41 protein-coding genes are annotated in these 51,238 nt (G+C 61.8%); 22 read left to right on the top strand and 19 right to left on the bottom strand.

The window, feature by feature from the left end:
- Window positions 1-84 precede the first annotated feature (84 nt).
- Complete coding sequence (locus HMPREF2808_RS10200; protein WP_046647863.1) at window positions 85-1,323, bottom strand: MFS transporter; 1,239 nt, start codon at window positions 1,321-1,323, stop codon at window positions 85-87.
- Window positions 1,324-1,569: 246 nt separating this feature from the next.
- On the opposite strand from HMPREF2808_RS10200, the gene HMPREF2808_RS10195 reads away from it, so the two are divergent.
- The 5 genes from HMPREF2808_RS10195 to HMPREF2808_RS10175 all read left to right on the top strand — a co-directional run bounded on the left by HMPREF2808_RS10195 (window position 1,570) and on the right by HMPREF2808_RS10175 (window position 7,275).
- Window positions 1,570-2,448, top strand: a complete 879-nt coding sequence (locus tag HMPREF2808_RS10195) for an alpha/beta hydrolase family protein (RefSeq protein ID WP_070624597.1) — start codon at window positions 1,570-1,572, stop codon at window positions 2,446-2,448.
- A gap of 177 nt (window positions 2,449-2,625) precedes the next feature.
- Window positions 2,626-3,783: an N-acetylglucosamine-6-phosphate deacetylase gene (locus HMPREF2808_RS10190; RefSeq protein ID WP_070596387.1), complete on the top strand. Its 1,158-nt coding sequence runs from the start codon at window positions 2,626-2,628 to the stop codon at window positions 3,781-3,783.
- Window positions 3,784-3,802: 19 nt separating this feature from the next.
- Window positions 3,803-4,582, top strand: a complete 780-nt coding sequence (gene nagB / locus HMPREF2808_RS10185; protein WP_046647861.1) for a glucosamine-6-phosphate deaminase — start codon at window positions 3,803-3,805, stop codon at window positions 4,580-4,582.
- Between the two features lie 42 nt (window positions 4,583-4,624).
- Window positions 4,625-6,748, top strand: coding sequence for an N-acetylglucosamine-specific PTS transporter subunit IIBC (gene nagE, locus HMPREF2808_RS10180; protein WP_070624594.1), 2,124 nt, complete (start codon window positions 4,625-4,627; stop codon window positions 6,746-6,748).
- 62 nt (window positions 6,749-6,810) lie between these two features.
- The gene (locus tag HMPREF2808_RS10175) at window positions 6,811-7,275 is read left to right on the top strand and encodes a hypothetical protein (protein ID WP_141752603.1); all 465 of its coding nucleotides are present in this window, start codon (window positions 6,811-6,813) and stop codon (window positions 7,273-7,275) included.
- Window positions 7,276-7,329: 54 nt separating this feature from the next.
- Here HMPREF2808_RS10175 and HMPREF2808_RS13375 read toward each other — a convergent pair whose 3' ends face one another.
- On the bottom strand, window positions 7,330-7,536 hold the full coding sequence (locus tag HMPREF2808_RS13375) for a hypothetical protein (protein WP_141752602.1): 207 nt from the start codon (window positions 7,534-7,536) through the stop codon (window positions 7,330-7,332).
- Between the two features lie 284 nt (window positions 7,537-7,820).
- Window positions 7,821-9,479, bottom strand: a complete 1,659-nt coding sequence (locus HMPREF2808_RS10170; protein WP_070624593.1) for an acyl-CoA synthetase — start codon at window positions 9,477-9,479, stop codon at window positions 7,821-7,823.
- Between the two features lie 169 nt (window positions 9,480-9,648).
- Between HMPREF2808_RS10170 and HMPREF2808_RS10165 the strand changes: the two genes are divergently transcribed.
- From HMPREF2808_RS10165 to HMPREF2808_RS10155, 3 genes are all read left to right on the top strand, one after another.
- Window positions 9,649-10,464: a GDSL-type esterase/lipase family protein gene (locus HMPREF2808_RS10165; protein WP_070624592.1), complete on the top strand. Its 816-nt coding sequence runs from the start codon at window positions 9,649-9,651 to the stop codon at window positions 10,462-10,464.
- Window positions 10,465-10,531: 67 nt separating this feature from the next.
- On the top strand, window positions 10,532-11,683 hold the full coding sequence (locus HMPREF2808_RS10160) for an S-(hydroxymethyl)mycothiol dehydrogenase (RefSeq protein ID WP_070521258.1): 1,152 nt from the start codon (window positions 10,532-10,534) through the stop codon (window positions 11,681-11,683).
- Window positions 11,684-12,319 carry an MBL fold metallo-hydrolase gene (locus HMPREF2808_RS10155; RefSeq protein WP_070624591.1) on the top strand — a complete coding sequence of 212 codons (636 nt, stop codon included), beginning with the start codon at window positions 11,684-11,686 and terminating at the stop codon, window positions 12,317-12,319.
- Window positions 12,320-12,347: 28 nt separating this feature from the next.
- Here the strand turns inward: HMPREF2808_RS10155 and HMPREF2808_RS10150 are convergent, their stop codons facing one another.
- The 9 genes from HMPREF2808_RS10150 to HMPREF2808_RS10110 all read right to left on the bottom strand — a co-directional run bounded on the left by HMPREF2808_RS10150 (window position 12,348) and on the right by HMPREF2808_RS10110 (window position 23,175).
- Window positions 12,348-13,142: a cytochrome c biogenesis CcdA family protein gene (locus tag HMPREF2808_RS10150; RefSeq protein ID WP_070624590.1), complete on the bottom strand. Its 795-nt coding sequence runs from the start codon at window positions 13,140-13,142 to the stop codon at window positions 12,348-12,350.
- An 81-nt stretch (window positions 13,143-13,223) separates the two neighbouring features.
- Window positions 13,224-14,093 (bottom strand): DsbA family protein, encoded by an 870-nt coding sequence (locus HMPREF2808_RS10145; protein WP_141752601.1) that lies wholly within the window; start codon window positions 14,091-14,093, stop codon window positions 13,224-13,226.
- A 177-nt stretch (window positions 14,094-14,270) separates the two neighbouring features.
- Window positions 14,271-15,137 carry a glucose-1-phosphate thymidylyltransferase RfbA gene (rfbA, locus tag HMPREF2808_RS10140; protein WP_070521249.1) on the bottom strand — a complete coding sequence of 289 codons (867 nt, stop codon included), beginning with the start codon at window positions 15,135-15,137 and terminating at the stop codon, window positions 14,271-14,273.
- A gap of 124 nt (window positions 15,138-15,261) precedes the next feature.
- Window positions 15,262-16,695, bottom strand: a complete 1,434-nt coding sequence (locus HMPREF2808_RS10135; RefSeq protein ID WP_070624589.1) for an ATP-binding protein — start codon at window positions 16,693-16,695, stop codon at window positions 15,262-15,264.
- Window positions 16,696-16,773: 78 nt separating this feature from the next.
- Window positions 16,774-18,138, bottom strand: a complete 1,365-nt coding sequence (gene rfbD, locus HMPREF2808_RS10130) for a dTDP-4-dehydrorhamnose reductase (protein WP_070624588.1) — start codon at window positions 18,136-18,138, stop codon at window positions 16,774-16,776.
- A gap of 6 nt (window positions 18,139-18,144) precedes the next feature.
- Window positions 18,145-19,149, bottom strand: a complete 1,005-nt coding sequence (gene rfbB / locus HMPREF2808_RS10125) for a dTDP-glucose 4,6-dehydratase (RefSeq protein WP_070624587.1) — start codon at window positions 19,147-19,149, stop codon at window positions 18,145-18,147.
- Between the two features lie 32 nt (window positions 19,150-19,181).
- Window positions 19,182-20,540, bottom strand: coding sequence for a M1 family metallopeptidase (locus HMPREF2808_RS10120; protein ID WP_070624586.1), 1,359 nt, complete (start codon window positions 20,538-20,540; stop codon window positions 19,182-19,184).
- Window positions 20,541-20,620: 80 nt separating this feature from the next.
- Window positions 20,621-21,700 (bottom strand): alpha/beta hydrolase, encoded by a 1,080-nt coding sequence (locus HMPREF2808_RS10115; protein ID WP_070624585.1) that lies wholly within the window; start codon window positions 21,698-21,700, stop codon window positions 20,621-20,623.
- Between the two features lie 38 nt (window positions 21,701-21,738).
- Complete coding sequence (locus tag HMPREF2808_RS10110; RefSeq protein WP_070563589.1) at window positions 21,739-23,175, bottom strand: alpha/beta hydrolase; 1,437 nt, start codon at window positions 23,173-23,175, stop codon at window positions 21,739-21,741.
- Between the two features lie 647 nt (window positions 23,176-23,822).
- Here HMPREF2808_RS10110 and lpdA point away from each other — a divergent pair.
- On the top strand, window positions 23,823-25,235 hold the full coding sequence (lpdA, locus tag HMPREF2808_RS10105) for a dihydrolipoyl dehydrogenase (protein ID WP_070561525.1): 1,413 nt from the start codon (window positions 23,823-23,825) through the stop codon (window positions 25,233-25,235).
- A 375-nt stretch (window positions 25,236-25,610) separates the two neighbouring features.
- On the opposite strand, the gene ramB is transcribed toward lpdA, so the two are convergent.
- Entirely contained in the window at window positions 25,611-27,017 is a 1,407-nt protein-coding gene (gene ramB, locus HMPREF2808_RS10100) for an acetate metabolism transcriptional regulator RamB (RefSeq protein WP_070624584.1), read from the bottom strand.
- A gap of 401 nt (window positions 27,018-27,418) precedes the next feature.
- Between ramB and HMPREF2808_RS10095 the strand changes: the two genes are divergently transcribed.
- The 9 genes from HMPREF2808_RS10095 to HMPREF2808_RS10055 all read left to right on the top strand — a co-directional run bounded on the left by HMPREF2808_RS10095 (window position 27,419) and on the right by HMPREF2808_RS10055 (window position 35,110).
- The gene (locus HMPREF2808_RS10095) at window positions 27,419-28,174 is read left to right on the top strand and encodes a succinate dehydrogenase cytochrome b subunit (RefSeq protein WP_070624583.1); all 756 of its coding nucleotides are present in this window, start codon (window positions 27,419-27,421) and stop codon (window positions 28,172-28,174) included.
- Between the two features lie 15 nt (window positions 28,175-28,189).
- Window positions 28,190-30,211 carry a fumarate reductase/succinate dehydrogenase flavoprotein subunit gene (locus HMPREF2808_RS10090; protein ID WP_070521219.1) on the top strand — a complete coding sequence of 674 codons (2,022 nt, stop codon included), beginning with the start codon at window positions 28,190-28,192 and terminating at the stop codon, window positions 30,209-30,211.
- Window positions 30,211-30,960: a succinate dehydrogenase/fumarate reductase iron-sulfur subunit gene (locus HMPREF2808_RS10085; RefSeq protein WP_070534020.1), complete on the top strand. Its 750-nt coding sequence runs from the start codon at window positions 30,211-30,213 to the stop codon at window positions 30,958-30,960. Before HMPREF2808_RS10090 ends, HMPREF2808_RS10085 begins: the two co-directional genes overlap by 1 nt.
- Window positions 30,961-31,007: 47 nt before the next feature.
- Window positions 31,008-31,379, top strand: a complete 372-nt coding sequence (locus tag HMPREF2808_RS10080; protein WP_070624582.1) for a hypothetical protein — start codon at window positions 31,008-31,010, stop codon at window positions 31,377-31,379.
- Window positions 31,380-32,234: 855 nt separating this feature from the next.
- Entirely contained in the window at window positions 32,235-32,393 is a 159-nt protein-coding gene (locus HMPREF2808_RS13140; protein WP_230310907.1) for a BRO family protein, read from the top strand.
- Between the two features lie 159 nt (window positions 32,394-32,552).
- Window positions 32,553-33,887 carry a DUF445 domain-containing protein gene (locus HMPREF2808_RS10070; protein WP_070624580.1) on the top strand — a complete coding sequence of 445 codons (1,335 nt, stop codon included), beginning with the start codon at window positions 32,553-32,555 and terminating at the stop codon, window positions 33,885-33,887.
- Window positions 33,888-33,902: 15 nt separating this feature from the next.
- Window positions 33,903-34,355 (top strand): CGLAU_01105 family protein, encoded by a 453-nt coding sequence (locus HMPREF2808_RS10065; protein WP_070561534.1) that lies wholly within the window; start codon window positions 33,903-33,905, stop codon window positions 34,353-34,355.
- 3 nt (window positions 34,356-34,358) lie between these two features.
- A complete protein-coding gene (locus HMPREF2808_RS10060) occupies window positions 34,359-34,649 on the top strand; it encodes a DUF2516 family protein (RefSeq protein ID WP_070624579.1) in 291 nt (96 codons plus the stop codon).
- On the top strand, window positions 34,649-35,110 hold the full coding sequence (locus tag HMPREF2808_RS10055) for a deoxyribose-phosphate aldolase (RefSeq protein ID WP_070624578.1): 462 nt from the start codon (window positions 34,649-34,651) through the stop codon (window positions 35,108-35,110). Before HMPREF2808_RS10060 ends, HMPREF2808_RS10055 begins: the two co-directional genes overlap by 1 nt.
- Window positions 35,111-35,113: 3 nt before the next feature.
- On the opposite strand, the gene HMPREF2808_RS10050 is transcribed toward HMPREF2808_RS10055, so the two are convergent.
- The 3 genes from HMPREF2808_RS10050 to HMPREF2808_RS10040 are packed head-to-tail and all read right to left on the bottom strand — an operon-like array spanning window position 35,114 to window position 37,266.
- The gene (locus HMPREF2808_RS10050; RefSeq protein WP_070624577.1) at window positions 35,114-35,914 is read right to left on the bottom strand and encodes an LmeA family phospholipid-binding protein; all 801 of its coding nucleotides are present in this window, start codon (window positions 35,912-35,914) and stop codon (window positions 35,114-35,116) included.
- Between the two features lie 23 nt (window positions 35,915-35,937).
- A complete protein-coding gene (locus HMPREF2808_RS10045) occupies window positions 35,938-36,747 on the bottom strand; it encodes a class I SAM-dependent methyltransferase (RefSeq protein ID WP_070624576.1) in 810 nt (269 codons plus the stop codon).
- 27 nt (window positions 36,748-36,774) lie between these two features.
- On the bottom strand, window positions 36,775-37,266 hold the full coding sequence (locus HMPREF2808_RS10040) for a DUF2505 domain-containing protein (RefSeq protein ID WP_070521152.1): 492 nt from the start codon (window positions 37,264-37,266) through the stop codon (window positions 36,775-36,777).
- Window positions 37,267-37,290: 24 nt separating this feature from the next.
- Here HMPREF2808_RS10040 and HMPREF2808_RS10035 point away from each other — a divergent pair, with 24 nt between their 5' ends.
- Together HMPREF2808_RS10035 and HMPREF2808_RS10030 are read left to right on the top strand one after the other, a co-directional pair.
- Entirely contained in the window at window positions 37,291-38,400 is a 1,110-nt protein-coding gene (locus HMPREF2808_RS10035) for a UDP-N-acetylmuramate dehydrogenase (RefSeq protein ID WP_070624575.1), read from the top strand.
- A gap of 75 nt (window positions 38,401-38,475) precedes the next feature.
- The gene (locus HMPREF2808_RS10030) at window positions 38,476-38,673 is read left to right on the top strand and encodes a hypothetical protein (RefSeq protein WP_070533977.1); all 198 of its coding nucleotides are present in this window, start codon (window positions 38,476-38,478) and stop codon (window positions 38,671-38,673) included.
- Window positions 38,674-38,706: 33 nt separating this feature from the next.
- Here HMPREF2808_RS10030 and HMPREF2808_RS10025 read toward each other — a convergent pair whose 3' ends face one another.
- Window positions 38,707-39,183 (bottom strand): S-ribosylhomocysteine lyase, encoded by a 477-nt coding sequence (locus tag HMPREF2808_RS10025; RefSeq protein ID WP_070521145.1) that lies wholly within the window; start codon window positions 39,181-39,183, stop codon window positions 38,707-38,709.
- Between the two features lie 84 nt (window positions 39,184-39,267).
- Between HMPREF2808_RS10025 and HMPREF2808_RS10020 the strand changes: the two genes are divergently transcribed.
- Window positions 39,268-40,452 (top strand): YihY/virulence factor BrkB family protein, encoded by a 1,185-nt coding sequence (locus HMPREF2808_RS10020; protein WP_232748550.1) that lies wholly within the window; start codon window positions 39,268-39,270, stop codon window positions 40,450-40,452.
- Window positions 40,453-40,527: 75 nt separating this feature from the next.
- Here HMPREF2808_RS10020 and HMPREF2808_RS10015 read toward each other — a convergent pair whose 3' ends face one another.
- Together HMPREF2808_RS10015 and HMPREF2808_RS10010 are read right to left on the bottom strand one after the other, a co-directional pair.
- A complete protein-coding gene (locus HMPREF2808_RS10015; protein ID WP_070533974.1) occupies window positions 40,528-40,731 on the bottom strand; it encodes a hypothetical protein in 204 nt (67 codons plus the stop codon).
- Window positions 40,732-40,895: 164 nt separating this feature from the next.
- On the bottom strand, window positions 40,896-49,823 hold the full coding sequence (locus HMPREF2808_RS10010; RefSeq protein WP_070624574.1) for a type I polyketide synthase: 8,928 nt from the start codon (window positions 49,821-49,823) through the stop codon (window positions 40,896-40,898).
- Between the two features lie 369 nt (window positions 49,824-50,192).
- Here HMPREF2808_RS10010 and HMPREF2808_RS10005 point away from each other — a divergent pair, with 369 nt between their 5' ends.
- Window positions 50,193-51,119, top strand: coding sequence for a hypothetical protein (locus HMPREF2808_RS10005; RefSeq protein ID WP_070624573.1), 927 nt, complete (start codon window positions 50,193-50,195; stop codon window positions 51,117-51,119).
- Window positions 51,120-51,238: the final 119 nt, after the last annotated feature.

Here is a 51,238-nt window from a genome sequence, read left to right as displayed (position 1 = left end):
ACCACACCGCTACCATTTCAGTCTTCTGAACACACCGGTACCAAAAACTCGCATCTGACAGTAGATTTACTACAGAATTGAATGCTATTTGTTGTCGTAGTCTTGGTCACCGGAGGCACCGTACATGGTGGTCTTCAGAATTGGCCCCAGAGTGAGGATAGAGGTGCCAAACCCTGATACGACAAGGGCCGCAGCTGGGCCGATGGCACTTACAACAGGTGCCCCGATGATGTATCCAATAAGCATTGCGGAGCTGTTAATTGAACCCATCGTAGAAAGGGCTTTGGGTTTCACTTCATCAGGTACGGATCCGACAACGATTATGCGTAGTGCGGCCACCTGAGCAGCATTGCAGACTCCGCCCAGGAGGAAACATGGGATGCAGAGCCACAATGAGGGAAATAGTCCAGGTAAAGCTATGAAACACCCCATAGCGAATCCTGCCCCGGCCAGGACTTTCCCAGCGTTCTGTGAGTGAAGGCGAGCTGAAAGCCGTGCGCCAAAGATGCGGCCCACGATAAATGCTTGGGCAATGATGGCATATAACGTACCGCTGACGTGGAGGGTCTGTGTCGCATAGAAGACAAGCGAAACGTTGAAAATCGAGGTGCAGATAATTGCTCCCCAAATGCTGGTTAACGCGGACCGAGCGCTTCTATTCTTCAGCAAAAGGGAAGGTGCTTCGAGGACCTTCTGGAGAAAACTCGGTGAAGAATCTTTGGTTTCTGAATGAAGCAGTGTTTTCGGGGGCGAGGATTTATAAAGGAAATAAAAAGCAAGTAGCGAGACTCCAACGGCGCAAGCTTCAACGAAGAGCGCAGTCTGCAGGTTTCTTTGGTCCAGTAGTAATCCACCTAGAGGTGGTCCAAGGAATCCACTGCCAAGTCGGGCTGTGTCCAAGAGGGAGAAGGCTTTCGCCTGCTGTCCTTCGCCGACCTGAGAGTCAGCGATGGTGAAAATGGATGGAATTGACAGTCCGCTTAAGCATGCGGTGACGAGATTTCCGACAATGAGGATCAATGGCTCTGGATAGGCTGCCATTGATAACAGGCCCAGAAGATCTAAGAAGAGTGCAGCAAGCGCAATGTGATAGCTGTTGAATTTGTTGAAGAGTGGGGCCAGAAAGGGGACTGCAAAAACTTGAGCGCAAGTACCCGAGATGAAGATGCTTGCCACCAACAGTTCGCCTTTGTTGAGTTCGGCGAAGTGGAGTGAAATCGAGAGGCTGGTCATTGACCCGCACACTGACAATAAAAAATATGTGGCGGTCAAGGTGTAGATAGATGAAAGTCCTTCGTCACCACTGTTTCTAGGGGGATGCATTTAGGCTGCAACTGTTTCGTTGCCCTGGCCGCTGAACGGACCTGAACCTCCTACTGTGACTACTTCGGAAAGCGTTTCGGAGGTAAGCATTATTTCTCCCATATGTGATGACGATTACATACAACAAGGTAATGATGTGAGTCTCTCATTTCAAGGGCGTAGCGGAGGCAGCTCTTGCACTGTGTACAGGAAAAAGTAGTGCTAGCGCTAGTGACCTTCGCTCTCGTGCGAAACACAATACAGAGCATGAAAAAGCTTGTGGTTGGCATGATTGCCGTGGTGGCCGTGATTGTGGTGGCGTTTGTAGGGTTTGTGGGATTCATGCAGTGGGTGGACGCAGACAGCGTGACCGGTGATGACGGCGTGGCTGCCGGATATAGCGCTGAGACAGGTGGCCCGCTGGAAGCGTCGTTTGCGGGCGAGGGGCCGCACGAGGTCGACGTGCGGCGTGATGGCGACGTGACCATCGCGGCACCGACAGGCGCGGGACCGTTTCCGGCGGCGGTCATGGCTAACGGCACGAACACGCCGTTGAGCAGCTACCTGCCCGTGGCGGAGCACCTGGCTAGTTGGGGCTTCGTGGTCGTCGGCGATGAGACTCCCCACACAGGTACAGGGGAGAATGTCGTGCACTTGATTGAGCGCTTGCCGGAACTGGATTCTCGTGCGGACCGATCACGGGTCGGTGTTTTCGGACACTCACAAGGCGGTGCGGGCGCTATCAACGCAGCGTCCCACACGGAGGTAGCAGCTGTGTATGCGGCGAGCCCGGCCTCCCACAAAGTGGCAAAGTCCAATGACTGGGACTACACCACCGCGGGCGTCGAGGCACCGCTATTCCTGATGACGAGCGATGGCCGTGCAGACCGCTGGCTTGTCAGCCCGTGGTCAGACTTGCAGGAGAGCTTTGAATCAGCTGGTGGTCCGGCAATCATTGCCCGCCGTCTAGGCGCGGACCACAAGGACGTTTTAGAGTTCGGGGACGGCTATGCCACCGCGTGGTTCCGCTACATTCTGGCTGATGATCCTGATGCGCGAGACGTGTTCGTTGGCACCTCACCAGCGGGCGCCGGTGAGCTAGCGAGCAACGCGCTTTGGGACCGAGTGGCCACCCGCGGCTGGTAGCTCACCGGGCCTTTCGACATTCCACGCGGTGCACCTAACGCGCTAAAAGTCACCTGCGCTCACGCACCCCCTTAGGAGGAAGTGTGGTTCACAAAAATTGGTAGCCCTGATAAATTTCAAGTGAATTGTCAACCGGGCTGCGCCACGTCAGCCCGTACAAGCGGGACCGAATGAACCATGCAGACAAAGGAGAAAGGCCACGTCGAGGGCCTCTATATTGATGAAAACTTCGAGCTGCGCGCTGGGGCCGTCACGTTCGGGGAGAGTATTGAGGGCATAGTGCTTGGCGACGTCCCCCAAGCCGAGACCGCCTGGCGCGCCGGGGACCCGGATGCGTTGCTGTGGGTGCCCGGCTTCGTGGACCTGCACAACCACGGTGGCAACGGCGGGGGATTCCCCAACGGCGACTACGAGCAGTGCCTAGCCGCCGCCCGCTTCCACCGCGCGCACGGCACAACGACGCTGCTGGCCAGCTTGGTCTCCGGCACGCAAGAAGAGCTGTGCTCCCGAGCCGAGCTTTTGGCGCAGCTAGCTGAGGAAGACGAAATCGCCGGCATCCACATGGAGGGCCCCTTCATCGCGGCGGCCAAGTGCGGCGCACAGGACCCATCGCGCATCGTGCCCGGTGACCCGGACTTCTTCCGTGCAGTCATCGCCGCGGCCCGCGGCCACCTGCGTTCGATTACCTTCGCGCCGGAAACGGAGAACGTCGACAAGCTGCTCGAAGTCTGCGCGGAGCATGGCATCATCGCCAGCCTGGGCCACACCGAGGCCGATTACGACACCACGCTGAGCGTTATCGCCAAGGCTAAGGAGCTCGGCCTGACCGTGACCGGAACGCACCTCTTTAATGGCATGCCATCTATTCACCACCGCGCGCCGGGCCCGGTAGCGGCCTTGCTCACCGCAGCGAAGGCGGGGGATGTGTCCGTCGAGCTCATCGCAGATGGTGTGCATCTTGTCGACGGCGCCGTGGACATGGCTCACAGTCACCGCGCCTTCGCCATCACTGATGCCATGGCGGCGGCCGGCATGGCCGATGGTGACTATGAGCTGGGTTCGCTGCCTGTCACCGTGAGCGGGGGAGTCGCGCGCGTGCCCAGCGGCGCCATCGCGGGCGGCACCTCTACTTTGTCCCAGCAATTCGCCAGCTTCGCCGAGCGCCACGGTCTGGGCGAGGCAGTGCGTTTTACCTCCACCACGGCAGCCGACGTGTTGGGGGAGACGAATCTAGGCCGCATCGCGGTTGGCGCGCGCGCCAACCTGGTTGGCCTTAACTCTCACTACCAACCGGTGCGCGTCATCGTCGACGGCGCGGACATCTCACTCTCTTAAACACACAGGAAGGCATCTCATGGAAATCCTCATCCGCTCCACGCCGGCCGAAGTGGCCGTGGAGGCCGCTGACATCTTCGCGCACTACGCCAACGCCGGCGCCACCTTGGGCCTGGCCACAGGCTCGACCCCGGTAGCAATGTACAAGGAGCTCATTACGCGCCATGAGCGCGGCGAGGTGAGCTTTGCCCGCAGCCGCGCATTCCTGCTCGATGAATACATCGGGCTGGAGCGTACCCACGAGCAGTCCTACTATTCCACCATCCGCCGCGAATTCACCAGCCACGTGGATTTCGATGATGACCTGGTAAAAAGCCCCGCTGGTGACTCCGATGACCCCGCCACCGCCGCGGCCACCTATGACAAGGCCATCCGTGATGCCGGCGGCGTGGACATCCAGCTGCTGGGCATCGGGGCCAACGGGCACGTCGGCTTCAACGAGCCGTCGAGCTCCCTGCAATCACGCACCCGCATCAAGACGCTGCACCCGCAAACCGTGCAGGACAATGCCCGCTTCTTTGACAACGAAGACGAGGTCCCGCGCCACGTGCTGACCCAAGGATTGGGCACCATCAGTGAGGCCCGTCACCTGCTCTTGTTGGCCACTGGCAGCAACAAGGCCAGCGCGGTCCACGCCATGGTGGAAGGCCCGCTCTCCGCGCACTGCCCCGCGTCGATCCTGCAGTGGCACCAGCGTGCCACGGTGATCCTCGATGAAGCCGCCGCCTCCCAGCTGGAGGACCGCGAGTACTACGTTTTCGCGGACAAGCACCGTCCGCACCGCCCACTCTTTTCCTAAAAACTCCATCTAATTCCTTACTAGTGTGAAAGGACTCCTCGCATGAAAGTCGATGTCATGGGGCCGCTGCAGCGGCTCGGAAAAGCCCTCATGGGCGCTGTGGCGGTGCTGCCCGTCGCGGCGATCCTTAGTGGCGTTGGATACTGGATTTCCAGCGCGGCTGGCCCGGATAACCTCGCCGCCCAGCTGCTGATCAGCTCCGGCGACGCGGTCCTGGCCAACCTGGGCTGGATCTTCGCCATCGCCATTGCCTTCGGCCTGGCCAAGGATTCCAACGGTGCCGCAGCACTCTCTGGCTTCCTGGCCTTCGCCACGTTTATGAAACTGCTCGGCCCCGAGGCCGTGGCCGGCTACCGCGACATCGAAGACCCCACCGCGCTGACCGGCGATGAAGCCCTGGAATGGGCCTCGGAAGGCTGGAACGCCGTGGGCGGCGGCAACGTCCTCTTCGGCATTCTCGCCGGCGTCATGGCGGCCTGGGTATATAACCGCTTCCACGGCACCAAGCTGCCGGACTTCCTGGCCTTCTTCTCAGGCCGGCGCCTCGTACCGATTCTTACCGCCGTCATCGCCATAGTGATTTCCGGCATCCTCTACTTCGTATGGCCGTTCATCTACAACGCGCTCTTCAACTTCGGTACCTCCATCCAGGGCCTGGGCGCGGCGGGCGCCGGCATCTACGGCGTGGCCAACCGCCTGCTCATCCCGACTGGCCTGCACCACGCGCTGAACTCCGTCTTCTGGTTCGATGTCATTGGTATCAATGACATCGGCAACTTCCAGGCCGGTCAAAAGACCATCGAGGCAGCCGCGGCCGCCACTTCCGCCGCCGATTGCCCGGGCATTTGGGCCAACGGCCAGTGCACGGTCGAGGGTGTCGTCGGCCGCTACCAGGCGGGCTTCTTCCCGGTCATGATGTTCGGCCTGCCGGGCGCGGCACTTGCCATGTACCTGCGCGCGGATAAGAGCAAGCGCAAGGTCGTTGGTTCCCTGATGGCCGCTGGCGCCCTGGCCTCCTTCTTCACCGGCGTGACTGAGCCGCTGGAGTTCTCCTTCATGTTCGTCGCCCCGCTGCTCTACGTGGTGCATGCGCTGCTCATGGGCCTGTCCGTCTTCATCGCTTCCACCATGGAGTGGACCGCCGGCTTCGGTTTCTCCGCCGGTTTCGTGGACATGTTGCTCTCCTCGCAGAACCCGCTGGCTAATAAGTGGTACATGCTGCTGGTCATGGGCGTGGGCTTCTTCTTCCTTTACTTCGTCATCTTCTACTTCCTCATCGGCTGGCTCAACCTCAAGACCCCGGGCCGCGGTGAGGATGATGCGGTAGCAGACCCCATGGAGGATTCCGCTACCGGCGATGACAAGACTGCTCGTGATGCCGCGCGCATCATCGAGGGCCTCGGCGGCAAGGACAACATTGACTCACTGGACTACTGCACCACGCGCCTGCGCGTGGGCGTAAAGGAGCGCGCGCTTGTCGATGACTCCGTGATCAAACGCGCCGCCGTCTCCGGCGTCATCCACCCCTCCGAGAAGAGTGTCCAGGTCATCGTGGGCCCGGCCGTGCAATTCATGTATGACGAGGTCAGCCACCAGTTGCGCCACGGTTCTCCGGTCCTGGCCACGGCGAGTGCTGCGAGCGCTGCAGGTGCTGGAGCTAGCGCCGCTTCCGCTCAGAGCGTCAGCGGTAATACCGCTGACGTGGACGTGCGTGCCCCGTTCGCCGGAGACGTCGTCGCGCTCTCCCAGGTCCCGGATGCGTCCTTTGCGCAGGGCATGGTGGGCGAAGGCTTCGCGGTGATGCCCGATGCCGTCGATGCCTTCGACGTCTGCGCCCCGGTCGACGGCACCATCACCATGGTCTTCAAGACCCGCCACGCCTTCGGCATGAAGACCGCGGATGGGCTGGACCTGCTCATTCACATCGGCATCGACACCGTGGAGCTCAAGGGCGAAGGTTTCACCGCCCTGGCTAAGAAGGGCGATACCGTCACCGCCGGCACACCGATCATCGCGGTGGAGGCGCAGAAGCTGCGCGAGCGCGGCGTCAACCTCATCACCCCGGTGGTGTGCCCGACAGCCAAGCAGGTCGCCGGAGTCGACATCGCTCGCGAAGGCCATGCCCAGCCAAGCGAGGTTGCAGCAACCATCAAGCGCAGCAGCTAATCTGCCCCCGGCCCACCTCAGGGGCCGGCGGGACTAAAGCCCAGACACCAAAACTGCCCTAGTTGCCAAAACCTTCGCTCCACATCGCAGGCGAGTTGACAAGCTTTATCTTTTTGGAAAGCATTACAATGCGTATATTTTTTGCTTTAGATACTTTTTTCGTGGCCGATCAGTGTGTTCTGGAATCGGCATATAAAACGTATTCGCAAGTAGTGCGTAAAGCAGCGCTCCTGCCTGGAGTCGACGTACTTTTTATTTGCTCCGAACCAGTTGAAGTGGATTCCGAAGAGATGAAAAAAGATCTCATTACTCAGTTCAGGGTTGAAAGGCCCAACGAGGATTTTGAGAGTTTACGGTTATACCTTTGCGAGGCAATCGTTTCTGCTGAACAAGAGCTTTTTACAAAGGCCGAGGCCCCTTTAGCGTCATTTTTTCTAATGGATGAGGAATATGCAAAGGCTGATGTTTTCCCTAGTAGTGTTGGAGTAAGGGAGCTTATTTCTTCGCCGGTTTCTACAGGTAAATAGAGTGAGGCGCTCCACTTATGCGGAGCGCCGGGTAATAAATAAGGAAAGGGCTGGCTAGGGAAATTGCGAGAAATCGTTGATATTGAATCTTTCTCGATAAGTTTCCTTTTCGTCGCCGATGATGTGATTAAAAGCTGCCTCCTCTAAATCCTCCTCCCCCTCCCGGAAAGTATCAGAAGGATGTTGGCCGACCCCTCTGCAATGGCGCTTGTAATGCCCTTTGGGAACGTATTTATTAGCATCTTTCTTGGTGTCATTCAATGTTGACGCATTGCCATATACGTGACCGACTATATCTCCCCCTAGTCCAATTTTGATGACCTGGCATTGAGCTGTGACGGTGGCTGCCGAAGCAGACGGTACTGCAACCGAAACGGCCCCTAGAGCAACAAGCGCAGCTGCTGCAGCTCGGCCCCCTTTTTGTAAAAGAACTATTCAAGTGATGCATCCACCACTTGAAACCGCCACATGAAACAAGGTTGGTTTTGGCAACTCGGGCAGTTGTGGCTCGGAGGGTTCTATGTCTTGAGAGGAATAGACGTGGGCTAGTCGGTGCCGTGCAACAGGCGCGGCACCACCTTGCCCGTGGCATTGCGCGGCAGCTTGTCCAAGAAGTGGACATCGCGCGGCACGGAGTGGTCGGCGAGGTTCTCGCGGACCCAGGCGCGGATGGCGTCGGCAGTCACGGCGTTGCCTAGGGCGTCCCGCGTAGTCACCGCCCACACGGCGATGCGCTGGAAAGTGGTCTCATCCTCCACGCCGCCGGCATGCACCTCCGCGATGCCCGGCATGGTCTCGAGCACCTCCGTCACCGACTGTGGGTGCACGTTCTCACCGCCGACGATGATCATGTCATCCGCGCGGCCCACCACATGCAGGTAGCCCTCGGGGTCGATATAGCCCAAGTCCCCGATGGAGATGAGACCATCAACCTTGTTGAGCGGGATATTTGGGTTGGTATAGCCAATGAGCGCGGTGGAGTTGGTCAGGTAGATCTCACCGACCTCGCCGCGCGGAACCTCGTTGCCCTCCTCATCGAGGATGCGCAGCTTTGTACCGGAGGCAATCTTGCCGCCGATGGTGGGATCCTTGGCCACCTCTTCCATGCTGGCCGTCGATGCCAGCGCTAGCTCCGTGGAGCCATAGACATTGCAGAGAATTGGGCCGAAGCGCTCGTGGGTTTCTTTGACGATCTCCGGGGTGAGCGCATGCCCGGCGGAGGCAATGAACTTCAAGCTCGAGGTATCAAAGGCCGAATCCGGGTCAACCTCAACCATCTGGCGGAAGAAGACGGGGGAGGAGAGCAGGCCATCGAGCTGGTAGCGCTGGATGTCATCGAGCGCGGCCGCCGGGTCAAAGACGCGGCGGGTGACGATGGTATTGCGCAGGCCCAGAGCGATGTTAAGGCAGGCCCAGCCCCACGTGTGGAAGATGGAGGCGGTCATCTGCACCTTTTGGTCCCCGCGCCACGGCACCGCATCCACGATGGAGGCAACCACTACCGGCAGCGTTGGCTCCGGGCGCATGATTCCCTTAGGAATGCCCGTGGTGCCGGAGGACATCAGCACGATATGCCCGTGCTTGGGCCAGGTCGGAAGCTTGTGCTTCTCGACGTCCCGCGGATTCTCCACGATCTTGCGCAGCGTTGCCGCCTGCGCCAGCTCGGTGGGAATCTCTTTACCGGACTCGTGGCCAATCACCACGTGCAGGCCAGCAATGGTGCTTGAGCTGTCGAGGCGGTCGATGAATTCATCATCGATAACGAGCACGTTGATGCGGTTCTCCTCAATGCACCCGGCAAGCTGCTCGGGGGAGGAACCGACGTTGAGCAAAAAGATGTGTGCCCCCGCATAACCCTTGGCGGCCAGCGGGGTGATGATGCCGCGGCCATTGCGGGCCATCACGCCGAGGCGAATCTCCTCCAGCCCCAATGACAGCAGCCAGCGCGCGAAGGTCTGGGATTCTTCGCGCAGCTGGCGGTAGGTGAGGGCCCCGTCGTCGTCGATAAGCGCCAAGCGTTCCGGGCAGGTCATGTATGCCTGCTCTACTTCGCGGGCGGTGGTGAAGCGGTAACGCGCGAGGACCGGCGCGGTCAGGGCCACCGCCCGTGGCCCGCCGGCGGGGCTAATGAGGCCGGCGCGGAAGAGCGAAGGGATAAAGCGCGCGAGGGCAGCGGCGTGGAAGGTTACATCAGAAAGCTTCATAAGGTTCTCATCGAGGGGAGGGGAGAAGAGGTTACGGAGACGGCGGACTCGCCACAATTAAAACTACAAACTGTTAAAGGTGTTGCTATTGTTACATAAGCTTAGACCGTCAACGTAGTCTATTATGGTTTCGGTCTAGAACATACTCTTTCGGAAGGACATTAGTCACGTGAAGTCTACTCAGCGCATCGCTGCTCTCTGCGCCTCCCTCCTCGTGGCGGTAGGCCTGTCCCAAGCTCCGCAGGCAGTTGCCGGCGAGCGAAACCTCGTCGCCTTTGGTGATTCCGTGCTGGCGGATCCGCAACTTGATACCTACCTGGCCTCTCGGGTGGGCTCTTCTCAGCGCAACCCGAGCCTGAACTGCCCGTCTGGCAATAACTACGCCAAGCGCACCGCCGCCAAGCTGGGTATGCCGGTGGCGGACTTCTCCTGCTCTGGTGCTGTGTCCATGTCCCAGGGCCCGCAGGTGAACGCGCAGATCGACGATGCCATTCGCCACGGCGCGCTCAGCGGGGATACGCAGCGCGTGCTCTTCTCTAGCGGTTTCAACGATACGTACAACAACGCCGGGCTTTCCGACGGTGACCTGCGCGCCCGCTGGGTCGGTGCCAACGCGCCGCTGATTCACAAGATCCGCGCGGCGGCCCCCAACGCCCGCATTCAGATTGTGGGCTACCCGACCATCGGTTCGGGCGACCGCTACTGCCTCCTCCACTTTGGTCCGAAGCCGGCCGACGCCACGGCCCTGCCGATGGTGCAGCGCTATGAAAACGTCGCGCAGTGGATGCAGGTGGACCTGGCGCGCGCTACCGGAACTGAGTTCGTGGACATGAAGCCGATGACCTGGGATCGCGGTATGTGTGCCGATGCCAACAAGCGTCTGTGGGCGGGTCTGGTGGACTTCTCTGCGGGTCCGGGTAACCTACCGCTGCACATCAATGCTCGCGGTCATGAGTTTGTGGCCAACCACCTCGCGAGCTTCTAGAAACGCGTTCTTCTGACTTTTCAGGCCCGGGCGACGCCGCCCGGGCCTTTCGCGTACCCTCGCGAGCATGACTGTTAATGAAAACGTAAATGAAAATAACTCCCAGCAAGGCGCGGAGGTTGTCCGCGGCGTGATTGCGCGCGCGAAGGGCGAGCCCGTCGAGACCGTCAACATCGTCGTGCCCGCCCCGGGCGAGCACGATGTCGTGGTCAAGATCCAGGCCTGCGGTGTCTGCCACACCGACCTGGCTTACCGCGATGGCGATATTGAGGATGCCTTCCCCTTCCTGCTCGGGCACGAGGCTGCGGGCGTCGTCGAGCGCGTGGGCGATGCCGTCACCCACGTTGAGGTCGGGGACTTCGTGGTCCTGAACTGGCGCGCGGTGTGCGGCGAGTGCCGCGCTTGCAAGAAGGGCGAGCCGAAGTACTGCTTCAACACCCACAACGCCTCCGCGAAGATGACGCTCGCGGACGGGGATAAGGATGCCGGCACTGAGCTCAGCCCGGCGCTCGGCATCGGCTCCTTCGCCGAGAAGACCCTGGTCCACGAAGGCCAGTGCACCAAGGTCAACCCGGAGGCGGATCCGGCCGCCGCGGGCCTGCTGGGCTGTGGCGTGATGGCCGGTTTGGGCGCTGCGGTGAATACCGCGGACGTCAAGCGCGGCGAGTCCGTCGCGGTCTTCGGCTGCGGTGGCGTGGGCATGGCGGCCATCGCCGGCGCGGCGTTGGCTGGTGCCTCCAAGGTCATCGCCGTGGACCTGGACCCGGACAAGCTGGAGCTGGCTAAGAAGTTCGGCGCTACCCACACGGTTGCGGCGAAGGACAAGTCCGAAGAAGAGGTCATCGAGGCCGTCCGCGAGCTCACCGAGGGCTTCGGCACCGACGTAGCCATTGATGCCGTGGGTATTCCCGTTACCACCCGCCAGGCCTTCTACTCCCGCGACCTGGCCGGCCGCATGGTCATGGTGGGCGTGCCGAACCTCACCAGCCGCTTCGACGTCCCGGCCATCGACTTCTTCGGCCGCGGCGGTTCACTCAAGTCCTCCTGGTATGGCGATTGCCTGCCGGAGCGTGACTTCCCCATGTACGTCGACCTCTCCTTGCAGGGCCGCTTCCCGCTCAAGGATTTCGTGACCGAGCGCATTGGTCTCGACGACGTGGAAGAGGCCTTCGCTACCATGAAGGCCGGCAAGGTACTTCGATCCGTAGTGGAGCTGTAAATGATCATTGAACAGTTTGTAACTTCAGGAAAGTTCCGCCTCGACGGCGGCGAGTGGGACGTGGACAATAACGTCTACATTCTGGCCGCAGGTAGCGCGACTAGCGACGCCGAGTGCTACATCATCGACCCTTCCCACGACGCGGAGCGCGTCATCGAAGAGGTGGGCCAGCGCACGGTCAAGGGAGTGATCCTCACCCACGCACACAACGACCACTGCGAGCTCGCTCCCCAGGTGGCTGAGCACTTCGATGTGTCCATCTACCTGTACCCGGATGACCGCCCCCTGTGGGAGGAAACACACGAGGACGCGACCTTCGTTCCGCTGGAGGATAACCAGCTCTTTACCGTGGGCGATAGCGACTTCGTGGTCTTCCACACGCCGGGCCACTCGCCGGGATGCGTGGTGCTCTACATCGCGGATGAGGCCACGCTTCTGTCGGGCGATACTCTCTTCAACGGCGGGCCCGGCGCCACCGGCCGAAAGTACTCCGACTTCGACGTCATCATCGAGTCCCTGCGCAATCGCGTGTTGAACCTCCCGCCGGAGACCCGCGTCCTGCCGGGCCACGGCGATGAGACCACTATTGGTGCTGAGGCAGCGCGCATCGATGAGTACGTCGCGCGCGGCTACTAACTCTTAAACCTTGGCCTAGAGCTTAGCTCTAGGCCGGCGTGCGGGCGGCCTTTACTCCTGCCACCACCGTGGCGGCGAGTGAAAGTCCGAACCAGACCCACGCATCCGCCACGCCCGCGCTGAAAGCGCGGGCTTTTTCTTGCACTGCGAACTGCGTATCCGTGCTTAAGACCGCGGGCAGGGTTGCGCTGCCGTAGCTCACAATGAACAGCACGCCGATGAGCACGAAGAATGCGCCCGATACGAGGGAGAGGGTATTCGTGCGCACGGGGCCCAGAGTGACTTCGCGTCCGCGAAGCGACGACCACGAACCCACATCGAGGCGCTCCCACAGCGCGGCCAGCACAAAGAGCGGTGCGGCCATGCCCGCGGCATAGGCCACCATGATGAGCCCGCCGTAGAGCGCGCTGCCGGATGCGGCGGCCGTGGTGAGGACAGCGCCCAAAAGAGGGCCCGCGCAAAAGCCGGCGAAGCCATAAACCGCGCCGAGCAGAAATACCTTGCCCCGTGCTTTGCCGGACAGGGCATCCATGCCGGGAATGCGGAAACCACCGCCCAGGGCGGTAAATATTCCCAGAGCGATGATGATCCAGCCCGCCACCGTAATGACCTGGCTACGATATTGCGCCAGCACGGCGGCCAAGCCCATGCCGATGGGTACGAGTGTGGTGCACAGGCCCAAAAAGAAGACCAAAGTCTTGAACAGCAGCTGGCGCTGCGAATCGAAGGCATAGGCAAAGAAGGCCGGTACCAACAGCGCTGAACAGGGGCTGATCAAGGTCAGCACGCCGGCGATGACGGCGCCAAAGATTCCGATGCTCACAGGCTTACCCCCACTGCATAACCGCCCAATAAGGCGGTCAAGATAACCAGCGCGATGAAGACCCACACGATCAGCGGTGGTTTAGGCATTGGCCGCCTTTCCCAGCTGCTCCTGGATGATCTGCTCAAAAGCCTCGGGCGGCTGCGCACCACCGACGAACTGATCCCCCACCACGAAGGCCGGGGTGCCCGTGATACCGATCTGCGAGGCGTAGCGGGTGGCTGTCTCGACGACCTCAGTGTAGGTATCATCCGTGGCTTGCTTCCGGAACTTATCCAGGTCCGCAACGCCCGCTTTCTTGGCAAACTTCATGAAGTCCTCGATGCCGAATTCCGGGTGGCCGTCGATATCCTTGCTGGCGGCATAGAGCTCGTGCTTGAACTCCTGGAATTTGCCTTGCGCCGCGGCCGCGCGCCCAGCCTTGGCGGCCTCGATGGCGGCGGGGCCGTTCACGGGGTAGTCATTCCACTCGATGCGCACCAGGCCCTTTTCCACGTACTTCTTAAGGATATCCGGCTCGGTGACATTGGCGTGGCGGGAGCAGAACGGGCACTCGAAATCGGAGAACTCCGAAATCACCACGGGCGCATCCACCGCACCCACGGCGAAAGGATCGTTCTCCTTTTTGCGGTGCACCACCGTGATATCGCCGCTCTTGGTATCACCGCCGGGCCCGAACATCATCGGGTCCCCCTTCCCATCGGAAAACTTCGTGCCGGGCGTGGCCTTGGCGGCATCTTTCGCCAGGTCTTCGGCAGTCGCCGTGCTCGTTGCGGTCTCCTGCGCTGCGGGAGTGCTTTCATCGCCGGAAGAGGTGCGCTCTGCAAGCAGGAAGCCAATGATGACGGCCAAAATAACAACGATCACCAACAATCCCCATGCCACGGGGCTGATGGTGGATAGCGCTGATTTCTTCGAATCACTGGTGGGGCGAGAGGATGAACTAGGCATGCGATTACCTTAACGCGTTTAGGCCCGTTTGGGTGAGGCGGCTCCTGTCACAGGGCGGGGGATGCTTAAGGACGTCCTGAAACTAGGCGGGGAGGCTTAAACACGTACGGATCGATCAAATAAGGCCTCAGATCCCGTTGGTTTTCGGACCTTATTTGATCGATATGTACCTCGGTCTCAGCCCTCTTGGGCAGCGGCGAGAAGATAACGGCCATAGCCGGACTTCAGGAGGGGCTCTGCCAGCTCCGTGAGCGCCGCGGCATCGATGAAGCCTTCCGCAAAGGCTGCGACCTCCGGCGAACCAATGACGGTGCCGGTACGCTTCTGCATCACCTCGACGTAGGCCGAAGCCTCACTCATGGAGTCCACCGTGCCGGTATCTAGCCAGACATCACCGCGCTGCATGCGCTTGACGCGCAGCCGCCCGCGGCGCAGGTACTCCTCATTGACGGCGGTGATCTCTAGTTCCCCGCGCGCGCTGGGGGTGATGGACTTGGCAATCTCCACCACGGAATTGTCATAGAAGTACAAGCCCACCACAGCGTGGTTGGACTTGGGCGCGGCGGGCTTTTCCTCGATGGACAGGGCTTGACCGGAGTCATCAAAGTCCACAACGCCATAGCGCTGCGGATCGGAGACCTCGTAGGCAAAGATGATGCCGCCGTCTGGGCGGTGGCATTCGTTCAGCGCGGTGGAGAAGCCGTGGCCGTCAAAGATGTTGTCACCCAGGACAAGGGCCACGTCATCCTCGGCGATGAAGTCTTCGGCGATGAGGAAGGCCTGGGCCAAGCCTTCGGGGCGCGGCTGCACCGCATAGTGCAGCATGAGGCCGAGCTGGGAGCCGTCGCCAAGCAGGCGTTGGAAGGCGGCCTGGTCTTCTGGAGTGGTGATGATGAGGATCTCGCGTATGCCGGCCTGGATCAGGGTGGTCAAGGGATAGTAGACCATCGGCTTGTCATAGATGGGCATGAGCTGCTTCGAGATGCCCTTGGTGATGGGGTAGAGGCGGGTTCCAGAACCGCCTGCGAGAATGATGCCCTTCATGGGCTTTAAGCTTATCGGAGGGGTCTCGCGCTGGGGTGTGGCGGCGCGGGCTGGCGAGCATAACACTTAACTTCCCACATAACATAACACGTGGGAAGTTAAGTGTTATGTTGAGTGTTATGCTCTATTTGCGCAGCCTGTAGCGCTGTTTAGGGCTGCGTCCGGGTTCAGTCTTTTCGGCGATGTTATCGCGGATGAGCTCATTAAGCGCTTTCTGTACCGCTGTCCGGCTGAGCTTTGTAGCCTCAACTAATTCGGTTGTAGATACGGACGGGCTGCCGTGGAGTAGGTGTTCCACATGGTCACGTGCGGTGCCATAGCGTTCCTGGGTGGCTACCCTGCGGCGGTGGAAGATGATGGTGAAGCTGTCGAGCCGGTTGATAATTTCCGGTTTGGGCATGAGTGCGTCAGCTAAGGCCTGATGGATGGTGGCGATGCCCGTGCCGCGGTTCTCTGCGGCGACGCCGCCTTCCGGTAGGGGAATGTCCTCTAGGAACGTGGCAAGGCGTTGATTGCGGGTAGAGCTGACACCAGCTTCTCCAAGATTTCGGAGCGTAACCCCGCCATATAGGCCTCCCGGATTGGTGATTTCCAAGCGATCGACGAACATGTTGATTTGCACCTGACTGCCGCGAGCAGTCGGGGAGTAGTCACGGTGCATGAGCGCATTGACTAGTGCTTCACGAACAGCGACCAGTGGATAATCCGGAAGTGCGGTCCGGGACTTGTCGCCGATAAAGCCAGCGGTGCGCATGTTCTTCTTTACGATGTCGATGCCTTCGCTCACCAGCTCCGGAATCGTACCGTGAAGCGTGGCGCTGTCGAGAAGGCGGACACCCGTGGTGACATCACCTTTCGATGTTCCGGGAAAGAGCGCGAAGGTAACCGTTAATCGGGGGAAGAACTCCTGCGGGTAGTCTCCCATGACAAGAAGTGAGGCCAGCGTGGGGTGGCCGTCCTTGAGAATTCGCAGGCGTTTGAGGGCTGTGTCCTGTCCATTCGCAAAAGTCTTGGGGCGGCGCTCTTTCTGCACTTGGAGGAAGCCGTCAAGAGCGGCACCCTCGATGTCCTCCAGCGTGGCATCTGGGATGGCATCTTCATCCCAGGTCGGTTGCGTGTGCTCTTCAACGAGTCGATTTACTTCGTACTGGGACAGGCGCGTATCACCATCGCCGGTGCGAATATAGCTCCCTTTGTACAGCCCCCTTTCGGCCACATAGCAGGGCTTATCGCGCGCGGGAAGCTCGTCGATCTCTGCGACGAGTATGTTGCTGCTTTCAAATTCGATGATGTCGATTTGCGGGCGGACCGGCGGGATGAGCTGTTGGCAGCGAGTCTCCAATTGGTCTTGGGCAGTAGAGGCAGAGAACTTCTTAACTGGGGTGAAGCCGTCCTGCTCTGAAAGGCCGATGATGAGCGTCCCGCCGTCCCCGTTTGCGAAGGCACTGAGCGTGGAAAGTACTTCCTTGCTGACGGAAGATTTTACCTCTACGGATTGCTTATCGCTGCCGATAACTCGCAGCTGTGCAATTAACTCATCAAGCTCAGAAGGGGTCATGAGCAGGCCTTTCTCTCTACATGCCACTCAACATAACACATAACATAACACGTGGGAAGCTAAGTGTTATGTTGAGTGTTATGCCGGGTAAAGTCCCAGGTAGAGCGCCAAAGCGGCCCGCCAATTCATAGGTTTAAAGCCGGTGGCTTCAATCTTGGACAGGTCGAAGGTGGACTCCTTCGGGCGGGGTGCTTCGGGCCCGGCAATCTCGCGGTACTGCTCGGTGCTCACCGGCGTGACATCCGCAGGGTCTTGGCCCACGCCGGTGAAGACGGCCATGGCAATCTCATCGCGGCCCACCACATCACCGGAGTTGGAGATGTTGTACACGCCGTACTGAGCTTTAGTCTTGAGCAGGTGGATGATGCCCTTGGCTAGGTCCTCGGCAAAGGTGGGGCGCCCGCGCTGATCATGGATGACGGAGGGCTTGACCCCCTTATCCGCCAGCGAGCGCATCGTGGACATGAAGTTGGCACCATCGCCGAAGACCCACGAGGTGCGGATGACATAGTGGCGCGGGGCGGTTCGCGCGGCGGTATCGCCCGCGGCTTTCGACGCCCCATAGGCCGACAGCGGGGAAGGCATTTCCTCCTCGGAGTGGACCTCTTTAGAGCCATCAAAGATGTAGTCGCTAGACACGTGCACCAAGGTCAGGTTATTCTCCGCCGCAATGCGCGCGAGCTTTGCCGGTGCGGAAGCATTGACCGCCCAGGCCGCGGCGCGATCGTCCTCCGCGCCGTTGACATCGTTGTACGCCGCGCAGTTGATGATGGCGGAGTACTGCTTCCACGGGCGTGCAGGCGGGTTGGTGATATCGAAATCCTCGTGCCCACAGAACTCCACAGCACCCAAGCCAGCAGAAGGCAGGAATTTCTGTAGGGCGCGGCCCAGTTGCCCGTTGGCCCCGGTGACCAGGATGCGGCGAGGGGGCATGGGGGAGACGTCGGCAAGCGCGGGGTGCTCCTTGTCCTTATCTGAGATCTCCGTTGGTTCCAGCGGCCAGTCCACCATGTCCAGATTGACGCAGGTGTATTCCGCATCCGGGGACCAGTGGTCATTGACCAGGTAGGAGTAGGCGCAGGCCTCCAGCGCCTGGAAACCGTTGGCCACCCCGCGCGGCACGAAGACCGCCACGTCCTCGCGCAGCTCGTGGGTCACCAGCTGGCCAAAGGTAGCAGAGCCCTCGCGCAGATCGCACCACGCGCCGAAGGCCCGGCCGGAGGCCACGGAGACCAGCTTGTCCCAGGGCTCCGCGTGCAGCCCGCGCGTAACACCTTTCTCTGCATTGAAGGAGACGTTGTTCTGCACCGGCTGGAAGTCCGGTAGCCCGGCCGCCACCATCTTCTCGCGCTGCCAGTTCTCCTTGAACCAGCCGCGGTTATCGCCGTGGACGTCCAGCTCCACAATGAGCAGGCCCTCGATGGCCGTTGACTGCACCTTCATGGCTATTTATTGTCCTTGCTTCGCGTAGTTGGCTTCGACTTCTTCCTTGCCCGCGCGCCACCACTCTTCGTGGGTGCGGTACCACTCAATGGTGGCGGCCAGGCCCTCCCGCAGAACCGTGTAGCGCGGGGCCCAGCCCAGCTCGCGGCGCAGCTTGCTGGCATCCATGGCGTAGCGCTGGTCATGGCCCGGGCGGTCCGCCACGTGCTCGAAACGCGCCTGGCCATCATCCGTCGCCCCCATGAGCTCACAGATCATCTCGATGACCTGGCGGTTATTCGTATCCTCCTGGTCGGCGCCGATGTTATAGGTCTCACCGATACGCCCGCGGTCCAGGATCGCGAGCACCGCCTCATTGTGGTCATCCACGTGAATCCAATCGCGCACCTGCTCGCCGGTGCCATAAAGCTTCGCCGGCTGGCCTAGAAGCAGGTTGGTGATCTGCCGCGGAATGAACTTCTCAATGTGCTGGTAGGGGCCGTAATTATTGGAGCAATTCGAAATGGTTGCCCGCAGCCCAAAACTGCGCACCCACGCGCGCACCAGGTGGTCCGAACCGGCCTTCGTGGCCGAATAGGGCGAAGACGGGTTATAGGGAGTTTCCTCCGTGAAGTAGGTATCGGCGCCGATCTCCAGGTCCCCAAAAACCTCATCGGTGGAGACATGATGGAGGCGCACATCGTGGCGGCGGCAGGCCTCCAGCAGCACGAAGGTGCCCATGATGTTTGTGTGGAGGAAGGGCGAAGGATCCCGTAGGGAGTTGTCATTATGGGATTCCGCCGCGAAGTGCACCACGGTATCGGCGTGCGCTACGAGCTTGTCGACGACCCCCTCATCCGCCACGTCTCCCACCACGAGCTCGGCGTCCACGCCGTCGAGGTTGGCGCGGTTGCCCGCGTAGGTGAGCTTATCCAGGACGGTGATCTCCACCTCCGGGCGCTGCTGGGCCACGAGCCGCACGAAGTTTGCACCAATAAAGCCGGCGCCGCCGGTAACAAGCAGTCTGCGCATGGTCTCCAAGTTTAGAGCATGGCAGCGCAGTATTAAGCCGGGAACTGAGGCAGCGCCTCGTGGTTGAGCCACTCATCCAGAAGTGCGTCCACGGCAGAGGGATCAACAGCCACCGCACGCAGACGGCTGATCAGGTCGTCCGGGGTCACAGTGGAATGCTGCGCGGCGGAGAGGTACTCACGGACTGTGAGGAAGAAGAGCTCATCGCCCAACAGACGGCGCAGCGCGTGGACGGTCAGAGCGCCGCGCTTGTAGACGCGGTCATCAAACATATCGCGCGTACCAGGATCACTGAGCACGATGTCCTGCTTCTTGCGGGCCAGCACTTGATAGTGCGAGCGCGCCGATTCATGTGCTGGGCGGCCATGCGCATGCTCGAACCACAGCCACTCGCAGTAGCAGGCGAAACCTTCGTTGAGCCAGATATCCTTCCACTCCGAAAGGCCCACGGAGTTGCCGAACCACTGGTGGGAGAGCTCGTGCGCGATGAGCCGCTCGAAGACGTGATCACCCTTGACGTGGTTGGAGCCGAAGATGGACAAGCCCTGGGCTTCGAGTGGGATTTCCAGCTCATCGTCGGTGATGACTACTTGGTAGTCGGAGAAGGGGTAGTGGCCAAAGAGTGCGGAGTAGAAATCCACCATCTCCTGCTGCTGGGCAAATTCTTCGAGTACCACCTGCTTGAGGCGGGCCGGCGCCCACGCGCGGACGTTGGGGCCGAGGGGAATGTCGATGTATTCGCCGACCTGGACCGTGGCCAAATAGGTGGCCATAGGGTGCTTGACGCGGTAGTGCCAGCGCGTCATGGATCCGCCCGCGCGGCGGCGGGAGACCAGCTTGCCGTTGGAGATGACAACGAAAGGATCATCCGCGGTGATGCGAATATCGTAGGTGGCCTTTGCCGACGGGGTGTCATCACAGGGGAACCAGCTGGGCGCGCCGTTGGGCTGGCTGGCCACCAGCGAGCCTGACTCTGTTTCTTCCCACCCGATGTCACCCCACGGCGTGCGCAGCGGGCGGGGTGCTCCGCCATACCGAATGCAAACCTCAAACTCTTGGCCTTCGGCGATCAAGTCGGCGAAGTTGAGGCGCAGCTTTCCGCCGGACAGGCGGAATTTGGCCACGCGCGGCGCGTGCTTCGCCGTGATACGGCGAGCCACCATGGCGCCGCCGAGGTCGAGGGTGAGCTTGTCTAAGTCCTCCAGCGCACGAATATGGAGCACGGCTTCACCCTGGAGCAGGTTGGGCTCCACGCGGTAGGTCAGATCCAAGTCATAGTGGGTGACCTCGAAGCCGAGGTTGAAATCCACCCCCGTGTAGCTATCTCGAGTGAGTGCGGCGCGGTCGCGAGCGGCTGAGATATGCGAAAGGGCGGTGGAAAGCAGCTTCATAATGCCGCTATCCTACCGCCCTTGTCCGGCTTGTCCGAAGCCAGGGGAGCGCGCACGGTGTGACGTGCGCGGCTTGCTGTTTAGGAGTTGAAGGCTTCCTCAAAGGTAGGCCAGGACTTCACCAAGTCCTCGCGCCAGCCCGGCCAGGAGTGCGTACCCACATTGCGGAAGTTGTAGTTTGCGGGGATGTTCTGCTGATCCAGCTTTGCCTTGAGCATGTGGGTGCAGTGGTTCACGGCCGCCTCAATAACGCCGCCTTCTACCTGCAGCTGAGCCGAGCCCAGATAAGCAGCTGCCGGGTTGTATCCCTTGTTGATGTAATAAGACGGCGTATCCTGCTCACCCGCGAAGCCCGATGCAGAGGAGATGTACAGCTTGGTGCCGCGCAGCTTCTCGGAGTTCATCAGGGCGTCGTTGTAGCGGTTGTAGGCAGAGCCCATCGGGCCCCACATCTGCTCCGGCTGGCCGCCACCGCGGTTAACGGTGAGGCGCAGGAACTCGTACTCGGTGGGGTAGGCGGTTGCGGCACAACCGGCGAAGGAACCGACCGCGTCATAGAAGCCCTGATTGTGCTGGGCAAGCAGCAGCGAGGACGTCGCGGACATGGACATGCCGGCGATGGCGCGCTTATTGCTTGCGTTCAGACGCTCCTCCAGTGGGCCAGGAAGCTCCTTGGCCAGGAAGGTCTCCCACTTCTGCGGGCCCTTGAGGTACTTGCCGTTGGGCTCTTCCAGCCAGTCGGTGTAGTAGGAGAAGGCACCTGCCTGTGGAACCACGACGTTGACGTCCTTGTCCGCGTAGAAATCCACGACATCGGACATGTACAGCCAGTCGGAATCCTGCTCGGCGGAACCAGCGCCGTTGAGCAGGTAGACCGTCGGGCGGTCCGGGTTCTTGGCCGGGATGACAGCCAGCGGAATGGTGCGGCCGTTCATCGCCGGCGACGTAGCCTCCAGCTTCAGAACGCGGGCGTCATCCTTGTAGTGGTCATACCACTTCTGGCTCTCCACCTCCGGGGTGACCTGCAGGTCCGAGATGGTGGATAGGGCAGTGTCACCCGCAACCTGCTGCGGGTTGATGGTGGCAGCACCTGCAACGGGGCTGACCAGCGCGGCTGCGCTGAGCGCGCCGGCGGCGAGGAGAGAGCTAAGACGCTTCATTACGTTCCTTATTCAACAATTGGTACGGCGAAAAGAGCTTACTGCTCGGTCACCGCAGGATCTTCTGGCAGGGAATCAGCGAGGCCTTCGGTGTCTGCTTCCGCCTCCGCCTTTTTCGCATCCTGACTATCGGCATCGGCGGCCTTTTCGTTAGCGTCCGAATCCGCATCTGCTGAATACGCAGTCGCTACCGGCTCGGCTGGATCAACGGGAAGGCCAAAGGCGCGTGCGTAGGTAGGCCAGGAGGAGTTGACGTCATCCAGCCAGCCCGGCCAGGAGTGGGTACCGGTGTTGCGCAGGTTAAAGACCGCGTCGACGCCCTCGCGCTCCATCTTTGCCTTCAGGTCATGGGTGCAGGCGTTCATGGCTGCTTCGATTACGCCGCCCTCAACCACGAGGGTGGAGGAGGACTTGAAGGCCTGGGACGAGCCCAAGGCATCAATCTTGGACGAGCCCAAGTCAGTTGCCCCAGCCAAACCAGAGTTGGCGGAAACATAGACCTTGGAGTTGCCCATGTTGTTCTTCGTGGCGTTGATGAGGCCATCGTTGTAGCGGTTGTAGTCACCGCCCATTGGTCCCCACATCTGCTCGGTGCTTCCGCCACCGCGGTTCACCGTGAGTTGTGAGTAGAAGTTCGGCAGCGGCGTCGAGGTAGCAGCGCAACCGGAGTAGGAGCCGATGGCATCGTAGAAGTTTGGGTTGTGCTGAGCCAGCACCAGCGAGGAGGTTGCGGACATGGACATGCCGGCGATGCCGCGCTTGCCGTTGCCGTTAATGTGCTTCTCCAGCGGTCCCGGAAGCTCCTTGGTTAGGAAGGTCTCCCACTTCTGCGGGCCCTTGAGGTAGCTGCGGTCCGGGGTGGTCAGCCAGTCGGTGTAGTAGGAGAAAGCACCCGCCTGCGGGATGACAACGTTGACGTTACGGTTGGCGTAATAGTGAACGAGGTCCTGAGTCTTCTCCGTCTTCGGATCAAGATCCTTGGCCACGGTGGAGACAATCCAGTCCATGCCCTGCTCGGCGCCGCCGGCACCGTTGAGCAAGTAGAGGGTAGGGCGGGAAGCATCAAAGGTACCGTCCGGGGTGATCACTGCGAGGGGGACGTCGCGGTTATCCATTGCAGGAGCGGTGGCCTTGATGGTCTTGACCTTGTGGCGGTAATCCCAGTACTTGAAGACGTAGCCCATCCATTTTTTGTTGTCCGGGATTTTCTTGATGTCGACGTTCTTAAAGGTGACCTGCTTGTCGAAGGAAGCCTCATACTGTTCGCGGGACGGCGATGGGTTGCCGGCCTCATCCTTGGGCAGGTACTCCTCGAGTTCGGTGTAAAGGTCGAGCTCGGAAATATCGGACGGTGTAGCCTCACCGCTGATTTGTTCCGGTTTAACGTCGGATGCGCTGGCGATAGGGGAAACGACGGCGCCGAGGGCTAAGGCGGAGGCCGCCGCAAGCGTCGTGAGAGAGCGCGCAATCTTCATGGAATCTCGCTTTCTAAGTGATGAGCGGAAGTGTAGGGGCAAGTTTAAAAGATGCTCCGGACAAACCACCCTTGACATGGGCAAAAGCGCTGATAGATGGGTAATCCAGCACCCCCGAAGATAAGGGCAGTCAGACTAAACATACCAAGTTATAAAAGTGAATGGTGGTATTGAAGTGAAAACCGTGTCATAATCTTTCCGTGCCTATTCGTGGGCTATGTAACGCAACGGCCGTCTCCTTCGTTAGTGGGGCTAGGTACCGTGACCGCTTTTGGCGGCGACCGTCCTGCATCGCCGTGGCCTCGCTGGAGGGCGCCGCATGAAGCCGTACGCGCCGCTAGAACAACAACAGAAAGAAGAAGAATGAACTTTTTTGACACCATCCTCGTTTCCATCAACCAGGTGCTGGGCCAGATCGCTCACTCTGGCTCCTCCACCTCCTCGAAGGCTGCCTTGGACTGGGGCCTGTTCTAAATCATTTGTTGAGGGCTGTGCCCTCGTTTTCTTTCCCTTAATCCCCTTCTTGGGGGTTAAGGGTTTATTTTTGCCCGAAGGTGTTGAAAGCATCCTGACTGCTATGCGCTGTCCAGCGGGTGCAGGGCGGGGGTGGTGGGACAGCGAGCATAAAGTTACGTATCCTGTAGAACGTGACTAATGAACATTTTGACGTTGTAGTACTCGGCGCGGGCCCCGGCGGCTACGTGTCCGCCATCCGCGCTGCCCAGCTGGGCAAGAAGGTTGCCGTAATTGAGAAGCAGTACTGGGGCGGTGTCTGCCTCAACGTGGGCTGCATCCCCTCCAAGGCTCTTCTTAAGAACGCTGAGGTTGCACACACCTTCAACCATGAGGCAAAGGCCTTTGGTATCTCCGGCGATGTTTCCTTCGACTTCGGCGTTGCGCACAAGCGCTCCCGCAAGGTGTCGGAGGGCATCGTCAAGGGCGTGCACTACCTGATGAAGAAGAACAAGATTACGGAGATCAATGGCTTGGGCTCCTTCAAGGACGCCAAGACCATCGAGATTACTGAGGGCGATGACAAGGGTAAGACCATCACCTTTGATAACTGCATTATCGCCACCGGCTCCGTCGTTCGTTCCCTTCCGGGCGTGGAAATCGGCGGCAACATCGTGTCCTTCGAGGAGCAGATCCTCAACGATGAGGCTCCGGATTCCATGGTGATCGTTGGCGCAGGCGCCATCGGCATGGAGTTTGCTTACGTTCTGGCCAACTACGGCGTGGACGTGACCATCGTGGAGTTCATGGACCGCGTCCTGCCGAACGAGGATAAGGATGTCTCCAAGGCCATCGCCAAGGAATACAAGAAGCTCGGCGTGAAGCTCCTGACCGGCTACAAGACCACCGCCATCAAGGACAACGGCGACAATGTCACCGTTGAGGTCGAGTCCAAGGACGGCTCCAAGACCGATACGCTGACCGTGGACCGCTGCATGGTCTCCATTGGCTTCGCCCCGCGCACCGAGGGCTTCGGCCTGGAGAACACCGGCGTTGAGCTCACCGAGCGCGGCGCCATCGCCATCGATGACTACATGCGCACCAACGTTGAGGGCATCTACGCCATTGGCGACGTCACCGCTAAGCTGCAGCTCGCACACGTGGCTGAGGCGCAGGGCGTCGTGGCCGCTGAGGTCATCGCCGGCGCTGAGACCCAGCTGCTGGGTGACTACATGAACATGCCGCGTGCCACCTTCTGCAACCCGCAGGTTGCCTCCTTCGGCTACACCGAGGAGCAGGCTCGTGAGAAGTTCGCTGACCGCGACATTAAGGTCGCTACCTTCCCGTTCTCCGCTAACGGCAAGGCGGCCGGCCTCAATGAGACCGCGGGCTTCGTCAAGCTTATTGCTGACGGCGAATTCGGTGAGCTCATCGGCGGCCACATGGTGGGCTCCAACGTTTCCGAGCTGCTGCCGGAGCTGACCCTGGCGCAGCGCTTCGACCTCACCGCTGAGGAAATCGGACGCAACATTCATACTCACCCGACGCTGTCTGAGGCTATGAAGGAAGCTGCCGAGGGTATCGGCGGCCACATGATTAACCTCTAAGGCCAAGGCGAGAAGCCAAAACAAGAACGCTCCCCCTCAATCCCGGCAAAGGGATTGAGGGGGAGCGTTGGTTTAGTGCCGTGGCGCTACTTCCTTTAGCTGAAGAGCTTGGAGGACAGAACGAACGGTGCGTTGACGATGGATACAAGAAGGCCCTGAATCTGGCCCAGGAAGTTTCCAGCGAAGCTGCTCATAATGGTAATCCTTTCGATAGGGGATATCGTTCACGTCCCACCATAAGCAAGCAAACCCTGGAAAATCCATGAATTTTTCTAGCCAAAACCATGACAATGCTTTTTATTGGCAATATATAAAGGGTGGTATAGGGGTAAACGTAGGGGCCAGAGCGGAAAACTGCCTGGTTATTGCTCCCGATTAATACGGTGCGACGGCGGAACGGTGGGCGTCGACCACCAGCTCTTCATTAATGGCCGGGAAGGCGCGTTGAGCGCAATTCTGGCGAGGGCAAGTGCGGCAGCCGGCGCCGATGGGGGTTGCGGCAGACAGGGCGTCGAGGTTGAGGCCTTGGGCATAGACTGTGCGGCTGGCGTGGCGCGCCTCGCAGCCTAGGCCGATGGAGAAGAGTTTATTGGTATCGCCGAAATGGCCCTGGGGGTAGCTCACCGTCCGTGAAATCCAGAGGTAGTTGCGGCCATCCGGCATCTGCGCCAGCTGACGCGAGATGGTGTTGGGGCGGGCGAAGGACTCATACACGTTCCATAGCGGGCACGTTCCGCCGGAATTGGAAAAGTGTACGCCCGTGGCCGATTGGCGCTTGGACATATTGCCGGCGCGATCAACCCTCACGAAAGTAAAGGGGATTCCGCGCTTGTTGGGGCGCTGCAGCGTGGAGAGGCGCGAGGCAATTGTCTCGTAGCCCACGCCAAAGACGTTGCAGAGGTACTCCACGTCATACCCGGATTGCTCGGCCTCACTGTGGATGAGGCTGTAGGGGAGCAGTGTGGCGGCGGCGTAGTAGTTAGCAATTCCACGCTTGGCCAGGTTGATGGAGGCGTCCGAGGTGAAGGGTTCTTCGTCCACGAGGGCGTCGATTAGCGCGCCCGCCTCGAGGAAACCCAACTCTGCCGCCATACGGAAGGCGCGCTGGCCCACGCTCAGGCGGCTGGCAAGGCGAAGGGTGCCACTCTCCTTGTCGAAGCGATGCAGGGTGCCATCCATGCGATCGGTGGTGAGAATCTCCACGCCGTGTTTGGAAGTGAGCCGCTCATTAAGTGCCTGTTCAATGTCGCGAATGTGGAAAGGGATAACGTTGATCTCCGCGGCAGTTTCCTCTGCGTGGATATCCAACTCGTCGAGATAGTTCTGCCGGGCATAAAAGAAGTCCCGCACCTCGTCGTGAGGCATGGACAGCGCCTGGTTCCCGTCCGAGCGTCGGGTATCGGTGGCGAGCGAGAGCTTGTCACGAATATTGCGGTAGCGGCGGTGGATATCCACGAGCGTGCGGGCGACGGTGGGGTGGTTGTAGACCAATTCGGACAATTCCTGAAGCTCCACGGGGGAGGGGCAGATTTCCTGGTCTTGGACGACATCCTGGATTTCCGCAAGCAGACGTGAATCATCATCGCGGGAGAAGAACGTGGCATCCACACCAAAGGCTTCAGTAATTTTCAGCAAGACCGGGACGGTAAGGGGGCGCACGTCATGCTCAATCTGATTGACGTAGCTAGCTGAAAGCCCCAGCGTAGCGGCGAGAGTAGCTTGGCTGAGATCACGTTCGCGGCGCAGCTGGCGCAGGCGCGAACCCACGTATGTCTTGCTCATGTGAGCTAGGTTACCTAGTGCCTTTCGGTCATAACAATTGTTTTGCAAGGAATGTGTGAAGTATTTTAACTCCGCTGCGAAGTGGGGGTGCTGGCGGGGTGCCGAGCGGGCGATAGGGGTGTATACCAAGCGAAAGTTTGACACCTAAAGGGGTAGGGTCGTCACTCAGGCCACACCCTGTGACAAAAGTCTCATCCGTGAAATGTTTTCGCAAGGTCAATATTGCGTAAAAGGAAGTGATCAAGGTAGAGCGGTCAAAGAGGTGTGGCGCCTAAGGTGATCCTTGCCTTAACTCGTTTAAATACGGGGACCATAGGAGGGGGAGGGGGTATGCAAAGCAAAGATATAACTAGTGGTCAGCGCAAAGGTCTGCGTAAGGTAAGGGCGACAATGGAGGTGTCATGTCTGTAAAAAATCCTGACCGTGAAGCCCTCGCTCACGGCCGTATTACTAATGAAACGATTCGTCCTAAGCCAGGAATTCCGTCCTGGGCTTTGAAACTGACGATGGCAATTACCGGTCTGTTCTTCGCGCTCTTCGTCGTGGGACACATGGCCGGCAACCTGAAGCTTTACTTGCCGGCTCACGACGGCCAGGAAGCACTCGATGCCTACGGCGCTTACCTGCGTAATCTTGGTGAGCCACTGATCCCGAGCGGTCACGCACTGTGGATCATTCGCATCGTCCTGCTGGCCTGCGTAATCGCTCACATTTACGGCGCTTTTGCTTTGACCGCTCGCTCGAAGGCATCCCGCGGCAAGTTCAAGCGCACGAACCTGATGGGCGGCATGGATTCCTTTGCTACCAAGAGCATGCTGGTTACCGGCATCGTGCTTCTCCTGTTCATCATCTTCCACCTTCTGGACCTGACGATTGGTGTCCAGCCGGTTGCAGCAGAAGCTTTTGCTCACGGTGCCGTTAAGGCCAACATGATCGCAACCTTCTCGCGCTGGCCGGTGACCATCGTCTACATCGTCGCCATGCTGTGCCTCTTCCTGCACCTGACCCATGGTATCCGCCTTGCGGCTTCTGACCTGGGCATCACCGGTGCAAAGTGGCGCGAGGTTTTTGTTGTCCTGGCGTACATCGTCCCGGCCGTCGTGTGCCTGGCAAACATTGTTATGCCGTTGTCCGTCGCCCTGGGCTGGGTCAGCTAAAGGAGTTTTGAACCCATGACTAACGCGAACACTGAACTCAAGCGCGAGCACCCTGACTTCTCGCACCCGCAGTCCATCGTCCCGGGCGTTAAGCCGGGCCGCATCCTGGAGTCCCACGAGCCGCACGGCGTCCCGATGAAGGACATGTGGAGCTACCAGAAGGACCACATGGAGCTCGTCTCCCCGCTGAACCGCCGCAAGTTCGAGATCATCGTTGTCGGTACCGGCCTGTCCGCTGGTTCCGCCGCCGCTGCTCTCGGCGAGCTGGGCTACAAGGTCAAGGTCTTCACCTACCACGATTCACCGCGCCGTGCGCACTCCATTGCTGCGCAGGGTGGTGTGAACTCCTCCCGCCACAAGAAGGTGGATAACGACTCCGCTTACCGCCATACCAAGGACACCGTTAAGGGTGGTGACTACCGCTGCCGCGAGTCCGACTGCTGGCGCTTGGCTTATGAGTCCATCCGCGTCATCGACCACATGAACGCCATCGGCGCTCCGTTCGCTCGCGAGTACGGCGGCACCCTGGCTACCCGTTCCTTCGGTGGCGTGCAGGTCTCCCGTACCTACTACACCCGTGGCCAAACAGGCCAGCAGCTGCAGCTGTCCACCACGTCTGCGCTCTACCGCCAGATTGGTCTGGGCAACGTGGAGCTCTTCGCTCACCACGACCTGCAGGACATCATTACCTACACCGACGGCGGCAAGAAGCGCGCCGGCGGCATCGTGACCCGTAACCTCATCACCGGCGAGCTCAAGGCCTTCACCGGCCACGCAGTCATCCTCGGTACCGGCGGTTATGGCAACGTCTACCACATGTCCACGCTGGCCAAGAACTCGAACGCCGGCGCCATGATGCGTGCGTACGAGAACGGTGCTTACCTGGCTTCCCCGGCATTCATCCAGTTCCACCCGACTGGCCTGCCGGTCAACTCCGAGTGGCAGTCCAAGACCATCCTCATGTCCGAGTCGCTGCGTAACGACGGCCGCATCTGGTCTCCGATCAAGGAGAAGGATGACCGTCCTGCCAACGAGATTCCGGAAGAGGAGCGCGACTACTTCCTGGAGCGCCGCTACCCGGCCTTCGGTAACCTCGTCCCGCGTGACGTGGCTTCCCGCGCCATCTCCCAGCAGATCAACAAGGGTCTGGGCGTTGGTCCGCTGCACAACTCCGTGTACCTGGACTTCCGCGACGCCATCGAGCGCCTGGGCAAGGACAAGATCCGCGAGCGCTACTCCAACCTCATCGAAATGTACGAAGAGGCCATTGGTGAGTCCGCTTATGAGACCCCGATGCGTATCGCTCCGACCTGCCACTTCACCATGGGCGGCCTGTGGACGGACTTCAATGAGATGACCACCATCGACGGCCTCTTCGCCGCCGGTGAGTGCTCCTGGACGTACCACGGTGCGAACCGCCTGGGTGCTAACTCCCTGCTGTCCGCTTCCGTCGACGGCTGGTTCACCCTGCCGTTCACCATCCCGAACTACCTGGCCCACCACCTGGGTGAGGCCAAGCTGGCTGAGGACTCGGCAGAGGCCAACGAGACTGTTGCTCGCGCACAGGCTCGCATCGACCGCCTCATGTCCATCCAGGGTCAGGATCCGCACGGCCCGGCGTACTACCACCGCCAGCTGGGTGACATCCTCTACTGGGGTTGTGGCGTGTCCCGTAACGTCGAGGACCTCAAGGTTGCCATCGAGAAGGTTCGCGCACTGCGCAAGGAATTCTGGGCTAACGTGCGCATTACTGGCGACGCCAATGACATGAACCAGGTTCTCGAGTACGGTCTGCGCGTTGCTGACTACATCGACCTGGGCGAGCTCATGTGCATCGACGCTCTCGACCGCGACGAGTCCTGTGGTGCTCACTTCCGTGATGACCACCTCTCCGAGGACGGCGAGGCCGAACGTGATGACGAGAACTGGTGCTTCGTCTCCGCATGGGAGCCGGGCGCTGCTGAGGGCGAGTTCATCCGCCACGCCGAGCCGCTGTACTTTGATTCGATCCCGCTGATGACAAGGAACTACAAGTAATGAAACTGACACTTGAGATCTGGCGTCAAGCCGGACCGACGCAAGAAGGCAAGTTTGAAACCGTGCAGGTTGACGACGCCGCCGAGCAGATGTCCATCTTGGAGTTGCTCGACCACGTCAACGACGGCCTCATCGAGGCCGGCAAGGAGCCGTTCGCATTCGCTTCCGACTGCCGTGAGGGCATCTGTGGTACCTGTGGCCTTCTGGTCAACGGTCGCCCGCACGGCCCAGGCCAGAACACCCCGGCCTGCCAGCAGCGCCTGTTCCAGTTCAAGGACGGCGACACTATCAAGCTGGAGCCTTTCCGCTCCGCTGCCTACCCGGTGATCAAGGACATGATCGTGGACCGCTCCAAGCTGGACCACGTCATGGAGCAGGGCGGCTACGTGTCCATGGATGCGGGTACCGCTCCGGATGCTGACACCCTGCACATCAATCACGAGACCTCTGAGTACGCCCTGGATCACGCTGCCTGCATCGGCTGCGGTGCCTGCGTGGCATCCTGCCCGAACGGTGCTGCTCACCTGTTCACCGGCGCCAAGCTGGTTCACCTCTCCCTCATGCCGCTGGGCAAGGAAGAGCGTGGCCGCCGCGCACGCAACATGGTGGACGATCTAGAGCAGAACTTCGGCCACTGCTCGCTCTACGGCGAGTGCGCTGATGTGTGCCCGGCTGGTGTGCCGCTGACCGCGGTTTCCGCGGTTACCCGCGAACGTGCACGTGCTGCTTTCCGCGGCAAGGACGACTAAGCTATAGTCATTCACAGGATTAACAGGAACGAGAGAAAGTTTCAGCCATGAGCGACCTCAACCCGGCAGTAGCTGATCACCACAGCGAGACCTACCCGGAGTTCTCCGGCAAGATCCAGGACTCCTACATCGAGGGCTACGAGCCCGTATCCTACGGTGCGCCGCACTCTTCGTTGCTGCGTACCTCCACCTGGGTGGGCATGGGCCTGATTCTCTCGCTCCTGCCGGCAGCCGGCATCCTCATTTGGGGCCTCGGTACGTGGCTCTACCCGGAGGGCACCGCTGGTGCTGACTACCAAATCAACATCATCGTCGGCGCTATCGCGCTCGTCGTTGTTGCCATCCTGGCAGTCGGCTCCGTCCACTTCGGCCGCCGCTACTACCGCCAGTACCGCAAGGAAACCGGCCGCATCAACTAGGCACCTCCTAGGACGTTGAACGCCTAAGTTTCTGTACTGACACCACAACAACCCCCACCTCCAAACACACATGGGAGACCATGTGAGGAGGTGGGGGTTGCTGGCGTTTGGGATGGGTGCGCAGGGTGAGGGGGGGAGCGGGCGCTTGACGACGCCCCTACGGCGCCATACGCGTGAATGGCGCCGCAGGGAGCGACGCGAACACTAACCTGACTTGGCTCAAATTAGTGCCGAAGGGTTGGGGCGGTGATGGTGTTGACGAGGGTTTGGATTTCCGGGGGTAGTGGTACGGCGGCGTGGATGGTTTCGCCACCAATGTTGAGATGTGCGGTGACCGAGTCTTGTTTCCTGGCGAAGATTGGGCGTGCTTTCAGGTCTGATTTCGACATCCGAAACGATTTCTCAATGGTGAATAGCCTGCGGTAATGCCCAATTACTTCGTTAGCAGGCAAGTTAACAAGGTCGGTTTCATAGCCTTTGATTCCGGCTAGGGCTCGGTGTTTGTTCACCGTAGGTCTTGAATTGCTTCACCTGCTCCACGCGCACCCCTGTTTGATACAAAAACGAAGACCGGCCCTGGACTCCCACCGAGGCGGGCAGCGGAACCGGTCATGTTGATTGCAAGGCTACCTGGTTGATGACGCCGAAACAAGAGCACGGGGCACGGGGCCATCGGTACGTTCACACACCAGTGTGCCTTCTGACCCGTCCGGATTTGTCGGTGCTCGGGGGCGTATGGGCGAGAGCCTTCCTCACGCCGTGTCCGGTTTCGGTGCCTGCCGTGCCTGACAGGTGAGAGCCTGGCGCATTCCGCGCCCGCGATTGTCTACTCGGCTCTCGGAAAAGGAGTCGGTCATGGCTACCGCGCGACATGCGTTCACCAACCACGAGTTCGGTACGATCCGAACCATCACCTCGGGCGGGCAGGTCCTGTTCTACGGCAAGGACGTGGCAACCGCTCTCGGCTACACCAACACGAAAGATGCCCTGGTGCGTCACTGCAAGGGGGCGTGAATCACGGAACCACAAACGGGCTCTCGGCAGGCTGGCGTTCATAAAGCTAGGAGTCGATCTTAGTGTTGGTGGCTATCGAATGTGTCCGGTACACCCACTAATGTTGATTAATGGATTCACTATTCCCCATCATTACGCAGACCCAAGGAGAACCAACCCATGACGCACCGCGCGGACGCAGGGCTTGAGCCGGCTCGGGAAACGTCGGCGTCGCAGACGTCGTTTGTGCCGCAGCCAGGAAACCAGGAGGCGCGCCGGGCGGACCTGCGCCGCTGGAAGGCGATTGCGCTGTCCTTCCTGATTGGTGCGGCGGTGATCTTTTTGGGGTGCTCGTGGTGGCAGGCGTCGGCAAGCGGGGCTCCCGTCTGGGTGGGCTACGTGCGCGCGGCGGCGGAGGCAGGAATGGTCGGTGGATTGGCGGACTGGTTCGCCGTGACCGCGCTGTTCCGCCGGCCGATGGGGCTGCCCATCCCGCACACCGCGCTCATCCCCAACAACAAGGACCGCGTGGGTGATGCGCTCAAGGACTTCGTGGAGGAGAACTTCCTCACCGCGGATGCACTCAGCGCCAAGGTGCGTGAGGCGGAGCTGCCGCTGTGGCTGGCGCGCCAGGGCGTAGAGCCTGGGCGGGCGGAGGAGGTCTCCGCGTGGATTGGTGAGCGCGCAGCCAGCGTGGTCGCAGACCTAGACCCGGCGGAGGCAGAGCAATTCATCCGCACTCAGGTCATGGCCCGTCTGGCAGAACCCGAGTGGGGCCCGCCGCTGGGCCGTCTGCTGGAGGGCTATATCGCGGAAGGCAAGGCGCGCCCGTTGGAGGATGACCTCATTGACTGGGCGCACGGCAAGATCCTCGGCATGGAATCCACGGTGGTCACCGCCATCGATGAGCGCATGCCCGGCTGGGCGCCGCGCTTTGCCCGCGAGATGGTGGGGGAGAAGGTCTACGCCGAGCTCGTGGAGTTCGCCGATGAGGTTCGCCGCAACGGCAACCACGAGGCCCGCCTGGCCATTCGCCGTAACCTGTCCAAGCTGGCCTCGGACCTGCAGTGGGATGAAGATATGCGCGGGCGCATCGAGGGAATCAAGCAGGAAATGCTGGCTTCCGATCAGGCGCAGAAGGCCCCGGCGGCAATGTGGGCGACGGTCTCCTCCACGCTTATTGAGCAGCTCACTGACCCGGAGTCCTTCCTGCGCCAGAAGATGACCGCCAAGGTGAAAGAAATGGCGCACCGGCTGCTGGAGGATTCGGAGTTCCTGGCCCAGGCCAATGCGTTCGTGGACAAGGCCGCGCGCTACGCGGTGGAGAAGTTCGCACCGGAGATCATCGCGATTATCCCGGAGACCATTAAGCGCTGGGATGCTCAGGAGGCTTCCGAGAACATCGAGCTCATGGTGGGCAAGGACCTGCAGTTCATTCGCCTCAACGGCACGGTCGTGGGTGCACTGGCTGGGTTGGTTATCTACACTGTTAATCATCTGCTTTTTGGCGTCTAACAAGGAGTGACGACCATGTCCGTATTTGACTCAATCAAGAATGCCGGTTCCTCTGCTTTTGATGTGGCCAAGGATTTTGGTGGCCGTTTCAAGGAAGAGCGCCAGAACCAGGCCCAGAACGCGCAGGCGGAACGCATTGCCCGCGCCGCTGATGCGGCGGGCATGGGTGATGGCACCGCGAAGGAGGAGTCCTTCTTTGACCGCGTGACCTCCACAGCCAAGAACATTGGGGAGTCTGTGTCCTCCGCTGCACGCGAGACCCGCAATTCGGAGTCCTTCGTGAAGGCTCGTGAGGATTTCAACACCGCCTTCACCGAGACCCGTGAGGGAGTTCAGGGCGCTATCAACAACGCCAAGGAGCAGCGCGCGGCGGGCCAGCAGCCGCAGGAGCCGCAGAGCCCGCGCAACCCCTATGCAGCAAAGCCGAACGACGATGTCATCGACGGCGAAGTCGTTGACGAGAACTAATTAATGCACACTTTTCTAGATATTATTTCGTCGATACCGCAGTACATCTTTATGGCGGTATCCCTTTTTGCCCTCATCGGTGCCGTCCTAGCGGCGATGACGCGGGAGGATGCCTTCCGCGCCGGTGACCGCCAGAACAAATGGGTATGGGTCGGGCTACTCGTCGGTTCCGCCCTGGTGATGAACCTGCCGCTGTATTTTGTCAGCTGGATTGGCGCCATCATCACCGGCGTGTACTGGTTTGATGTGCGCCCGCAGCTCAAGGCCATCATCAACGGCGATTATTCCTACTAATGCTGAATCTGCTTGAGGCCTCCCTGGAGGAGGTGCGGACCCAATCCGCGGGGCAGCAGCGAGTGCTTGTCTCCCCGCACCATGTGCTTGCCGCCGAGGGCGCCGAGCACATCATTGCCGTCGCCGGCTATCCCACTGGGCGCCACCACTCTTTGGTGAAGGCAGCGGAGGCACGGCTGGCAGTTCAGTCTGGTGCGGCCGAGGTGTGGGTTGCGGTGGATGCACTGCTAGGGGATGCCACCTCGCTCCTCTCCGAGCTCGTCACCCTCCGCGAGGCCTGCCCGCTGCCCGTGCGTTTGGGGCTCATTCTTCCCGAAGACTCGCGATTGCCGCTTAAAGAAATAGCCCGCCTGGCGGAGCAGGCGGGCTATCAATCCCTTGTTGATCCGGGGTCCGTCGTTTCAGACGACGAAAACCTAGACACGCAGCTCACCGTAGAGAGCCTGCGCCCTAATTCTTAAGCCTTAGTTGGCCGGTGCCGATTCCGGTGCTGGTGCCGTGGCGGAATCGAGCTCGCTCATCGGGACGTCGTGGCCAATGAGGGTCAGCGTGAGCTCGCCGGCGCCGACGTCCACGGACTCAAAGGTGAGCTTTTGTCCCGCGAGCTGTTCCTCCATGCCTTCGGCCAAGGCATTCGAAATCGCGGAGGTTGCCTGCTCCGGCAGGTCGAAGCCGAAGAGCGATGCTTCCTTCGCATCGATGGCGAGCTTGCCGTCGCGAGCTTCCGGCTTGAGCGAGAGCGTGGCCAGGCCACCGGCAAATTCCACCTCGAGGTCATCCTCGGCATCGTTGGCGGTAATCGCGGTGACTACGAGGTTGCCCAAGGCATCATAGCCGGACTGCTCAGCAATGGCCTTCTGGAAGCTGGCAAGCAGGAACTGATCCGGGACCGTCGTCGAGGCCCGCAGAGTGCCCGCGACTGGCTCCTGGGACAGCGTCATGTCTTCGACGTGGACATCCGCAGCCGGTTGCCCAGCGATGTTGGTGCCATCAATCTTCAGCGTGGACGGGGTCTTCATATCCATCTGCGGAATCTTGCCGTTGAGCATGCCAAAGACCATGGGGCTAGCACCGAAGCTCACCTCCGGTTCCTCGGAGGTCTCCACGCCCTGTTCCTTGGCGGACTGGGTGAATTGGCTCTTCATCTGTGAACCTAAGAACCAGCGCAGGCCGAGCTCAGCTACCAGGATGATGAGCAGGAGTACCACGAGTACGCCAATGAAGATTTTCCAGGCCGTCGAGGCGGAAGATTTAGAAGAAGCCATGACTACTAGTGTGGCGCACCGGCTTAAAGATGGCCAACTACCAGGTTCCAATCCACTGTGAGCACGTTATCCCGCAGGCGGCGGTGTACCGGATGGATCGGAACTGTCTGCCGGAGTTCTTCGCGCGCCATGCGCCAGCGCACCCGCGGGCCATAAGGAGACCAGCCGGCGGCGCGGTCCCAGGCGGCGTCGGCCGCCTGCAAGAGCTCGTGGATCGGCTCACCCGGCACGTTGCGGTGGATGAGGATTTTGGGCAGGCGCTCCGCGATATCGCTGGGGCGCGCAACGTCGAAGGGATCCCAGGCGAGGGTTAGGGTGCGTGGGCCGGAGGCGTCGAGAAGCACCCAGGCCGCCCTGCGCCCCAGCTCGTCGCAGGTTCCCTCCACGAAGAACCCACCGGGGGCCAAGCGCGAGTTCACGGTGTTCCAGGCTTTCTCCACCTGGTCCACGTCATACTGGCGCAGCACGTTGAAGGCCCGCACCAGCTGTGGGCGGTAGCCTGCTAGCTCGAAGCCGCCGAGCTCAAAGGTCACGCCATCGCGCGGCGGCAGCACGCGCTCGGGGGAAATCTCCAAACCCGTCACCCGGGTATGAGGATTAACGCTGCGCAGCCAGCCGGCCCACTCCACCGTGGTGGTGTGGGAGGCGCCGTAGCCGACGTCGAGAGCCAGCGGTTCCTTAGTGGAACGCAGCAGCGAGGAGATTTCCGGGTGCGCCACCATCCAGCGATCGCAGCGGCGCAGGCGGTTGGGATTAGTGGTGCCGCGGGTAACAACGCCAAAAGGCCGACCAGCGCTTTCCTGAGCCTTCAGGTTATGCGCGTGATCGGCCATGGCAACAACTGCGTTGTAGAGAGCTGTTTAGAGGTTGTTGGAGATCCACTCTTCGGTGAGCTTGCCCTCGTTGGTGTAGAGCTCCTGCAGAGCCTCAGCAACCTTCGGTTCGATGGCAGCGCCCATCATCGGGATGTTGACGGAAACCTCAGAGACGTAATCCAGAGCGGTGGACTCGCCCTGGCCCTTGTAGGTGATGTCGCCCTTGAAGTCGACCGGGGTGCCCTTGACGTCAGCGGTGAAGGAGACGGACATCTGATCATCGACAACCTCGCCGATGGTCACGGTGCGCTTTTCCTTGAGGTCCTGGGAGACCATGGCGCGGACGGCCTCCGGGAGGAGGGAGGTCGGAAGAATCTCGTAGAGCACGGCGGTGTTGCCGGTGAACTCGTGCACGGTGCCCGGTTCCGGGGAGAGCTTGGCCACGATGAAGTCCCAGTACTCCTGGGTGGACAGTGCCTTGTGCACCTTATCGATGGGCTGGTTGATGATCACGGTGTTTTCGCTACGGGTTGACATGAGTTACAGACTACCTTGGTAGACGTGCTAGATAAATTCCTGACCCTCGCTGATATTGACGGAGTCACGCTTGATTCCGAGACCACCTTCGCCGATCTCACGACGCTGCGCATCGGCGGTGCCCCGCTGGTGACGGTGCGCTGCGCCAGCGCTGAGGCCGCCATCGCTGCGCTGGCAGCGCTTGACGACGCCTCCCAGGACTACCTCGTCGTCGGCGGCGGCTCCAACCTCGTGGTGGCGGAAGGTCAGCTGGAAGTCGTGGTGGTCATCCTCGACTTCGAGGACATTGACGTCTCCGTGGCCAGTGGCCTCGTGCGCGCTGATGCGGGTGCGGTGTGGGATGACGTCGTGGCTTTGTCCGTGGACTGCGGCCTGGGCGGTATTGAGTGCCTTTCCGGGATTCCGGGCAATGCGGGTGCCGTGCCGGTGCAGAATGTCGGCGCTTATGGTGCGGAGACCTCCGACGTCCTCACGCAGGTTTATCTCTACGAGCGCGCTACCCGGACCGCGACGTGGGTGCCGGCCGCGGACCTGGAGCTGGCCTATCGCTACTCCAACCTGAAGTTCACCGGGCGCGGTGTGGTGCTGGCCGTCGAGCTGCAGCTGACTACTGACGGCCTGTCGAGGCCCCTGCGCTTTGGCCAGCTCACCCAGAACCCCGGCGAGCGCCGCCCCGTGGCCGACGTCCGTGAGGACGTTCTGAAGCTGCGCCGCGGCAAGGGCATGGTGCTTGACCCAGAAGATCACGACACGTGGTCGGCCGGTTCCTTCTTCACCAACCCCATCGTCGAGCCCGAGCTTGCCGATTCCATCCAGGAAGCAGTCCGCGCCACCCGCGGCGACGAGGATGCCGACCGCATGCCGCGCCATGCGGTGGGTGAAGGAGGAGAAGGAAAGGAAAAACTCTCCGCCGCGTGGCTCATCGAGCGCGCCGGCTTTGCCAAGGGCTACCCAGGTGAAGAGTCAGGCGCGAAGGCAACCTTGTCCACCAAGCACACCCTGGCGCTGACCAACCGCGGTGAGGCCACCGCCGACGATATCGTTGCGCTGGCCCGCGACATCCGCGCCGGGGTTCAGAAGGCCTTCGGCGTGACGCTGGAGCCGGAGCCCATCTGGCTAGGGGTAGAAATATAAGTGCGAAATATTTAAAATAGCGTTGAATTACTAGTTCGCCGCAGGCAGTCACTAGCCGCCTGGAAAGGACCTCGCATGTACATCCCCAAAGACGTACTCTTTGCCATCCTCCTCTTTGCTTCGAGCCTTCTCTGCGTGGCGGCGATCCTATTGATCCCTGGACTGTTCGCGGAGTTCAGCGCAGCACGTTGCACCTTGATGGCGAGTGTTTTGGGGCTTGGCGTCGCCGGGCTGTTCGTCGCCCGTACCCAGATCCGACGCCTCGAGTCCTAGGACGGATAGGCCCCGCCCCGATGTCATGGCCATTTAGGCCATGACGTTGAGCCACTCTTCCTTGGCCGCGAGGAAGTTGCGTGCGGCCTCCTGTGCACCCTCGAGTGAGTGGTGGGCGCCCCAGCCGCACTGCACCTCGTTGGCGGCGGGAACCTCAGTGGCATTGAGGATGTCATTGAGCGCGCCGTCGACAGCGCGGAGCAGCTCATCCTGCTCCATGCCGTTGGTGATGGCGTAGAAGCCGGTACGGCAGCCCATCGGGGCAAAACCAATGAGCTTGTCGGTGTAGTTGCGCATAAAGTTGGCCATCATGTGCTCGACCGAGTGCAGTGCTTCGGTACCGAGGTGCTCTTTGTTGGGCTGGCAGAAGCGCAGGTCATACTTGATAATCTCGACCCCGCCGCCCAGGTCGGTGCGGTCGGCGACGCGGATATAGGGGGCGGCGACAAGCCGGTGATCGAGTTCGAAGGACTTTACGTTGATCTTGTTCTCGGTGTTCTTCTCAGTCATGCCTTCCCAGTGTAACCACGGCTCTGGCTGTGGCCAGAGTGTCCTTCCCCTGAATGCGGGCTGTGCCGCATACGCTGGTCAGATATGAGCGAAGAGGAGATTGACGGCAACGCTATGTCGGCCGAGGAGCCGGAGACAATCGTGCCGTTTAAAGGCCCGACCGTCCTGGAGGTCCAGGGCCACGATGAAGAACACAACCCCCTCGCCAAAGGTAATCGCCTGCGCAAGGAGAGCTGGGGGCTGGTCATCCGCCGCACGTGGAATGACTTCTTCCACGATGCCTTCATGGACCGCGCCGCCGGGATGACCTACTTCACGCTCATGGCTTTTGCACCAACGGTGCTGGCCGCCTACTCCATTGCCACGCTCATCTTCTCCTCCCGCCAAGCAGAAGTGGAGCAACTGACCTCAGAGCTCATCGAACAGTACGTCCCCGGTTCGCTTTCTGAGCAAGCCCATACGGTCGTCGGCACGATCATCGGCTCCAGCGCGCAGGGCACGTTGGCTCTGATCATCTCCCTGGCCATTTCGCTGTTTTCTGCCTCGGCGTATGTGCGGGCCTTCTCGCGGACAGCCAATACCGTGTACGGCCGGGTGGAGGGCCGCGGCATCATCCGCACGTGGGCGCTGATGTGGGGGCTGACAGCAGTCATCGTGGTCGGCGCGGTCATCGTGCTTTTTGCCAACTTGCTGCGTGATGCAGTTCTTAATGAGGGGCTGATTCCGCTTGCTCGCAACGTAGGACTAGAAGATGCCGCCACGTACCTGGTGCGAATCTTTCTCCCAGTGTGGAACTGGCTGCGCTTCCCAGTCACCGTGGTTGTGGTGCTCACGCTCATCGCGGTGCTCTATCACTTTGGCCCCAACGTGCGGCCCGGGCGCTTTAGGTGGATTACCTACGGTTCCATCGTGGCGCTCGTGGGCACGGTTGTGTCCTGGGGTTTGGTGGGTCTCTACCTGAAGTACCTTGCTGCGGCCAGCGCCTATGGTGCGCTGAGTACCGTCATGGCGGTCTTCGTGGCAATGTGGCTGATGAACACAGTGCTCATCCTTGGCATCAAGATTGATGCTGAGGTGCTGCGCGCTAAGGAGCTGCAGCTGGGATTGCACTCCGAGCGTTTCATCCAAGCCCCGCCGCGCGCCGAGAACTCATCCCAAGCCCAGGCCCGCGCCCAGGAGAGCTTGGAGCAGAGGGCGCGTGAGATTTCAGATAACGCGCGGCAGGTGCAGGACGAGCAGGCGGAGGAATCAGAGGAAGAACGCGCCTAGATGCCAAAACCTTGCCCCCGCGTTGCATGGATCGGCGATAAGTTTGGCAGATAGGGCAGTTGTGAAGCCGGGCGGTTACTGCACAGACTCTTCTGGAACCCGGCGTTGGCCCGCGGCCTTTTCTTGCCTGCGCTTGTCAATCAGTGCTGAGATAAGGAATCCAAACCCCATTACCGTTGTGGCCCTGGTTGACCACTCGTAGTCAGCGGAGAGCCACCCGATAAGGGAAATGACGCTGAGTGAGCCGACAGCTGTCATGAGGAATTTTTCAATATCCATGCTTCGTCCTCTGGTTCGTGGAAGTCTCGCATTTAGGTAAACGGTGTCTTATGCGAAAACTATCACGAGGCGAGGGGCGCAGGCAGAAAAAGAAGCCGAGGAGGCCCGCTTCTTAGCGGACTTCCTCGGCTTGTTCTTAGGGCTTGCTGTTAGGGGCTAGCGCCTTAGGCGGAGGGGTAGGTGCCGTCTTCGGTGAGGCGCGCGGAGTCGTCGAGAAGCATGGCAATCTCGGCGGCCTTGGCGTCGCGTGCCGGGAGGCGGCGGCCCTCGATGACCTCGAAGAGCGGGGCGCGGCCCAGCATGCCGGCCTCGAAGTGGGCGCGGCCAGCACGCAGGCGCTGCTCGGCCCGCTCACGCCACTGGGCGGCGGCATCCGCCCCGCGCTGCTGGGACACGGCCTGCTCGAACACGCCTGGGTGGGCGTAGACGATGAGCGCGCTGACATGGCCGAAACCAAGCGAGGTCAGTGCCGCGGCCTTCACGCTGTGGCCCGCCGCAGCGAGGTCCAGCGGGGAGCGCAGCCACACCAGGTTCGGCGCCTTCGGGGCGATGAGCGGGTCGACGCAGTCCAGGGACACGTTCGCTGGGATGCGGTGCGTGCGGAAGACATCGATGATGCCGCCAGTCTGGAAGAGCGCGGCACCCGCCTTGGAGTGGCCGGTGAGCGTTTTCTGGGAGATGACGAACATCGGCTGGTCCTCATCGCGCCCAATCGCCGGCCACAGCAGGGAGTGCAGCTCCGACTCGTTGGGGTCGTTGGCGTTGGTAGAGGTGTCGTGCTTGGACAGGACGCTGACGTCGTTTGGCGTCAGGCCCAGACCGCGCAGCGAGCGCGCCAGGCGGGAGTTCTCCCGGCCGCGGCCAGCGCCCAGTGCACCCAGGCCCGGGGCCGGGATGGAGGTGTGGGCGCCGTCGCCATAGGAGGCCGCGTGCGCGACCACCGCGAGCACCGGCAGTCCTAAGTCGGCTGCTAGTGAGGCACGAACTAGCAGGACCGTGCCGCCGCCCTCGCCTTCGAGGAAGCCGCCGCGGCGGCGGTCGTTGGCGCGGGAGATGAAGCGATCATCGATGCCCTTGGCGGTCATTTTCGCGGTCTCCGCGGTGGCGTTCATGTCACCGAAGCCCTGGAGGGATTCCACCTGGACATCGTCGATACCGCCGGCCACGACCACATCGGCCTTGCCCAGGGCAATCTTGTCCACGGCCTCCTCAATCGAGACCGCCGCGGTAGCGCAGGCGCCGATGGGGTGAATCATGGAACCGTAGCCGCCCACCAGGGATTGCATGGTGTGCGCCGCGATGACGTTCGGCAGGGCCTCCTGCAGGATGTCGGACGGGCGCTCCTCACCGAGGAAGCGGGTGACGAAGACCTTGTGCAGGGACTCCATGCCACCGATACCGGTGCCCTGCGTGGTAGCTACCTGACCCGGGTGAATGGAGCGCAGCAGCTCCGCCGGGGAGAAGCCGGCCTGGGTGAAGGCATCCACCGCGCTGACCAGGTTCCACACCGCCATGCGGTCGAGGGAGTCGAGCATGTGCTCCGGGATTCCCCACTTGGCGGCGTCGAAGTCATCCGGCATCTGCGCGGCGACGGTGCGGGTCAGCGTGGCCTTGCGCGGCACCTTAACGGTGGCACCCTGGCGGCGGGTGACCTGCCACTCGCCGTCCACTTCGGCGATGCTGACGAACTCCGGGTCCGCTTCTTGGATATCGCGGGCGGTGGCCTCCGAATCCACGGTGAAGGTGACGTCGCGGTCCAGGAAGACGGTGGTCAGGTCGATGGAGCCGCGGTCGGTCAGGTGGTACTTATCCGTCAGCGTGCGCACGCCGGAGCGTGCGACGACCTCATCGCGGAAGCGCTCGAAGATGTCCTCCTCGGCGATCTCTTCATCGCTCTCCACCACGAACCAGCCCGGGTGTGGATCCTCGCGCCATTCCACCAGTCCGGTCATCCAGGCCAGCTCCAGCACACCGGCGGCGGTGAGCTCCGCGGAACCATCGCGCTGCAGGCCAAACTCGGCCTCGAAGCGCGTGCGGCCGGAACCCCATGAGGAGACCTCGCCGATGCCGGCGATGACCACCATGTCCTCCAGGTCCGTGGTGACCTGGCCAACTTCTTCCTCCAGGCCAGGCTGTACTGCCTGCACCTGGTTGGGCAGCGCGGTGATGGTCGCGGGGGCGTTGTTCTCCTCGTGCGGAACGACGTTAGTCGGCTCCGCACCGGAAGCGAGCTCGGTGAGGGAGAAGCCCTCCAAGCCGCCGGTGAGGTCCTTCTCCACCGGGGCATGCGCTGCTTGCGCGCGCGAGTCGGCGCTGGCCAGATCCATGAGCTCGGTGGAAATCTCCTCCGGGCTCCACACCTTGATACCGGCCTTCTCGGCGGCGGGCACCAGCCCATCGTTGCCGCCCATGAGGTGCGTGCCAGCCACCCAGCCGATCTTGGCCTGCGCCAGGGTGACACCCTGCGGCCAGCCGGCCTCGACCTTCCACTTGTTGAGGATGGCATCGAGCGCGGCCTTGACCTCGCCGTAGGCGCCGTCGCCGCCGAAGGTGCCGCGGTTGGGCGAGCCCGGAAGGACGACGTGGCAGCGCTTGTCGACGTCCCCCTGGCTCAACCTCGCCAGCCCCGCAATGGTGCGCTCGACGGACCACAGCAGCAGGCGGGCCTGCGTCTCGGTCGTTCCGGAGGCATCCGCCAGCGAACCGGCGACACTCGGCGCGGCAAAGGGGAAGGCCAGCGTCGGGGTCAGCGCAGGCTTGAGAATCTTGACCTCGTTGCCCACGGACTCGCGCTGCTCGGTGCCGATCCAGTCGATGAGCGCGTCGATATCGCGGAAGCTCGACAGGTTCGCCGGGACCAGCCACAGGGCGGAACCGGCAGCGCCGTGCTCGGCGTAGAGCGTGCGCGCGAATTCCTTGCGGGCCTGGCTGACACGGGAAGCGGTCATGATGACGGTCGCGCCGCCCTCCAGCAGGCGCTCCACCAGCGCGGTGGCGATGGAACCAGGGGCAGCACCCGTGACCAGGGCAACCTCACCGGCGAACGCGCCGGGGGTGGTGTCCACGGCGGCCTGCGCGATGTCCTCATGCTTCCACCAGCGGGCCTGACGCGCCAGGTCCTCGCCGGCACCGCGGAAGCTCTCCACCGGGTACTCGGCCTGACCCAGCGCCACGCGGGCGAGGCGCTCGCGGGCGATGGCCCAGGAATCGTCGAAAAGCACGGCCTTGTTCGCATCGAAGGAAGGCGTGACGGACTTGAGCCAGCCGGAGCCGAGCTCTGCCTCGACGGCATCGATGACGGTGGTGTCAGGGGCCTCGATGAGCTCCGGTTCGGAGTCCAAGCCCAGCTGGGAGAGAACCTGGCGGGCGACAGTCGCCAGCACGCCGCTCTCACCGGTGACGGTCTCGGCGAAGGCATCGAGCGCAGCGGAGTCAACCACGGCACCGCCACCGGCACCACCGGCGGCCGCGCCCTTGGACACGGATGCACCGTGGGTAGCGGCGACGGCTTGGACGGCGGCGTCGATCAGCTCGTGCGCCGCGGACTTCGAGGTAGCGCTCGCCGGCACGGTGCTCAGCGAGCCGCCGCGCACGGAGTCCTCCTCGCGGGAGCCGAGCAGGATCTCTGCCTCGACGTGGGCAACCCAAGACTCGGGCAGGCCCCAGGTGCCGGTGACGTAGTCCGCCACGGCGGTGGGCTTGAGGCCCGCAGCGCCGAAGAGCTGGCGCAGGCGCGCGCCGACGGCCTCACCCAGCACCGGGCCGAAAGCGGAGTAGCCCGGGGCGGCGGTGGCGACCTTCTCGCGGAGCGTGGCCACGTCGGCATCGGCGGCACCATCGATGGCCGGCACGCCGATTTCCGCGGACATGTCCATGAGCAGCTGGTTACGGCGCGAGGACACACCGTTGGTCAGCTCCTCCACGGTGTCGGAGTCCGCGATCTGATCCACGCGGATCTTGTTCTGGAAGGCGAAGAGCACCATGATGGCCTCCGCCGCGCCGAAGCGCAGCTCGGGGGCGTCGCCGGAGGCGGCGGCTGCGGTAGGCGCAGGAGCAGGTGCGGCAGCTGGCGCGGCCGCAGCCGGAGCCTCGGCAGCCTCGGCTGGTGCCTCGTTGGCTTGTGGTGCCTCCTCGGCGTCGGATTCCGGAGCGGGTTCGGCGGCGGGGGCTTCGGAGACGTCGGCAAGCATGACCTGCTCTTGGTCGCGCTCCACGTTGAGCACGCGGATGGTGCCCTCCGGGATGCCGGCGACGGCTAGCGAGCGGGTGGCCAGGTTGGTCAGGGTCGGGGAAGAAGCCAGGCCGACCTCGATGATCTGCTCGACCTTGCCAAAGAGGAGGTCCTGGGTCTCAATCCAGCGCACAGGTGAGGCGAACTGCCAGGACAGCAGCTCAATGAGCAGCAGGCGGGCGAGCTCGTGCTCGGAGAGGTCCTCCACCTTCAGCCCGTCCAGCTTGCCGGAGGGTGCCAGCGGGGCCACGGCGTCGACGAAGTCCTGGGTGAGCTCGAAGGGGCGGGCCACCAGGTTCGGGATATAGCGGCCTACCAGGGCATCGAGGTCCAGCTCCTGTGGCAGGAGCTCGTCGAGTTTTTCGGCGAAGGCCGGAACACCCTCGCGCAGCACGCGGGAGTGGAAAGGCACGTCGATGCCCGGGACCATGACCGCCGCGCGCGGGGCGATGGCATTGGCCTTGTCCACCAGGGCCTTGAGCCCCTTCTTGGTGCCGGCGACGGAGTACTGCTGACCGCGGATGTTGTAGTTAACAATCTCCAGGAACTCGCCGGTGGCCTCGGCGACCTCAGCCACCCAAGCGTCGACGCTGTCGGCATCAATACCAGCCATGTTCGGGCGCAGTGCCGCCATGGCGTATTCGGAGTTACCCTCCGCGTCGCGCGGGACCAGGCTGCCCATGGCGGAGCCGCGGGAGTAGACGATGTCGATGACACCCTCGAGGTCGAAGATATTCGCCAGCGAGGCCAGCGCTGTGTACTCGCCCAGGGAGTGGCCGGCGAAGTAGGAGGTCGGCGCCAGAGCGTCCTCGGCGCGCAGGCGCTCGGTCTGGGCATAGGCCACCACGGCCAGGGCCACCTGCGTGAACTGGGTCAGGTGCAGCACACCCTGCGGGTGGCGGAAGGTAGTTCCGCGAACGGTGAGCTCCGTCGGGTTCTCATCGATGATCTTCTGGATGCTAAAGCCCAGGTTCTCGCGGGTATGCGCATCGGCACGGCGCCACGCCTCGCGCGCTGCCGGGGAGGCCTGGCGGTCGCCCTTGCCCATGCCTTCGGCCTGGATGCCCTGGCCGGGGTAGACGTACGCCGTGGTCGGCGCGGCGAGCAGAGCCTGGCCGCGGGAGACCACCTCGCCGTCGATGCGGCAGGTGACCTCGAGGGCCTCATGGATACCCTTGCGGCCGACGCGCTCGACGGTGACCTCGATGTCATCGCCCAGCTGCACCATGCCGTACATGGAGTAGGTCCAGCCCACCACGCGGCCGTGGCGTCCGGCCACTTGCTGCGCGGCGGCCGAGAGCCACATGCCGTGCACCAGCGGTGCCTGCAGGTTCACCAGTTGGGCAGCGTTATAGGAAGTGTGGATCGGGTTATAGTCGCCGGAGACCAGCGCGAAGGGCGTCATGTCCTGCGGGGCGGTGACGGTGGCGCGGTCGACGAAGGAGCGCGGCGTCGGCACCACCTTGGTGGCGGACTTGCCGCCGCCCCACTCCGGTGCCTGGCTCGGCGCGGCGGTGCCGGTGGCGCGGCCGCGGATGGCAAAGCGGTGCATCTGCGTGGCCACGACATCACCGGAAGCGTGGTCCTTGAGCTCGAGCTCGACCGTGACGATGCGCCCAGAGACAGATTCCTCGATGGCGGTGCAGGAGGAGGTGACGTCGATCTGGCGGCCGTCGGCAAGCTGCTCCAGCGGCACGCGCAGGTCGATGACGTGGTCCAGGTGCACCGCGTTGAGCAGGCCCTCGATGACGGGGTAGCCATCCTCCAAGCGCCCGGAGCCGAGCGCGGCATAGATGGCCGGCCAGCAGGGACCGACCAGAACATCCGGGGTGCCGGCCTTCTCGGCTGCAGCATCGCCGCAGGTCACCGCGCTGTGTGCGGAGAGCAGCGAGGCGGGGAAGTGGAAGGAGTAGCCAGACTCGACGGTGGGCATCTCCGTGATCTCATCGCCCTGCTCCGCCGTGGAGCCGACACCAGCCAGGCCCTCCAGGAGGGTGAAGACGGAGTTGGGCAGGCGCTCCTCGGAGACCACCGGGGAGCCACCCGTGGCCACGTCCTCCGGCAAGTCTACTGGGACGGTGACCTCGCGAACGTAGAAGGGGCGCTGCTCCTCCGGCAGGTCATCCCAGTAGGAATCCGCGGTGATGACGATCTCCCAGTTGCCCTCGGCATCCTGGCGCAGGTCGAAGGCGTTCTCATCCATCTCATAAGCCGGGTTGGCCATGAGGTGGCCGTGCCACAGCAGGGTAGGAGAAGTACGCAGGAACGCGGCCTCATCGGCGGCGGAGTTCAGGCGGGAGAAAGCCTTCTGCGGGGTCGAGCCCTGCTCCAGCAGCGCATCCGTGGTGGCCTGTTCGAAGCGGGCAAGCAACTCTGCCACCGGCTCGTTCTTCTTGGTAATGCCTGCCACGGCTACCGGGCCCGGGATGATGCGCACCTGGTCGGCGGAATAGCGCTCATCCTGCGCCTGCCACAAGGTGTCCTTACCAAACCAGCTCTTGAGATCACCATCGATGGCGGGCACCCACGGCATGGGCTTGACGTGCTTATAGTGCAGCGAAATCCACCAGGCGGCATCGCGCGCGGAGACCTCGGTGGTACGTGCGGCGGGGTATTCGGCCAGCAGCTTAGCGACGGCCCGCGGGGCATCGTGGACGTCCTCAACGCTGGTGAAGAGGGTTTCAATCTGGCCGTGGTCCGCCGGGTTCAGGCGGGCCTCGACGCGGTGGAGGAGATCGAGGAAGCGGTCATCCCAGCTGGGATCCACGAACGGGTGGGCCAGCTCCACGAAGCGCTCGAGCCACTCCGCGTAGGTCATGGACTCCACATCGCCGAAGTAGGGTTTGCAGGTCTTGGCCAGGGCGTCGATGATCTCCTGGCGGTGCGCCGGGTAGTCCTCGATGTTCAGGGAAGTAATCAGGCGCGAGGCCGCCGCGAAGGAATTATCAAGGTCGTGGATGTCCGCCAGCAGGTGGGACTGCGAGGACGCCACGCCGTGCGCGCCGGTTCCGCGGCCGACCCAGCCATCGTTGTCCTCCGGGGAAATGCCGGTGGTGTTGACCAGCAGGTCCTTGACGGAATCCGTGGCCTTGGCTTCCTTGGTGGCCATGGCGACGGTGCCGATGAAGACGGCGTCGACAGGCATGGCGGGCAGGCCGTGTTTTATCGCCCACTCACCGGTGAGGTAGGAGGTGGCGCGGTCCGGAGAGGCGATGCCGCCGCCGACTGCCAGGTAGACGTTGGGGTGCTGGCGGATTTCGGCGTAGGTATCCAGCAGCATGTCATCCAGGTTGACCCAGGAGTGGTGGCCGCCGGCGTGGCCGTCCTCGACCTGCATGATGATGCGGTCCTCCGGGTAGGCCGTGGCGATGGCCAGCACATCCCGGATCTGCTTTGCGGTACCGGGCTTGAAGGAGATGAAAGGGAAACCGTCGGCGTGGAGGCGGTCCAGCAGCTCGCCGGCTTCCTCTACCTCCGGAATACCGGCGGAGATGCACACGCCGTTGAAAGCCGCACCGGCCGCGCGGGCCTTGGGCACGATGCGCGCCTGGCCGAAGTGCAGGTTCCACAGGAAGCGGTCGAAGAACATGGTGTTGAACTGTGCCGTGCGTCCGGGGCGCAGGTGCTTTTCCATGGTGGCCAGGTGCGAGCGGAAGACCTCATCGGAGTACATGCCGCCGCCGGCCATCTCCGTCCAGTGTCCGGCGTTGGCCGCCGCGGCCACGATCTCTCCATCAGCAGACGTCGGCGTCATGCCGCCCAGCATGATGGGAGACAGGCCCGTGAGGTCGGAGAAGCGGGTCTGGGTATAGGTGCGCCCGTTCGGGAGTTCGATGGTGCGCGGGGCGAAGTCGGCGTAGTTGAGGGCCTTGGGCAGTTCAGTGCCTGGTGTGGCCAGCGCATTGAGCTCCTGCGGGGTGGCGGCCGAGATCACCGTGACACCCGTGCCTTCCACCACGCGGCGGGTGAGGGTGGTCAGCGCGCGGTCCAGAACAATGAGGTGCTCGGAGTTGAGTTCGGCCAGCGTGGCCGGCCAGTCGTGTTCGTTGACCAGGATGGCCTCGGCCTGCGCGCGGGCCTCATCCACGTCGAGGCCGCACTCCTGAGCCAGCGCCACGGTGCGCTCGGCGGCCGGAGCGAGCACCGGGTTGTGGAAAGGAAGAGCCACGGGCAGTTCATCAAAACGCGGGCTGAGCTCATCACCGCCGACGGTGCGCTTCTCCAGCTCAGCGTTGAAGCTCTTCACGGCCTCGTCGATGGCGGTGCGGGTGGCAGCCAGGTCCTCCGGGCTGCCGGACAGCGCAAAGTGGCGGCGGCCGTTGACCACGGCGATAGCGGCGGTGCCGTGCAGGTGTTCAGTGACGAAGCTGCGCTCCAGGCCCCGGATGGACAGCATCTGGGAGCGCGGATCGGCGCCATTGACGGCGCTGGCGGCGGTGCCCATCAGGATCGCTAGGGCCAGGGCTTGCGCTGGCTTGTCGACGGCCAACGCGCCCAAGCTGCCCTGCGAATGCCCAGCGCGCTCGTCGATGTCGACGCCCAGGTCGCGCAGCTGCTCGATAGCGGCAATCTGGCCGAGGACGATGCCGGGGATGGAGACCGCCGGCAGGGCGTCGAGGGAAGTGGACTCGGTGGCACCAGCAATGAGCTGCTCGAGGCGCTCGAGGGCGCCGGGACAGGTGGAGGCGATGGTGCGTGCGGCGGGGCCGGTGAGGCTGCGTGCCTGGGCGAGGGTCTCGCGCAGGGTGTCAGCAGTGGCGGCAGACTGCGCGGCGGTGGTGATGAAACCCTGCCAATCGGAGCCTTGTCCGGCGAAAAGTACGGCCGGGCGGGGCATGGAATGCAGCATAGTAACAGGCATCTTTCCTCTTTTGAGCTGATGGGGAACGGTTTTATGACAAGCTGCGGGCAGAATTAGTTAGCCCTACAGAACAATCATGATGAGCCACCGTAGTCGAAGCCCTTGCGCATAGGTGTCTCCCGCGCGGAAAATGTGAGGTTTTTCTCACGTTTGGGTGCGGGTGCACTCTTTAGGGTCCTGCCGCGCGAAATTGCGCAACCTTTTGTATTCTTGGCCTCACTGCGGCGGCTCGGGGAGGAGTGGGGTGGCTCAGCAACGGTTCGCGCAGCATAGAGAAAAGAAAATCAAGGGGGGACAATGTCTCAATCAGCAACCAAGAAAACAATCAAGACACCGGCTCGGATTAGTAAGAGCCGAGTTATCAAAACCATGACCAAGCTGGCAGGCAAGCTTGAGGAAGATTCCTCAACCGGCATGCCGACCATCAAGATTGCCGGCGGATTCTTAAGCATCGACGTCAACGAGGAAATGGGTGGCCTCTGCGTGCTCGGGTATTGGGGTGGCGCGGTGTGCTTCGATCCGGACCGGCAGCCTTTGCGCATGGAGATCAACGATCTCAACGGCGGTGGAATCTCCGGCAACCTCGTGGCCGAGCCCTGTGGAAGCTCCGACATGCACACCCACTTGCGGATCTTCGCGCCGCCCTATCTGTCGTCAACGGCCACGAATGCTCAGCTAAAGAGCATCATCGCGGGCTATGCGGCCGAGATGTCGGCGGTCTTCGCGCGCCTGGATGAGCAGTTTCCGGAGCATCCCTCGAAGCCGCGCAAAGGGGCCGGGATCAAGCCGGTCTCTCCCCACTATTTCAGCGAAGCTTATGGTGTTTCAGTAGTGGGGATGTGGCGGGTCCACGAGCGAGCTACGCGCCTGGCGATGGTCGGCACGCCCGTCCACGTGGTGGATCACCGGAATGGGGCGGTGAGCATCCTTATCAATGAACACGCGATCACTATTGAATCCGCTCGTGATGGCTCCGGAGATATTGAGCTCAGCCTCGTCACTCCCTCCGGCCGCTGTGCCTGCGACCTTGATGCGCTCGTGCGCTGGGCTGAGTTTATGAATGGCGACCAGTACGCCTACTCAGCGCGCATCGAGGTAGTGAACCTCGATGGCGGCGAAGAGCAGGATCTCGTCCTGGTGACCACGGCTCGTATCCCCACGAAGTGGGGCTATACCGATGAGCAGCTGGACTGGCAGCTCAGTGCGTTGGTGAGCCAGCTTGTCCGGGTCGGTGAAGCGTTCTACCGAACCTTCAACCCTATGCGCGTGATGCGCTATATCGACCGCGCTGCCTAGGCCGGTGCCTCTTCTCCAAGCAGCTTCAGGAGGTCCTTCTGTACTTCGCGGCGGCGGACCTTCCCCAGCTGGTCGGAGGCCAGGTGCTCGAAGTGGTAGAAGGTGCGCGGCACCTTGTA

The sequence above is a fragment of the Corynebacterium sp. HMSC078A10 genome (assembly GCF_001811565.1).
GTDB lineage: Bacteria > Actinomycetota > Actinomycetes > Mycobacteriales > Mycobacteriaceae > Corynebacterium > Corynebacterium hesseae.
This window is presented reverse-complemented; position numbering and strand designations above follow the sequence as displayed.

What these genes read in the sequence shown, in the direction of transcription:
- HMPREF2808_RS10200 (WP_046647863.1), bottom strand. Translation starts at nt 1,323, where the DNA reads ATGCATCCCCCTAGAAACAGTGGTGACGAAGGACTTTCATCTATCTAC.
- HMPREF2808_RS10195 (WP_070624597.1), top strand. Translation starts at nt 1,570, where the DNA reads ATGAAAAAGCTTGTGGTTGGCATGATTGCCGTGGTGGCCGTGATTGTG.
- HMPREF2808_RS10190 (WP_070596387.1), top strand. Translation starts at nt 2,626, where the DNA reads ATGCAGACAAAGGAGAAAGGCCACGTCGAGGGCCTCTATATTGATGAA.
- nagB (WP_046647861.1), top strand. Translation starts at nt 3,803, where the DNA reads ATGGAAATCCTCATCCGCTCCACGCCGGCCGAAGTGGCCGTGGAGGCC.
- nagE (WP_070624594.1), top strand. Translation starts at nt 4,625, where the DNA reads ATGAAAGTCGATGTCATGGGGCCGCTGCAGCGGCTCGGAAAAGCCCTC.
- HMPREF2808_RS10170 (WP_070624593.1), bottom strand. Translation starts at nt 9,479, where the DNA reads ATGAAGCTTTCTGATGTAACCTTCCACGCCGCTGCCCTCGCGCGCTTT.
- HMPREF2808_RS10160 (WP_070521258.1), top strand. Translation starts at nt 10,532, where the DNA reads ATGACTGTTAATGAAAACGTAAATGAAAATAACTCCCAGCAAGGCGCG.
- HMPREF2808_RS10155 (WP_070624591.1), top strand. Translation starts at nt 11,684, where the DNA reads ATGATCATTGAACAGTTTGTAACTTCAGGAAAGTTCCGCCTCGACGGC.
- HMPREF2808_RS10145 (WP_141752601.1), bottom strand. Translation starts at nt 14,093, where the DNA reads ATGCCTAGTTCATCCTCTCGCCCCACCAGTGATTCGAAGAAATCAGCG.
- rfbA (WP_070521249.1), bottom strand. Translation starts at nt 15,137, where the DNA reads ATGAAGGGCATCATTCTCGCAGGCGGTTCTGGAACCCGCCTCTACCCC.
- HMPREF2808_RS10135 (WP_070624589.1), bottom strand. Translation starts at nt 16,695, where the DNA reads ATGACCCCTTCTGAGCTTGATGAGTTAATTGCACAGCTGCGAGTTATC.
- rfbD (WP_070624588.1), bottom strand. Translation starts at nt 18,138, where the DNA reads ATGAAGGTGCAGTCAACGGCCATCGAGGGCCTGCTCATTGTGGAGCTG.
- rfbB (WP_070624587.1), bottom strand. Translation starts at nt 19,149, where the DNA reads ATGCGCAGACTGCTTGTTACCGGCGGCGCCGGCTTTATTGGTGCAAAC.
- HMPREF2808_RS10120 (WP_070624586.1), bottom strand. Translation starts at nt 20,540, where the DNA reads ATGAAGCTGCTTTCCACCGCCCTTTCGCATATCTCAGCCGCTCGCGAC.
- HMPREF2808_RS10115 (WP_070624585.1), bottom strand. Translation starts at nt 21,700, where the DNA reads ATGAAGCGTCTTAGCTCTCTCCTCGCCGCCGGCGCGCTCAGCGCAGCC.
- HMPREF2808_RS10110 (WP_070563589.1), bottom strand. Translation starts at nt 23,175, where the DNA reads ATGAAGATTGCGCGCTCTCTCACGACGCTTGCGGCGGCCTCCGCCTTA.
- ramB (WP_070624584.1), bottom strand. Translation starts at nt 27,017, where the DNA reads ATGAGCAAGACATACGTGGGTTCGCGCCTGCGCCAGCTGCGCCGCGAA.
- HMPREF2808_RS10095 (WP_070624583.1), top strand. Translation starts at nt 27,419, where the DNA reads ATGTCTGTAAAAAATCCTGACCGTGAAGCCCTCGCTCACGGCCGTATT.
- HMPREF2808_RS10090 (WP_070521219.1), top strand. Translation starts at nt 28,190, where the DNA reads ATGACTAACGCGAACACTGAACTCAAGCGCGAGCACCCTGACTTCTCG.
- HMPREF2808_RS10085 (WP_070534020.1), top strand. Translation starts at nt 30,211, where the DNA reads ATGAAACTGACACTTGAGATCTGGCGTCAAGCCGGACCGACGCAAGAA.
- HMPREF2808_RS10080 (WP_070624582.1), top strand. Translation starts at nt 31,008, where the DNA reads ATGAGCGACCTCAACCCGGCAGTAGCTGATCACCACAGCGAGACCTAC.
- HMPREF2808_RS13140 (WP_230310907.1), top strand. Translation starts at nt 32,235, where the DNA reads ATGGCTACCGCGCGACATGCGTTCACCAACCACGAGTTCGGTACGATC.
- HMPREF2808_RS10070 (WP_070624580.1), top strand. Translation starts at nt 32,553, where the DNA reads ATGACGCACCGCGCGGACGCAGGGCTTGAGCCGGCTCGGGAAACGTCG.
- HMPREF2808_RS10065 (WP_070561534.1), top strand. Translation starts at nt 33,903, where the DNA reads ATGTCCGTATTTGACTCAATCAAGAATGCCGGTTCCTCTGCTTTTGAT.
- HMPREF2808_RS10060 (WP_070624579.1), top strand. Translation starts at nt 34,359, where the DNA reads ATGCACACTTTTCTAGATATTATTTCGTCGATACCGCAGTACATCTTT.
- HMPREF2808_RS10055 (WP_070624578.1), top strand. Translation starts at nt 34,649, where the DNA reads ATGCTGAATCTGCTTGAGGCCTCCCTGGAGGAGGTGCGGACCCAATCC.
- HMPREF2808_RS10050 (WP_070624577.1), bottom strand. Translation starts at nt 35,914, where the DNA reads ATGGCTTCTTCTAAATCTTCCGCCTCGACGGCCTGGAAAATCTTCATT.
- HMPREF2808_RS10045 (WP_070624576.1), bottom strand. Translation starts at nt 36,747, where the DNA reads ATGGCCGATCACGCGCATAACCTGAAGGCTCAGGAAAGCGCTGGTCGG.
- HMPREF2808_RS10040 (WP_070521152.1), bottom strand. Translation starts at nt 37,266, where the DNA reads ATGTCAACCCGTAGCGAAAACACCGTGATCATCAACCAGCCCATCGAT.
- HMPREF2808_RS10030 (WP_070533977.1), top strand. Translation starts at nt 38,476, where the DNA reads ATGTACATCCCCAAAGACGTACTCTTTGCCATCCTCCTCTTTGCTTCG.
- HMPREF2808_RS10025 (WP_070521145.1), bottom strand. Translation starts at nt 39,183, where the DNA reads ATGACTGAGAAGAACACCGAGAACAAGATCAACGTAAAGTCCTTCGAA.
- HMPREF2808_RS10020 (WP_232748550.1), top strand. Translation starts at nt 39,268, where the DNA reads ATGAGCGAAGAGGAGATTGACGGCAACGCTATGTCGGCCGAGGAGCCG.
- HMPREF2808_RS10015 (WP_070533974.1), bottom strand. Translation starts at nt 40,731, where the DNA reads ATGGATATTGAAAAATTCCTCATGACAGCTGTCGGCTCACTCAGCGTC.
- HMPREF2808_RS10010 (WP_070624574.1), bottom strand. Translation starts at nt 49,823, where the DNA reads ATGCCTGTTACTATGCTGCATTCCATGCCCCGCCCGGCCGTACTTTTC.
- HMPREF2808_RS10005 (WP_070624573.1), top strand. Translation starts at nt 50,193, where the DNA reads ATGACCAAGCTGGCAGGCAAGCTTGAGGAAGATTCCTCAACCGGCATG.